Annotated in this window: 50 protein-coding genes and 1 pseudogene (1 of these 51 only partly in view); 18 read left to right on the forward strand and 33 right to left on the reverse strand. The window is 69.4% G+C overall.

The features are described from left to right. Positions 1-77: 77 nt before the first annotated feature. Both ACLD0U_RS13895 and ACLD0U_RS13900 read right to left on the reverse strand, forming a co-directional pair. The gene (locus tag ACLD0U_RS13895; RefSeq protein WP_410340975.1) at positions 78-2,951 is read right to left on the reverse strand and encodes an ATP-binding protein; all 2,874 of its coding nucleotides are present in this window, start codon (positions 2,949-2,951) and stop codon (positions 78-80) included. Positions 2,952-3,001: 50 nt separating this feature from the next. Beyond that, on the reverse strand, positions 3,002-3,253 hold the full coding sequence (locus ACLD0U_RS13900) for a hypothetical protein (protein ID WP_222445064.1): 252 nt from the start codon (positions 3,251-3,253) through the stop codon (positions 3,002-3,004). Between the two features lie 265 nt (positions 3,254-3,518). On the opposite strand from ACLD0U_RS13900, the gene ACLD0U_RS13905 reads away from it, so the two are divergent. The 3 genes from ACLD0U_RS13905 (at position 3,519) to ACLD0U_RS13915 (ending at position 6,812) form a co-directional block, all read left to right on the forward strand. Beyond that, a complete protein-coding gene (locus tag ACLD0U_RS13905; RefSeq protein ID WP_224818286.1) occupies positions 3,519-4,829 on the forward strand; it encodes an ABC transporter substrate-binding protein in 1,311 nt (436 codons plus the stop codon). An 88-nt stretch (positions 4,830-4,917) separates the two neighbouring features. Continuing rightward, a complete protein-coding gene (locus ACLD0U_RS13910; RefSeq protein ID WP_410340976.1) occupies positions 4,918-5,901 on the forward strand; it encodes a carbohydrate ABC transporter permease in 984 nt (327 codons plus the stop codon). A 2-nt stretch (positions 5,902-5,903) separates the two neighbouring features. Then, a complete protein-coding gene (locus tag ACLD0U_RS13915; RefSeq protein WP_179409318.1) occupies positions 5,904-6,812 on the forward strand; it encodes a carbohydrate ABC transporter permease in 909 nt (302 codons plus the stop codon). Positions 6,813-6,928: 116 nt separating this feature from the next. On the opposite strand, the gene ACLD0U_RS13920 is transcribed toward ACLD0U_RS13915, so the two are convergent. Together ACLD0U_RS13920 and ACLD0U_RS13925 are read right to left on the reverse strand one after the other, a co-directional pair. Continuing rightward, positions 6,929-7,915: a hypothetical protein gene (locus ACLD0U_RS13920; RefSeq protein ID WP_410340977.1), complete on the reverse strand. Its 987-nt coding sequence runs from the start codon at positions 7,913-7,915 to the stop codon at positions 6,929-6,931. 213 nt (positions 7,916-8,128) lie between these two features. After that, on the reverse strand, positions 8,129-9,898 hold the full coding sequence (locus ACLD0U_RS13925) for a glycoside hydrolase family 35 protein (protein WP_410340978.1): 1,770 nt from the start codon (positions 9,896-9,898) through the stop codon (positions 8,129-8,131). A gap of 88 nt (positions 9,899-9,986) precedes the next feature. Between ACLD0U_RS13925 and ACLD0U_RS13930 the strand changes: the two genes are divergently transcribed. Further along, on the forward strand, positions 9,987-11,012 hold the full coding sequence (locus ACLD0U_RS13930; protein ID WP_206550694.1) for a LacI family DNA-binding transcriptional regulator: 1,026 nt from the start codon (positions 9,987-9,989) through the stop codon (positions 11,010-11,012). Between the two features lie 8 nt (positions 11,013-11,020). Here the strand turns inward: ACLD0U_RS13930 and putP are convergent, their stop codons facing one another. Then, on the reverse strand, positions 11,021-12,535 hold the full coding sequence (putP, locus tag ACLD0U_RS13935; RefSeq protein WP_179409322.1) for a sodium/proline symporter PutP: 1,515 nt from the start codon (positions 12,533-12,535) through the stop codon (positions 11,021-11,023). A gap of 92 nt (positions 12,536-12,627) precedes the next feature. On the opposite strand from putP, the gene ACLD0U_RS13940 reads away from it, so the two are divergent. Beyond that, positions 12,628-13,293 carry a DNA alkylation repair protein gene (locus ACLD0U_RS13940; RefSeq protein ID WP_410340979.1) on the forward strand — a complete coding sequence of 222 codons (666 nt, stop codon included), beginning with the start codon at positions 12,628-12,630 and terminating at the stop codon, positions 13,291-13,293. Positions 13,294-13,440: 147 nt separating this feature from the next. Here the strand turns inward: ACLD0U_RS13940 and ACLD0U_RS13945 are convergent, their stop codons facing one another. From ACLD0U_RS13945 to ACLD0U_RS13970, 6 genes are all read right to left on the reverse strand, one after another. After that, positions 13,441-14,403 carry a siderophore-interacting protein gene (locus ACLD0U_RS13945; RefSeq protein WP_179409324.1) on the reverse strand — a complete coding sequence of 321 codons (963 nt, stop codon included), beginning with the start codon at positions 14,401-14,403 and terminating at the stop codon, positions 13,441-13,443. After that, a complete protein-coding gene (locus tag ACLD0U_RS13950; RefSeq protein ID WP_315900744.1) occupies positions 14,393-15,205 on the reverse strand; it encodes an ABC transporter ATP-binding protein in 813 nt (270 codons plus the stop codon). The genes ACLD0U_RS13945 and ACLD0U_RS13950 overlap by 11 nt, the downstream gene beginning before the upstream one ends. Continuing rightward, positions 15,202-16,245 (reverse strand): iron chelate uptake ABC transporter family permease subunit, encoded by a 1,044-nt coding sequence (locus tag ACLD0U_RS13955; protein WP_206822720.1) that lies wholly within the window; start codon positions 16,243-16,245, stop codon positions 15,202-15,204. The genes ACLD0U_RS13950 and ACLD0U_RS13955 overlap by 4 nt, the downstream gene beginning before the upstream one ends. Continuing rightward, on the reverse strand, positions 16,242-17,288 hold the full coding sequence (locus ACLD0U_RS13960; RefSeq protein WP_410340980.1) for a FecCD family ABC transporter permease: 1,047 nt from the start codon (positions 17,286-17,288) through the stop codon (positions 16,242-16,244). Before ACLD0U_RS13960 ends, ACLD0U_RS13955 begins: the two co-directional genes overlap by 4 nt. Positions 17,289-17,334: 46 nt before the next feature. Continuing rightward, complete coding sequence (locus tag ACLD0U_RS13965) at positions 17,335-18,402, reverse strand: ABC transporter substrate-binding protein (RefSeq protein WP_410340981.1); 1,068 nt, start codon at positions 18,400-18,402, stop codon at positions 17,335-17,337. A 120-nt stretch (positions 18,403-18,522) separates the two neighbouring features. Next, a complete protein-coding gene (locus ACLD0U_RS13970; RefSeq protein WP_179409327.1) occupies positions 18,523-19,545 on the reverse strand; it encodes a sensor domain-containing diguanylate cyclase in 1,023 nt (340 codons plus the stop codon). A 33-nt stretch (positions 19,546-19,578) separates the two neighbouring features. Here ACLD0U_RS13970 and ACLD0U_RS13975 point away from each other — a divergent pair, with 33 nt between their 5' ends. Next, positions 19,579-20,319 (forward strand): EAL domain-containing protein, encoded by a 741-nt coding sequence (locus ACLD0U_RS13975; protein ID WP_206822718.1) that lies wholly within the window; start codon positions 19,579-19,581, stop codon positions 20,317-20,319. On the opposite strand, the gene ACLD0U_RS13980 is transcribed toward ACLD0U_RS13975, so the two are convergent. The 3 genes from ACLD0U_RS13980 to ACLD0U_RS13990 form a co-directional block, all read right to left on the reverse strand. Further along, positions 20,281-20,487 (reverse strand): hypothetical protein, encoded by a 207-nt coding sequence (locus ACLD0U_RS13980; RefSeq protein ID WP_241263490.1) that lies wholly within the window; start codon positions 20,485-20,487, stop codon positions 20,281-20,283. The genes ACLD0U_RS13975 and ACLD0U_RS13980 overlap by 39 nt on opposite strands. After that, positions 20,484-21,911 (reverse strand): glycosyltransferase family 2 protein, encoded by a 1,428-nt coding sequence (locus tag ACLD0U_RS13985; RefSeq protein WP_410340982.1) that lies wholly within the window; start codon positions 21,909-21,911, stop codon positions 20,484-20,486. The genes ACLD0U_RS13980 and ACLD0U_RS13985 overlap by 4 nt, the downstream gene beginning before the upstream one ends. A 112-nt stretch (positions 21,912-22,023) precedes the next feature. Then, positions 22,024-23,103, reverse strand: coding sequence for a DUF998 domain-containing protein (locus ACLD0U_RS13990; RefSeq protein WP_410340983.1), 1,080 nt, complete (start codon positions 23,101-23,103; stop codon positions 22,024-22,026). A gap of 159 nt (positions 23,104-23,262) precedes the next feature. Between ACLD0U_RS13990 and ACLD0U_RS13995 the strand changes: the two genes are divergently transcribed. Further along, the gene (locus tag ACLD0U_RS13995; protein ID WP_206821234.1) at positions 23,263-24,312 is read left to right on the forward strand and encodes an FUSC family protein; all 1,050 of its coding nucleotides are present in this window, start codon (positions 23,263-23,265) and stop codon (positions 24,310-24,312) included. 66 nt (positions 24,313-24,378) lie between these two features. Here ACLD0U_RS13995 and ACLD0U_RS14000 read toward each other — a convergent pair whose 3' ends face one another. From ACLD0U_RS14000 to ACLD0U_RS14030, 7 genes are all read right to left on the reverse strand, one after another. Next, on the reverse strand, positions 24,379-25,767 hold the full coding sequence (locus ACLD0U_RS14000) for a tripartite tricarboxylate transporter permease (RefSeq protein WP_179409330.1): 1,389 nt from the start codon (positions 25,765-25,767) through the stop codon (positions 24,379-24,381). Next, entirely contained in the window at positions 25,764-26,192 is a 429-nt protein-coding gene (locus tag ACLD0U_RS14005; protein WP_206821235.1) for a hypothetical protein, read from the reverse strand. The genes ACLD0U_RS14000 and ACLD0U_RS14005 overlap by 4 nt, the downstream gene beginning before the upstream one ends. Before the next feature lie 14 nt (positions 26,193-26,206). Then, positions 26,207-27,151 (reverse strand): hydroxymethylglutaryl-CoA lyase, encoded by a 945-nt coding sequence (locus ACLD0U_RS14010; protein WP_179409331.1) that lies wholly within the window; start codon positions 27,149-27,151, stop codon positions 26,207-26,209. Continuing rightward, positions 27,148-28,422, reverse strand: a complete 1,275-nt coding sequence (locus ACLD0U_RS14015) for a hydroxymethylglutaryl-CoA reductase, degradative (protein ID WP_179409332.1) — start codon at positions 28,420-28,422, stop codon at positions 27,148-27,150. The genes ACLD0U_RS14010 and ACLD0U_RS14015 overlap by 4 nt, the downstream gene beginning before the upstream one ends. A 157-nt stretch (positions 28,423-28,579) precedes the next feature. Further along, positions 28,580-30,367 (reverse strand): helix-turn-helix domain-containing protein, encoded by a 1,788-nt coding sequence (locus ACLD0U_RS14020; RefSeq protein WP_410340984.1) that lies wholly within the window; start codon positions 30,365-30,367, stop codon positions 28,580-28,582. Between the two features lie 31 nt (positions 30,368-30,398). Next, complete coding sequence (locus tag ACLD0U_RS14025) at positions 30,399-32,024, reverse strand: SulP family inorganic anion transporter (protein ID WP_410340985.1); 1,626 nt, start codon at positions 32,022-32,024, stop codon at positions 30,399-30,401. Continuing rightward, a complete protein-coding gene (locus ACLD0U_RS14030) occupies positions 32,021-32,386 on the reverse strand; it encodes an ArsR/SmtB family transcription factor (RefSeq protein ID WP_179409335.1) in 366 nt (121 codons plus the stop codon). The genes ACLD0U_RS14025 and ACLD0U_RS14030 overlap by 4 nt, the downstream gene beginning before the upstream one ends. Before the next feature lie 62 nt (positions 32,387-32,448). Between ACLD0U_RS14030 and ACLD0U_RS14035 the strand changes: the two are divergent. After that, positions 32,449-32,793, forward strand: a pseudogene (locus ACLD0U_RS14035) (zinc ribbon domain-containing protein YjdM); the annotation flags it as partial. A 160-nt stretch (positions 32,794-32,953) separates the two neighbouring features. Further along, positions 32,954-35,449: a DEAD/DEAH box helicase gene (locus ACLD0U_RS14040; RefSeq protein ID WP_410340986.1), complete on the forward strand. Its 2,496-nt coding sequence runs from the start codon at positions 32,954-32,956 to the stop codon at positions 35,447-35,449. On the opposite strand, the gene ACLD0U_RS14045 is transcribed toward ACLD0U_RS14040, so the two are convergent. The 9 genes from ACLD0U_RS14045 to ACLD0U_RS14085 all read right to left on the reverse strand — a co-directional run bounded on the left by ACLD0U_RS14045 (position 35,427) and on the right by ACLD0U_RS14085 (position 44,118). Next, the gene (locus tag ACLD0U_RS14045) at positions 35,427-35,615 is read right to left on the reverse strand and encodes a hypothetical protein (RefSeq protein ID WP_410340987.1); all 189 of its coding nucleotides are present in this window, start codon (positions 35,613-35,615) and stop codon (positions 35,427-35,429) included. The two genes, ACLD0U_RS14040 and ACLD0U_RS14045, sit on opposite strands and share 23 nt — an antisense overlap. Before the next feature lie 96 nt (positions 35,616-35,711). Next, complete coding sequence (locus tag ACLD0U_RS14050) at positions 35,712-36,251, reverse strand: histidine phosphatase family protein (RefSeq protein WP_410340988.1); 540 nt, start codon at positions 36,249-36,251, stop codon at positions 35,712-35,714. Then, positions 36,248-37,330, reverse strand: coding sequence for an ABC transporter ATP-binding protein (locus ACLD0U_RS14055; protein ID WP_179409348.1), 1,083 nt, complete (start codon positions 37,328-37,330; stop codon positions 36,248-36,250). Before ACLD0U_RS14055 ends, ACLD0U_RS14050 begins: the two co-directional genes overlap by 4 nt. A gap of 21 nt (positions 37,331-37,351) precedes the next feature. Further along, complete coding sequence (locus ACLD0U_RS14060; protein WP_410340989.1) at positions 37,352-39,013, reverse strand: ABC transporter permease; 1,662 nt, start codon at positions 39,011-39,013, stop codon at positions 37,352-37,354. Further along, positions 39,013-40,050, reverse strand: coding sequence for an ABC transporter substrate-binding protein (locus tag ACLD0U_RS14065; protein ID WP_179409349.1), 1,038 nt, complete (start codon positions 40,048-40,050; stop codon positions 39,013-39,015). Before ACLD0U_RS14065 ends, ACLD0U_RS14060 begins: the two co-directional genes overlap by 1 nt. An 8-nt stretch (positions 40,051-40,058) precedes the next feature. After that, positions 40,059-40,865, reverse strand: a complete 807-nt coding sequence (locus tag ACLD0U_RS14070) for a metallophosphoesterase family protein (protein ID WP_206822704.1) — start codon at positions 40,863-40,865, stop codon at positions 40,059-40,061. Then, complete coding sequence (locus ACLD0U_RS14075; RefSeq protein WP_410340990.1) at positions 40,862-41,533, reverse strand: tyrosine-protein phosphatase; 672 nt, start codon at positions 41,531-41,533, stop codon at positions 40,862-40,864. Before ACLD0U_RS14075 ends, ACLD0U_RS14070 begins: the two co-directional genes overlap by 4 nt. 164 nt (positions 41,534-41,697) lie before the next feature. Next, positions 41,698-42,528, reverse strand: a complete 831-nt coding sequence (locus ACLD0U_RS14080; RefSeq protein WP_179409352.1) for a MurR/RpiR family transcriptional regulator — start codon at positions 42,526-42,528, stop codon at positions 41,698-41,700. A gap of 81 nt (positions 42,529-42,609) precedes the next feature. Further along, a complete protein-coding gene (locus ACLD0U_RS14085) occupies positions 42,610-44,118 on the reverse strand; it encodes an SDR family NAD(P)-dependent oxidoreductase (RefSeq protein WP_206822703.1) in 1,509 nt (502 codons plus the stop codon). Between the two features lie 168 nt (positions 44,119-44,286). On the opposite strand from ACLD0U_RS14085, the gene ACLD0U_RS14090 reads away from it, so the two are divergent. From ACLD0U_RS14090 to ACLD0U_RS14125, 8 genes are read left to right on the forward strand one after another with little or no spacing between them, the layout of a single operon-like run. Next, positions 44,287-45,342, forward strand: coding sequence for an extracellular solute-binding protein (locus tag ACLD0U_RS14090; protein WP_206821250.1), 1,056 nt, complete (start codon positions 44,287-44,289; stop codon positions 45,340-45,342). A 47-nt stretch (positions 45,343-45,389) separates the two neighbouring features. Further along, positions 45,390-46,454 carry an ABC transporter ATP-binding protein gene (locus tag ACLD0U_RS14095; protein WP_206821251.1) on the forward strand — a complete coding sequence of 355 codons (1,065 nt, stop codon included), beginning with the start codon at positions 45,390-45,392 and terminating at the stop codon, positions 46,452-46,454. Continuing rightward, positions 46,451-48,217 (forward strand): ABC transporter permease, encoded by a 1,767-nt coding sequence (locus ACLD0U_RS14100; protein ID WP_410340991.1) that lies wholly within the window; start codon positions 46,451-46,453, stop codon positions 48,215-48,217. Before ACLD0U_RS14095 ends, ACLD0U_RS14100 begins: the two co-directional genes overlap by 4 nt. Beyond that, complete coding sequence (locus ACLD0U_RS14105; RefSeq protein ID WP_410340992.1) at positions 48,214-49,134, forward strand: glycerophosphodiester phosphodiesterase family protein; 921 nt, start codon at positions 48,214-48,216, stop codon at positions 49,132-49,134. Before ACLD0U_RS14100 ends, ACLD0U_RS14105 begins: the two co-directional genes overlap by 4 nt. Further along, positions 49,131-50,183 carry a LacI family DNA-binding transcriptional regulator gene (locus tag ACLD0U_RS14110; RefSeq protein ID WP_410340993.1) on the forward strand — a complete coding sequence of 351 codons (1,053 nt, stop codon included), beginning with the start codon at positions 49,131-49,133 and terminating at the stop codon, positions 50,181-50,183. Before ACLD0U_RS14105 ends, ACLD0U_RS14110 begins: the two co-directional genes overlap by 4 nt. 32 nt (positions 50,184-50,215) lie before the next feature. Beyond that, positions 50,216-51,301: a M4 family metallopeptidase gene (locus tag ACLD0U_RS14115; RefSeq protein WP_410340994.1), complete on the forward strand. Its 1,086-nt coding sequence runs from the start codon at positions 50,216-50,218 to the stop codon at positions 51,299-51,301. Further along, entirely contained in the window at positions 51,279-51,641 is a 363-nt protein-coding gene (locus ACLD0U_RS14120) for a protealysin inhibitor emfourin (protein WP_206822701.1), read from the forward strand. Before ACLD0U_RS14115 ends, ACLD0U_RS14120 begins: the two co-directional genes overlap by 23 nt. Positions 51,642-51,688: 47 nt before the next feature. Beyond that, entirely contained in the window at positions 51,689-51,922 is a 234-nt protein-coding gene (locus ACLD0U_RS14125; RefSeq protein ID WP_410340995.1) for a hypothetical protein, read from the forward strand. A 10-nt stretch (positions 51,923-51,932) separates the two neighbouring features. On the opposite strand, the gene ACLD0U_RS14130 is transcribed toward ACLD0U_RS14125, so the two are convergent. From ACLD0U_RS14130 to ACLD0U_RS14140, 3 genes are read right to left on the reverse strand one after another with little or no spacing between them, the layout of a single operon-like run. Beyond that, a complete protein-coding gene (locus tag ACLD0U_RS14130) occupies positions 51,933-53,327 on the reverse strand; it encodes a hypothetical protein (RefSeq protein ID WP_410340996.1) in 1,395 nt (464 codons plus the stop codon). Next, a complete protein-coding gene (locus ACLD0U_RS14135; RefSeq protein WP_410340997.1) occupies positions 53,324-54,406 on the reverse strand; it encodes an NAD-dependent epimerase/dehydratase family protein in 1,083 nt (360 codons plus the stop codon). The genes ACLD0U_RS14130 and ACLD0U_RS14135 overlap by 4 nt, the downstream gene beginning before the upstream one ends. Further along, complete coding sequence (locus ACLD0U_RS14140) at positions 54,403-55,260, reverse strand: MTAP family purine nucleoside phosphorylase (protein ID WP_410340998.1); 858 nt, start codon at positions 55,258-55,260, stop codon at positions 54,403-54,405. Before ACLD0U_RS14140 ends, ACLD0U_RS14135 begins: the two co-directional genes overlap by 4 nt. 141 nt (positions 55,261-55,401) lie before the next feature. Between ACLD0U_RS14140 and ACLD0U_RS14145 the strand changes: the two genes are divergently transcribed. Further along, positions 55,402-55,965 carry the 5' portion of a hypothetical protein gene (locus ACLD0U_RS14145; RefSeq protein WP_410340999.1) on the forward strand. The gene runs 45 nt beyond the window's last position, so the window shows 564 of its 609 coding nt (coding positions 1-564); the start codon lies at positions 55,402-55,404; the stop codon falls past the right edge of the window.

Raw genomic sequence — 55,965 nt, forward strand, 5'->3', positions numbered from 1 at the left:
ATGCGAGTGTGGTAACCCACATCCTTGCCGGAGGTCTTCTCTATGTCACGCGTTCACAACCTCCCGAGGAACTACAGCTAACGCTCGGCCGGCGCACCCTCACTGCGGTAGCGCGCAGCCGCCTCGGTGCGCGTCGCAGCGCCGAGCTTGCGCAGCACCGCCGACACATGCACGCTCACGGTCTTCACGCTGATGAAGAGACGCTCACCGATCTGCCGATTGCTGAGCCCCTCGGCCACCAGGGCGAACACCTGGTTCTCGCGCGCGGTGAGTGCCGCAAGCCCCGAGGCGGCAGCGTCGGTGAGCCCGGCCGCCTCGGCGAGTGCAGCCGCCTCGCGCTTCAGGCCCGCGTGCCCGTACCCGACCGCTCGCTCCTCGGCGTCGGCGAGCAGGGCGGATGCCTCGAGACGAGCGGGACGATCACCCGTGACGATCAGCGCGCGGGCGAGCTCGATGCGCGCGACCATCTGGAAGAGCACCGGCACGTCGCCACTGTCGGCGGCGGCCATCGCCGCGCGCCACGCCTCAGGAGCGCCCGAGAGCAGGGCATCCAGCACCTCGCACCAGGTGCGCGGACGCAACGCGGCGGGCAGGTGCTCCCACGATGCCCTCGTACGCTCCGCCAGCACGAGAGCCGCCGCCTCGTCCCCCTGGGCGCGCAGCCCGCTCACTGCACGACCCCCTTCGAGCAGCAGCCGCGGCTTCTGACCGAGATCGGCACCGGTGTCGGCGAGGATCTGCTCGAGAGTGCGCACGGCACCTGACACGTCCCCACGCGCCAGGGTCAGATCGAGTTCGGTGCGCCACAGCGAATAGCGCACCTGCCGCTCCGACTCGGCGATCTGATGCATATGAGGACGCCACTCGTCGAGCAGCAGATCAGCCTCGGCGAACCGCCCGCGCCACGCGAGTGCCCGCACACGGGTGGCCGTCGTGTACGTGCGGAAGATCCGATGCGTGCGCAGAGTGAGATCGGCGGCAAGCAGTTGCTCGACGCGCGCGATGTCACCGAGTTCGAGCAGGGGCTCGGCACGGTTCTGGGTGAGGATCGAGCCGCTCGTGCGCTCGACACCGAAGCGGCGGGCGTCTTCGACCCCACCCTGGGCGAGCCTCACAGCCTCGTCGAAGCGCCCCAGATTGGTCAGCGTGTCCGAGAAGTTGACCCGGTAGCGCAGCTGCGCCTCAAGGTTCGACGCGAGACTCCAGGCGAGCCGGAAGTCGGCCAGCCCCGTATCGACATCACCAAGGTGCACGCGACTGTTACCCCGCACGTTCGCCGCCATCGACATCCGCACCTCGTCGCCGGCGCGCTCAGCAACACCGAATGCCTCATCGGCCAGCCGCACGGCCTCTTCGAGTCGACCGACGATCATGTACCGGGCGGCGAGCAACGTGAGAAGCAGCGCATGAAGGCGGGGTTCGTCGACGGCGCGGGCCTCATACTCGGACAGCGCCTGCTGCAGCGCCTCGATCTGCTGAGGTTTGCCGAGGCTGGTGAGATACATGCTCCGGTCACGCAGCAGGCGCACGAGCACTCCGGGGTCGACCGTCTGCGCGTCGACCTCGTCGAGGGCGATGTCCACCACCATCAGCGCGCGATCACCGTCTCCGGCGTTGCGCAGGATCGACCCGAGGCGCGCCAGCAGGGCGATGTGATCGATGCCGGTTGCCTCGCCCGCATCGGGCACCTGGTCCCACAGCTCCAGGGCGAGTTCGCCGTAGCGCGCCGCCGTCGAGAAGGCGAAGCTGCTCCGCGAGCGCTCCATCGCACCGATAGCCGCGATCAGCGCACGGCGCGGGTCACGCGCCTGGTGCCAGTGGTACGCGAGCGCGGATTCCTGGCATCCGCTGCCCTCCTGCACGCGACGCTCGAGCACCTCGGCGAAGGCGCGGTGCAACCGCGCACGTTCGCCGGGCAGCAGGTCCTCATGCACCGCCTCGCGCAGCAGCGCGTGCCGGAAACCGTACGTGTCGTCGGCACGCACCGCGAGGATCGCCATGTTCGCCGCTTCTCGGATGCCCTCATCGAGCCTGTCATCGGGCAGTTCGGCCAGGGTCGTGAGCAGATCATGGTCGATCGGGGCGTCCGACCCCGACACCGTGCGCACCACTCGCCGTGCATCATCGCCGAGCGCGTCGTACCGGGCCAACAGCACCTCGCGCAACGTCTCGGGAATCGGCCCGATGGCGTTGCACGAGAGCTCCTCGACGAAGAACGGCACACCTTCGGCCCGCTCCCGCACCCGTTCGAACACGCCATCGTCGATGGGACCGACGAGGGCCTCGACGAGCGTGCGCACTTCGACATCGGTGAGCCGTTGCAGCGCGACCCGCTCCATCAGCCGCGCACGCTCGACCTCGGCGAGGAACACCCGCACGGCCGACCCCCGACGCACCTCGTCGACGCGACAGGTCAGCACGAACAGCACCCGCGCATCGGCGAGCGCGCGCAGCAGGTACGAGAGCATCGCCAGGGTGGCGTCGTCGGCCCAGTGCAGGTCCTCGACGATCACCACGACCGGCCTGACCGCCGCGGCAGCCTCGAAGAGCGTGACGATCGCCTCGCGCAGGGCCTCGGGCGAGGTCTGCGCACGGTCGATCGGGCCGTCACCCAGTTCGGGCAGCAGCAGCCGCAACGCGGCTCGCGCCGGCCCTGCCGCCGCCGCCGTCGGATCGTCGAGAGCCTCGAGGACTCCCCGCAGGATGCCCGGAAGCGGCCCGTACGGCGAGGGCGCGACCCCCGAGTCCAGACACCAGCCGATCACGACGTCGAGGTCGCCGTCCCACCGGCCACGGAACTCCCGCAGAAGACGGCTCTTGCCAATGCCCGCCTCACCAGAGACCAGCACCGCGCCGCCCGCTCCACTGCGCGCGCGCTGCAGGGCGGCGTCGAGTCGGCGCGATTCGGCGTCGCGCCCCACCATGTCGGCGCTCGGTGCGATGACGGCCATGAGTTCATCGTGCCACCGAGCGCCGACACCGCGGACCCTTTCCGACGAGCTCATAGGGCCTCGGCGGCGGTGCGGCCGGGCGCGCACGCGCGCGCGTCGATCACGGCGGGCGCGGCTACGGTCGCGTCGGCGGTTGCCTTGCCGGGCGCGAACGAGCCCCGCAGCAGGCGACGCACGAAGGTGCGACGCGGCGCGATCCGCTCGGGGTGCTCGCGTGCGATGCGGGCCCGCTCCAGCAACACGTCGCGTCGCTCGCTGTCGATCGTCGCCACGCGCTGGTGCAGATAGATCGTGTCGTACATGGTTGCTCCTCTCGACGACGCTGTCCACGTTCCTCGCTGAGGCACGCCCGACGCATCGGACAGGTGCCCTATTCCGCGCACGCGCCACCTCAGATCCCGACGCTGAAGACTCGATGTGAGCGTTACCTAGAAACTTCTGGTAGGTGGGTTTTCCCCATACATCTCGGTTTGTGAGCGCAAACACTCTGGTGTTTAAATGACCACGGAGGCCCCGCGCGCGGGCGCATCCGCCCCTACCCCTACGCACTCACCGGAGAGCACAGCAATGGCATCCACGTCTCGAATCACCCGCACCGCCGCCGTCGTCACAGTCGGCGCTCTGTCCGCCTTCGGCCTGGCCGCGTGCAGCAGCGAATCCGGCGGCGCATCCGCCGGCGACGAGCCGATCACGATCGAGTACATGCACCGCCTGCCCGACGGCGAGGGCATGACGTCCGTCAACGAGATCGTCCAGCGCTGGAACGACGAGAACCCGAACATCCAGGTCAAGACCACGAAGTTCGACGGCGCGGCGACCGACATGATCCTCAAGCTCGAGACCGACGTCAAGGCCGGGAACGCCGCCTGCCTGGCGCAGACCGGGTACTCCGAGGTGCCGCAGCTGTTCGTCAAGGGCCTGCTCGAAGACGTCGCAGACGAGGCGACCACGTACGAGGACAACTACTCGGCAGGAGCCTTCAGCGGCATGCGCGTCGGCGACGCCATCGTCGGCCTTCCGCAGGACGTGGGCCCCCTGGTCTACTTCTACGACGAGGCCGCCTTCGCCGAGCTCGGTCTCGACGTGCCGACCACCGTCGACGAGCTCACCGCCGGTTCGGCAACGGCAGCGGCGGCCGGCAAGTACGCCACCGCCTTCACCCCCGATGAGGCCCACAACTGGCTCGCCGCGCAGTCGGCCGCGGCCGGCGACACCTGGTTCGGCACCGAGGGCGACGCGTGGACCGTCAACGCCCAGGGTGCGGGCTCCGAGACGGTCGCCGCCTTCTGGCAGGACCTCCTCGACAACGACCAGACCCTGGCCACCGAGCGCTGGGGCGAAGCCTTCACCGCTGCCCTGAACGACGGCACGCTGATCGGCCACATCGGCGCGGCCTGGGAGGCAGGCTTCCTGCTCGACTCGCTCGACGGCACCGACGCCGAAGGCACCTGGCGCGTCGCACAGCTGCCCGACTTCGGCGCCGGAGCGCTCAGCGGCCCCGACGGCGGCTCGGGCGTCGCCGTGCTGAAGGGCTGCGAGTACCCGGCCGAGGCCATGCAGTTCAACGACTGGTTCAACACCCAGATCGATGACCTCGCCTCGCAGGGCCTGGTGGTCGCCGCCCAGGGCGAGGTGAAGACGCCCGAGAAGATGCTCCGCCAGTTCGGTGGCCAGGACGTCATGGCCGAGCTCGCCACCGCCACGGCCAACATGAACCCGGACTTCCCGTACGCCCCCGGCTTCTCGACGCTGTCGAAGATGAACGAGACGGCCGCCGCGGCAGCCACGGGCGGCGCTCAGGTCGCCGACATCTTCGCCACAGCTCAGGACAGCGCCGTGACCGCGCTGACCGACCTCGGCCTTCCGGTCGCCGACTGATCGCGAATCGCGACAACACATGATGCCGACGGCGGAGGGCACCCCCGGGCCCTCCGCCGTCGCTGTGAGTAGTAAGGACGCACCAGCCGTGACCGTTACCCTCAGTGCTACGCGCAACGCCGGGCCGCAGCCCGGCGGAAACCCGGATATCCTCCATCCGCGCAGACGACGAGGCAAGGGCATCCGTCGTGAAGGACTCACGGGCTGGCTGTTCCTGCTGCCCTTCGCGATCCTGTTCGCGGTCGTCTTCCTCGTGCCGATCATCGTCTCGATCCGCTCGGCGTTCTACAGCCAGATGCCCGCCGGCGGAGGGCTCTACGGCGGCGGCGAACTGGTCGACACCTTCGTCGGCTTCGATAACTTCGCCCTTGCCATCGGCAACAGCGCCTTCTGGATCGGCATGGGCCGCGTCGTGCTCTACGCGGCGTTCCAGATCCCGGTGATGATCATCGTGGCGCTGGCCCTGGCGCTGCTGCTGGACTCGTTCATCGTGCGTCGGCCGGCGCTGTTCCGACTGTCGTTCTTCCTGCCCTACGCCGTGCCGGGCGTGATCGCCGCGATGATCTGGCTGTACCTGTACACGCCAGAGGTGTCGCCGTTCATGGACTACCTGCCCGCCGGCACCGACTTCATGGCACCGAGCACGATCCTGCTGTCGATGGCGAACATGACCACGTGGACGTACACCGGCTACAACATGCTGATCTTCCTGTCGGCGCTCCAGGCGATCCCGCGCGACCTGTATGAGGCCGCCCGGCTCGACGGCGCCACCGGCTTTCAGATCGCCACGCGCATCAAGGTGCCGATGGTGCGCGGTGCCGCGCTGCTGGCCGTGCTGCTGTCGATCATCGGCACGATCCAGCTCTTCAACGAACCGGTGATCATGGAGGGCGCCAACTCGTGGATGGGCAAGGACTTCACGCCCATGATGCTCACGTACAACTCGATGATGGGTGAGATCTCGCCCTCGGGCAGCGGCCCCGCCTCGGCATACTCCCTGCTGATGGCCGTCATCGCCGGTGCGCTCGCAATCGTCTACGCGCTGCTGCAGCGCCGTAAGGGAGATGCATGATCATGGCATCCACGACTCTCACAACCGTTCCCCGTCGCGCACGCAAGCCCCGCGGCGCCGATGAGCCGCCCCGCTCGATCGCGCCGACGCCGCTGGCCCGCACGCTCGGCGTCATCGTCCTCGTCGTGGCAATGCTGTACTTCCTGGTACCGGTGTTCTGGCTGATCGTCGCCTCCACCAAGGACAACGCCGACCTCACCTCGTCGTTCGGGTTCTGGTTCGCCGACTGGAACCTGCACACCAACTACGACAGCCTCATGGGCTGGACGCAGGGCCTGTTCTGGCGCTGGGTGGCCAACTCGATCCTGTACTCGGTCAGCGCCGGCGTGATCGGCACGCTGTTCGCCGTGATGGCCGGCTACGCGATCGCGAAGTTCGCGTTCCCTGGCAAGAAGATCGCGGTCGGCGTCATCATGGCCGGCCTGCTGCTGCCGGTGGCGCTGCTCACTGTGCCGCTGTACATCGAGTTCAGTGCGCTCGGGTTGACCAACACGATCTGGGCGATCATCATCCCGTCGGCCGTCTCGCCGTTCGGGGTCTTCCTGGGCATGGTGTTCGCGCAGTCGTCGGTTCCGACCGAGCTGCTCGAAGCCGCACGGATCGACGGCGCCAGTGAGGCGCGCATCTTCTTCACGATCGTGCTGCGTCTGCTGAGCCCGGCCATGGTGACGATCTTCCTGTTCATCTTCGTGGCCACGTGGAACAACTTCCTGCTGCCGCTGATGATGGTCTCGAGCCCCGAGCTCAAGCCCGTCACGCTGGGCCTGTACGGCATGATGAGCTACTTCTCGCCTGACAAGGGCGCGGTCATGCTCGGCGCGCTGCTCGGGGTCATCCCGCTGGTGATCCTGTTCTTCACGCTGCAGCGCTACTGGCGCAGCGGCCTGGCCGCCGGCGCCGTGAAGGGCTGACCCGCGCGCTCGTCGCGCTCGCGCGCGCCGCGCCGCGCTCGTCGCCCTCCGCTGAGAAACCACTTCCCGTCTGAGAAATCACGCGGGAGGTGGTTTTTCGTACGGGAAGTGGTTTCTCAGCGAGAGGCTCGGACCGTGCGTGGGGAGTATGACGAGAGAGTGGTCAGGAACGTGAAGTGGGGAGCGTACGGTCGTCGGATGCCGGCGGCTCGCAGCGCCCGAACGAGAGGATCCACCCGCCACGCCTCGGCCAGATCCCACCGAGCGAACGGATGCCCGTAGCGCCGCAACCGGTCCTCCCGGCGCTTCTCATCAGCCAGGCGCCGCGCCGCGGCAGCCGGATCTGCCAGTGCGTACTTCTCCCACCCGTCGACCTCGCCGATGGCATCCGATTCGGGAAAGTGGAAGTCGACCCGATCGCGGTGTCCCTCGTACCGGAACGTGCGCTGCAGCACCGGCCGTGGAAACCCCGCCCACTCGATCACCGCCCGGCTGACGCTTTCGGCCGGCGATTCGGCGGCCCCGTCGGCGAACTCCCAGAGCCACCGCAGGTGCACGCGGCCTCGACGAGCGCGCTGCGACGCCGCCCGCGCCGACAGTTCGGGCAGGGCCTGCGAGCCGCCCTGCACGGAAGAGATCGACGCGTCGACCACGGCGAGGGCCTGGGCGGGCGGCAGCACGCGGGCGAGATCGACGACGGTGTCGGTCATCGTCGTCACGAGGATGCCATCGACCGACGTCACTGCGCGAGGATCGTCGCTGGTGTGCACGGCAACGTCGCCGAAGCGCCGGGATGCCGCGCGATCCGGATCGTAGACGTGGATGTCGCGGGCCTCACCGAACGTCGGCAGGCCGAGCACGACCGCCGCGGATTCGAGGCAGAGCACCGCCGACGGATGCCGCCGGGCGAACGCCAGCACCCGCACGGCGTACCGCTCCCAGGGCTTCAGCGCATCGTAGGCGGCGCCATCGACATACACGCCCTTGCGGATGCGACGGTGCGTCGCCCGCGAGACGGACTTCCCGAGCATCCGCGCTTCTTCGATGAGGAGCAGCGGCAACGGTGAAACGGTGACGGCACGGTCGACGAGTTGGAACGGCATCCGACGATGATGGCGGGTCACGGGCATCCGAAACCCGCCTGTGGAAAGTTCGCGTCCCTCTCCCCCACCCCCTGTGGACAACTCCCTCCCCGCCGCGACCCCTCGTCCCCCTCGCCCCGCCCCCTGCCCGTGAAAAACCACTTCCCGTCTGAGAAATCACGTGTGGCGTGGTTTCTCGAACGGGAAGTGGTTTCTCAACGGAAGAGCGGCGCGTCAGCTGCCGATGAACTCCTCGACGGGGCCGAAGGCGGGCTGTTCGCGGATCTCGACGGTGGCGCCGAGGCAGTCGGTGTCGAGCACGACGATCTCGTTGGTGCCCGCGTGCCAGAGGGGCGCCGGGGCGTACAGGGTCTCCTGAGGGCCCCGCTCCCAGTAGCGGCCGAGCAGGAAGCCGTTCAGCCACACCATACCCTTGGCCCCGCCGGGGAACGCGAGCCACGCATCGGCGACATCGGTCACATCGAAGGTGGCTGCAGCGAGGCCGGCGGCATCGGCCGCACCGCCGGCATCCGCACCCGCACCCGCACCCGACGGCGCGGCGTCGCCGAGCACCCGGTGGTCCCAGCCATGCACGTAGCGGCGGCCGTTGATGACGACGCCCTGCAGAATGCCCTTGGCCTCGCCCGTGAACGGGCCGTAGTTGATGCGCCCCAGGCTCTCGACGATGATCGTCAGGCGTCCGCTGCCGCCGTCTGCGGGCAGCGCAAGGGTGTGCTCACCGTCGTGCTCGAACGTGCCCAGGCGCACGTCGTCGAGGTAGAGCGTGGCGCGGTCGCGCAGCCCGAGAATGCCGACCGTCGCGCCCTCGGGGTAGGTGATGTCGGCCTCGTAGGCGACGAGCCCGTCTTCGGCGCCGAGCGCCTCGAACGTCAGCGGCACCGGTGCGTGCGCCGTCACCGGCACGGCGCGGACGATGTCGAGCAGGGTCGCCTGCGTCGCCAGGGGTGCGGATGCCGCAGACTGGCGCCGTGGAGCGTCGGGCACCGCGGGCAGTTCGCCGTCGTGGAACGGGGCGAAGGCCGCGCGCAGCGCGTGGAACTTGTCGTTCAGCGTGCCGTCTTCACCGATCGGGGCGTCGGAGTCGTAGCTGGTGACGGTCGGCTGGATGAGGCCGTCGTGGTTCGCGCCGGCCCACAGCCCGAAGTTGGTGCCGCCGTGTGCCATGTACATGCTGACCGATCCGCCGGCCTGCAGAAGCTCGTCGACGGTGGCGATCATGCTGTCTGCCGAGCGTACGTGGTGCTGCTCGCCCCAGTGGTCGAACCAGCCACCCCACAGCTCGCTGCACATCAGGTGCTCGTCGTCGCGGCGCAGCTCGACGGCGGCCGGCACGCCGGTGCCGAAGGTGAACGTGCCCATGGCGCCCGGCGTGCTGCCGTTGCGCACCATGTCGGCGGTGGTGCCGTCGGCCGTGGTGAGCAGTTCGACCATGCCGCGCCGGGTGAGCGCGTCGCGCAGGTGCGCCATGTAGTCGGCGTCACTGCCGTAGGACCCGTATTCGTTCTCGACCTGGATCAGGCGGATGGGCCCGCCGTGGGCGGCCTGCAACGGCACGAGCTGCGGGATCAGCTGGTCGTACCAGGCATCGACCGCGGCGAGGAACTCGGGGTCGATCGTGCGCAGGGCGCGGGTGCGCCCCGAGAGCCAGAACGGGATGCCACCGTTCGACCATTCGGCGCAGATGTAGGGGCTGGGGCGCACGAAGACGTCCAGGCCGACGTCGCCGGCGATGCGGATGAAGCGGGCGACGTCGCGCCAGCCCGAGAAGTCGTATTCGCCCTCGACGCGCTCGTGGAAGTTCCAGGCGATGTAGGTGTCGACGGTGTTCGCGCCCATCGCAGCCAACCGGCGCAGGCGGTCTTCCCACTGATCCGGGTGCACACGGAAGTAGTGCACCGCGCCGGACAGGATGCGGTGCGGCTTGCCGTCGCGCAGGATCTCGCCGTCGCGCCAGACGAGCGACGGGGATACGGAGGTGGACATGAATCTCCCTTGAAGACGATGTTTGCGCTCTCATTGTGGCATCCACCGGGCGAACCGGCCAATCCTGAACGGTCGCTAACATGAGCACATGTCTCCGCGTCACCCTTCCGAAGATCGCGCACCCAACCAGGTCGACGTCGCCCGCATGGCCGGGGTCTCGACGCAGACCGTCTCGCGGGTGATGTCGGGGCAGCAGAACGTGCGCCCCGAGACCGCCCGACGCGTGCTCGCCGCCGTCGAAGAGCTCGGCTATCGGGTGCACGCGGCCGCGGCATCACTGGCATCCGGCCGGTCGCGCATCCTGGGCGTCATCGTCGTCTCGACCGACCGCTACTCGACCGCCGCGGTCGGCGTCGGCATCGAGCAGGCCGCCGCTGCCCACCGCTACACCGTGACCACCGCCTCGGTCGCCGATCACGCCTCGCCCGAGGCGTTCATCGAGGCGTTCGACCGCCTCGAACGGCAGGGCGCCGAAGGTATCGTCCTCGGCGTCCCCGTCGAACTCGACAGCCCGGCGATGCGACTGCGCACCGACCGGACCCCGTCGACGCGCAACGAGCGCGCCTCGGTCGATCCGGATGCGCCTCTGCTGCTCGACCAGCATGCGATCGCGCGGCTCGCCGTCGAGCACCTGCTCGATCTCGGCCACAAGACCGTCTGGCACGTACCCGGTGACGAGTACTGGCTCGAGACGCAGCAGCGCCAAGAGGCGTGGGAACAGGTGCTCACCGAGCGCGGCATCACTCCGCCACCGGTCATCGCCGGTGACTGGACGCCGGAGTCGGGTTACCGCGCCGGGCGCATCATCGCCTCGATCCCCGACGCCACAGCAGTGTTCGTCTCGAGCGATGAGATGGCGTTCGGGCTGATCCGCGCCTTGCACGAGGCGGGGCGCAGCGTGCCCGAGGACGTCTCAGTGGTCAGCGTCGACGACATCGCGCTGGCCGGCTTCGCGTCACCAGCCCTGACCACGGTCCGCCAGCCCTTCGAGCAGATGGGGCGTGCGGCGGCGCTGCGACTCATCTCGCAGCTGGAAGGCACGGACGTGACGGATGCCGTCGACGTACGACCGGAACTGGTCGTACGCGCGTCGACGGCTCCGCCACGCCCGTAGCATCCGACTCAGGGCATGTCGCCGACCGCGTGCGGACGCGGCAGCGTGAGCATCGTCCCGGTGTCGGTGAACTCCTTCTCGATCTCGTCGTTCTTGCGGTAGGTGAGCAGGCTCACCACGACCGCAACAACGAGCGCGAGCACGAACGCCGGCAGCAGCTCGTAGAGGCCGGTGTCAAGCGCCTTCCAGATGAACACCGTCGCGGCTCCCACGAACATGCCCGCCAGGGCGCCCCAGTTGGTCAGGCGGCGCCAGAACAGGCTGAGCAGGATCAGCGGACCGAACGCGGCACCGAATCCGGCCCACGCGAACGAGACCAGCTCGAGGATGGTGTCGTTCGGGGTGAACGCGAGCAGCATGGCGATCAGGCCGATCACCAGCACGGTCGCACGTCCCATCAGCACGAGCGTCTTCGGCTTCGGCGCGTCCTTGCGGACGACCTTGAACAGGTCCTCGACCAGCGCCGACGACGACACGATCAGCTGGCTGGAGATCGTGCTCATGATCGCGGCCAGCACGGCGGCCAGCACGAGACCCGCGATGAACGGGTGCAGCAGCGTCTGCGACATCACCAGCACGACCGTCTCGGGGTCGGCGAGGTCGATGCCCTTGGCCGCCATGTAGGCGATACCGACCAGACCCGAGATGATCGCGCCGAAGAGCGAGATCACCATCCACGACATGCCGATGCGACGGGCGCTCTTGGCCTCCTGCGGCGAGCGCAGCGCCATGAACCGCACGATGATGTGCGGCTGCCCGAAGTACCCCAGGCCCCAGGCGAGCGACGACACGATCGCCAGGATCGTGGCGCCGGTGATGGCCGTGCCGCCGAACCACGAGAGGTGCCCGTCGCCGGTGTTCGCCGCGATCAGGCTGGTGGTCTCGTCGATACCGCCGATGGCGATGACCGCCGCGATCGGCACGACGATCAGCGCGATGATCATCATCACGCCCTGCACGACGTCGGTGAACGAGGCCCCCAGGAACCCGCCGAAGAGGGTGTACAGCAAGGTGATCACACCGATCAGCACCACGCCGAACAGGTACTCACCGCCGAACGAGCTCTCGAAGAACACGCCCGCGGCGACCATACCGGCCGAGATGTACAGGGTGAAGAACACCAGGATGACGATGCCCGAGAGAATACGCAGCAGGCGCGTGTTGTCGCGCAGGCGGTTCTCGAAGAAGCTCGGCACGGTGATCGAGTTGCGCGAGACCTCGGTGTAGGCGCGCAGTCGCGGGGCGACCAGCAGCCAGTTGAGGTACGCACCGATCGTCAGACCGATGGCGATCCACGCCTCGATCAGGCCGGTCAGGTAGATCGCACCGGGCAGACCCATGACGAGCCAGCCCGACATGTCGGAGGCGCCGGCGCTGAGTGCCGCGACCCACGGCGGCAGATTCCTCCCGCCGAGCATGTAGTCCTCGTGGTCATCGGTTCGCCGATAGGCGATGTAGCCGATGAAGAGCATTGCCGCGAAGTAGAGAGCGAGCGCAGCATAAGTGAAGATCTGGTCGGACATCGACGTCCCTCCTGCGGTGGCGGTCACCGCGGTCTTACCGATTCTAGAAAACCGGGGCCACTTCTGCCAACAGCACGCCTACCATGATGAGCATGTCGACCATGACTGCAACTGATGCCTTGGCAGAAATCGCTGCACTCGAAGACCCCACTGCGCGTGCCGTCAATGAGCGGCACGGCGACGCCCACGGGGTGAATCTGGCCAAACTGCGAGCACTGGCCAAGCGGGTGGGCATGGACACCGATCTGGCTCGCGAACTGTGGGCGAGTGACGACGTCGCGGGGCAGCTGCTCGGCGTGCTGATCAGCAAGCCACGCGAGCTGTCTGTCGCCGACGTGGATCGGATGCTGCGCAGCACGCGTTCGGCAAAGGCGCACGACTGGCTGGTCAACTACATCGCCAAGAAGTCACCCCACGCCGAGGCGTTGCGGGAGCGGTGGTTCGATGACGCGGATGCCGATGCGCGCGCCGCGGCCTGGTCACTCACCACGGCGCGCGTGGTCAAGAAGCCCGAGGGGCTCGACCTGGACGCGCTGCTCGACCGCATCGAGCGCGAGCTGAAGGATGCTCCGTCGCGCGAGCAGTGGGCGATGAACGAGACCCTCGCGCAGATCGGCATCCAGCATCCGACGTACCGCGAGCGCGCCCTCGAAATCGGCAACCGCCTGCAGGTGCTCGCCGACTACCCGACCCCGCCGAACTGCACCTCGCCGTTCGCTCCGGCGTGGATCGCCGAGATGGTGCGGCGCCAGGGCTGAGCCCGGGCATCCGCTCGCACCCGGGCATCCGCTCCCACCCGGGCATCCGCTCCCACCTCCCCAGAACAGGACAAATCCCGAAAACAGGACGGATGCCACAGATCCGTCCTGTTCTCGGTAACGAGCCTGTTTTCGGAGACGCCGCCCTCAGCCGCGCATGGCGACGCCGCGGCGCCAGTAGCCCATGAATGCGACCTGGGCACGGTCGATGCCGAGCCCCTTCACGAGGTGTCGGCGCAGGGTCGTGACGACGCCGCTCTCGCCGGCGATCCAGAAGTAGCGCTCGGCGGTCGCCGTATCCGCGGCGTTGATCCTCTCACCTGATCCCGAGTACACGGGCGTCTCCCACACCAGATCCTCGCCCTCGGCGTCCTGCACGACGATCGCGTCGCCCGTGGACTCGCCCAGGTAGTCGAGCACGGTCGGGATCACCCGCAGACCATGTGCGGCATCGCCGCGGGGCAGCCAGTGCACCTCGACGCCCTTCGGCGCGTCGATCGCGAGTTCGTCGGCAGCCTGCGGCACCTCGATGAAGGCGATGCCGCGCAGGTCGCGCGGGGCGTCTTCGAGGATGCGCGCGATCGCCGGCGCCGCCGTCTCGTCACCGACCAGGCAGACCTGCGCCGCATCACCAGGGGCGTACTCGATGCCGCCGCGGTCGGGGCGCCCCCGGCGCGGACCGGCCATCAGCACCGCATCACCCGGCGCCGCGGTGCTCGCCCACAGAGACGCCGGACCGGTCAGGCCGGGCTCCAGGTGCAGCACGAAGTCGACGACGATCTCGGTGCCGTCTGGACCGACCCGCAGGTCGCGCACCGAGTACGTGCGCATCGACCCGCGCTCGGCCTCGGGCACGGCCAGGTAGGCGCCCCACCAATCGTCGTCGTCGCGATCGACCGGCGGGAGGATGCCCGATGCCGGCGGGAAGACGAGCTTGATCCGCACGTCGAAGACATCTCCCGGCGTACCGAACTCGTCGAGCTCATCACCGCCGAACGTGATGCGCACGAAGCTCGGCGAGACGCGTTCGACCGTCTTCACCTCGGCGAGGCCGAGCACGAAGGAGGGCCGCGTGCGGGTGGCGGTGGGCGCGTTCGTTTCAGAGGACATGGTGCCTTCCCATCGGTGTGATCATCGGTTTTCCTGAGGCGGGATCCGCGGTGACGACATTGGCCATCCCGAAGACCTCCTCGACGAGTTCGCTGGTGAGGATCTGCTCGGGCGCACCGCAGGCGTGCACCCGCCCCGCTCTCATCGCGACGAGCTCATCGGCGTAGCGCGCCGCGAGATTCAGGTCGTGCAGCACCATCACGATCGTCGTGCCGCGCGAGAGGCACAGATCGGTGAGCAGGTCGAGCAGGTCGACCTGGTGGGCGACGTCGAGAAACGTGGTCGGTTCGTCGAGCAGCAGAATGTCGGTCTCCTGCGCGAGGGCCATCGCGATCCAGACGCGCTGGCGCTGCCCGCCCGAGAGTTCGTCGATGCTGCGGTCGGCGAGGTCGGCGATGCCGGTGGCCTGCAGAGCGTCGGCGACCACTTCGTAGTCGTGGGCGGTCCAGCGCGCGAGCGCCTTCTGGTGCGGGTGCCGCCCACGCCCGACGAGGTCGGCGACGGCGATGCCCTCGGGCGCCAGCGGCGATTGCGGCAACAGGCCGACGACGCGGGCGACCTCTTTGGTGTGCATGCTGCGCAGTGGCGCGCCGTCGAGGCGCACCTCGCCGGCATCCGGTCGCAGCAGGCGCGCCAGCGCACGCAACAGCGTCGACTTGCCACAGCCGTTCGCGCCGACGATCGCGGTGATGCGCCCCGGTGCGATGGCGAGATCGAGGTCGGCGATCACGGTGCGGTCGCCGTAGCCGAGGGTGACGCCCTCGGCGCTCAGCGTGTGATGCGGAATCGTGGGCTCGGTCACAGTGATCCTCCCGAGCGGTTGGTGCGGATGAGCAGGTAGATCAGGTAGGGGGCGCCGAGGATGCCGGTGATCACGCCGACCGGATAGCGCCCGTCGAGCGCGAACTGACCGATCAAGTCGGCGCCGAGCACGAGCAGCGCGCCCACCAGCGCCGATGGCACCAGCAGGTTCGCGCCGGGCCCGGTGATGCGGGCGGCGATGGGCCCCGACATGAAGGCGACGAAAGCGATCGGGCCGGCGGCGGCGGTCGCGAACGCCAGCAGCGCGACGGCGCCGATGATCAGCACGAGCCGGGTGGCCGACACGCGTACCCCGAGGGCTGCGGCCGAGTCGTCGCCGAGGCGCAGCACGCTCAGGCTGCGCTGGCGTAACAGCATCAGCGGGATGACGATCGCGCACACCGCCAGCAGCGGGGGCAGCCGCTCCCAGCTGGCCGAGTTGAGACTGCCGGTCAGCCACTGCATCGCCGACTGGATGTCCCAGTCGGCGGCGCGCGAGAGCTGGTATGAGATGACCGCCTGCAGCATCGCGGCGACGCCGATGCCGATCAGGATCAGCCGCACTCCCGAGAATCCGCCCTTGTACGAGAGCAGGTAGATCGCCAGAGCGGTCAGCAGCGCTCCGGTGAGAGCGAACAGCGACACGCCCGCTCCAGACAGCGAGAAGGCGACGATCCCCAGCACGGCCGCGGCGCTGGCGCCGGCGGTGATGCCGATGATGTCCGGGGATGCCAGCGGATTTCGCAGCATGGTCTGGAAGGTGATGCCCGCGATGCCGAATGCCGCTCCGGCGAGCACCGCCGTGATCGCGCGCGGCAGCCGCAGCTCGCCGACGGTGAACGATGCTCCGGCGACCTGCTCACCGCGGATCACCGCGAGCACCTGCTCGAGCGGGTAGAACGTGTTGCCGACCATCAGCGACACGGCGAAGAGGGCGAGCACGAGCGCGGCGAGCACGATGCTCGACACGGCATGCCGGCGCCGCCGACGTCGACGCCCCGCGATGACGGCCTGCGCGCCCGATGCAGCGACGACGTTCACAGTTCACGCACCTTCTGTCGGCGGACGATCCAGATGAACAGCGGGGCGCCGATGATCGCGGTGACGATCCCGACCTGGATCTCCTCGGTGGGTGAGACGACCCGACCGATCACGTCGCCGGCGACGAGCAGGGCGGCACCGGCCAACGCCGAGAACGGCAGCAACCACCGGTGGTCGGTGCCCACCAGTATCCGACACATGTGCGGCACGACGAGCCCGACGAAGCCGATCGGGCCGGCGATCGCCGTGGCGACGCCGGCGAGGATCACGGCCCCCAGCGCTGACAGCATCCGCGTGCGGGCGACGTTCTCACCCAACCCCGCCGCCATGTCGTCGCCGAGCGCGAGGGAGTTCATCCCACGTGCGCTCAGCACGCAGATCAGGGCGCCGAGGGCGAGCACAGGGGCGGCCATCGCCATGCGCGACCACTCCGCGCCTCCCACTCCGCCGACCTGCCAGGCCTGGAAGCTGCCGAGGATGTTGACCCGCGGCAACAGGATCGCGCTGATGAGCGACGCGAAGGCCGCCGAGGTGGCCGCGCCCGCCAGCGCGAGCTTCAGCGGGGTCGCTCCCCCACGGCCGAGCGAACCGACCAGGTAGACGAACACCGCCGCGAGCGCGGCACCCACGATCGCGAACCCCATGTAGCTGAGCGGATGCGTGATACCGACGAACGCGATGCCGATGACGATCGCGAGCGACGCGCCGTTGGTGACGCCGAGGATGCCCGGATCGGCGATCGGGTTGCGGGTGACGGCTTGCATGGTGGCCCCGGCGAGCGCGAGCGCGGCACCGACGAGGATGGCGAGCACCGTGCGTGGGATGCGCTTGACGACGGCGGCCTGCGAGACGGTGTCGGTGTGTCCGGCGAGGCCGGCCAGGATGTCGTCGATCGTCACCGAGCGCGATCCGAAGGCCACCGAGAGCGCGCAAAGCAACAGCAGGACGAGCACCCCGACGCCGAGCCAGCCGATGCGCACCAGTGTCGGGCGACGCAGGTCTGCGGCGCCCGACACAGCGGCGGGTGCGGCGGTCACGGTCATGATCTCGCTGTGCCTGTCGGATGCAGTCGGTTCGGGCGTTGCGGGGTCACTCGCCGGCGACGGCGTCGGCCAGCAGTGCGAAGTACTCGTCGATGCCCCAGCCGATCGACAGCGGCGAGGGGTTGGCCGAGGCGGCCAGCGGAGTGCTGTCCTGCAGGATGGCGATGTTGCCGGCGGCGACGGCCGGAATCTTCGACAGCAGCGGGTCTGCCTGCAGCGTGGCGATGGTCGAGTCGTCGCCGTAGCTGACGAACACATCGACGTCATCGAAGCGTTCGGCCTGCTCGGCGCTGACGGTCACGTAGAAGCCGTCGGTTCCCTCGGTGACCTCTTCGACGATGGCCGGGGTGGGCAGGCCGATACCCTCCAGGAAGCCCGGGCGGGTGTCGTGGCTGGTGTACACCCCGATCTGGCTGAGGTCGTTCATGTCGAGGTAGCTGAACAGCACCCGCGAGTCCTTGAGCGCACTGTTGGCATCGAGGGCCGTGGTGATCTGCGCCTGCAGGTCGTCGATGAGAGCGTCACCCTCGGCGGCGAGGCCGAGCGCCGCAGAGTTCATCTCGATCATCTGGTCGAGCGGAGTGGCCCAGGCAACCTCGGGGTAGGCGACGACGGGAGCGATCTTCGACAGCGTGTCGTACTCCTCCTGGGTCAGGCCCGAGTAGGCGGCCAGGATGACGTCGGGGTTCGTGTCGGCGACCGCCTCGTAGTCGATGCCGTCGGTCTCGTCGAACAGCACGGGCACCTCACCGGCGGCCGCGGCCTGCTCGTCGCCGATCAATGAGGTGTCGACGCCGAGCTCGGCGAGTTCGTCTTCGACCCAGGGCAGCACTCCATCGCCATCGTCATCGCCCCAGGTGGCCTTGCTCATGCCGACCGGCACGATGCCGAGCGCCAGCGGAACCTCGTGGTTCGACCAGGCGACGGTGGCGACGCGCGCCGGCGCGCTGTTGATGGTCGTCTCGCCGTAGACGTGCTCGATGGTGACCGGGAACGCGCCGGAGGAGTCCGCGCCGGCGATCGATTCCGGCGTGGTGGTGGCGGGCGAGCAGGCGACGAGGCCGGCGGCCACGGCCGCAACGGCTCCGAGGCCCATCAGACGGAAAATGTGCACGGGCGTCCCTTTCGGGTCGGGTTTCGGGAGGTGCCGGCAGAGGAGAACCGGCGAAGGCCTACTTTGGTAAGCCTCACCTAACCTAACACCATGGCGTCGAAACCGAAACGGCGCCCCCGCTCACTCCGATCGCTTGCGGTCGTACATCTGCGCATCCGCGCGGGCCAGCACGTCGTCGACCGATTCGCTCGGCAACGCCTGCACCACGCCCCACGACCACGGGTGCGATGCGAGCCCCCGCATGCGCCGCAGCACCACTCGGGCATCCTGCTCATCGGTCTCAGGAAGAAGTAACGCGAACTCGTCACCACCGAGCCGGCCCACCGTGTCAGAGGATCGGGACAGCGAGATCCACTGCGCGGTGAGCGTCTTGAGCAGGTCGTCCCCCGCTGCGTGGCCCGCGCCGTCGTTGATCTCCTTGAACTTGTCGAGGTCGATCAGCGCGATGCTGACCGGGCGGCGGTAGCGGTGCGCCCGGCGCAGTTCGCCCCGTGCCCGTCCGAGGAACCCACGCCGATTCAGCACGCCCGTCAGCTCATCGGTGTTGCTCTCCAGCCGCACCCGATGCCGCACGAAGAGCCCCGCCTCCAGGCACAACCAGGTGAACAGACCCGCCGAGATGATGTTCACCGGCCCGAGCAGCGCGGGTGCCTGATCGGCATCGGGGCCGGCGAACGGACCCGCCAGCATCGCCGCTCCCAGCAGTCCGAGGATGATCAGCCACCCGGGCCGCGCGAGACGGGCGCCGTAGAACCACGAGAAGTACATCGCCATGATCGGCGCCTCCTGCAGCGCGGCGATCGCGTTCTGCCGCTCATCCGAGAACCCCAGGTAGTAGACCGATACGCTCGTGTGCGCCACGACGAGCCCCAACCCCACCCATCGCGGCAGTTCCTTGCCACCGACGGCCACCAGAAGGGCGAACAGCAGACCGCCGGCGAAGATCGCGCACGACAGGACGACCTCGAACAGCGAGATGTCGTCCTCGAACAGCTCGGCCAACCCCAGCGCCGAGTACAGCAGCATGAGCGCGGCCGTCACGATCGAGTACGTGGAGGTGCGCCGCAGCATGCCGCGCATCACGTCCGAGCGCAGCCACCGCATCTCGTCGGCTTCTGGCAGGGCGATCCGGTGTGTGTCCATCAGTGTCTCCGCTCCCCGGGGGTAGACTGAATCGTGATCTCGCGCGGTGGACCTGGCTCTGAAGGAGTGCCGGTCGCACACAGCGCCGTGTTCCAGCCGATCGTCGATCTGGCCGAATGGCGCGTCGTCGGTTGTGAGGCACTCGCGCGTTTCGCCGACGGGCGTTCCCCCGTGCAGCATCTCGATGACGCCGCCCGATGCGGCGAGCAGACTGTGCTCGAGATCGCCTTGATCCGCACCGCGGTCGTCGCCGCAGCGGCACTGCCCGACGGCCTGTTCGTCACAGTGAACGCCGCGGGTGCAACGTTTCGGCATCCGGCATTGCCCGACGTCCTGGCGGGGCTTCGCCGCCCGTGGGGGCTGGAGCTGACCGAGGGTCCCACCGACGTTGATCTGGCCGAGATCCGCGCCCTCGTGACGGACCTCGGTGGCATGCTGCTGGTCGACGACGCCGGCACGGCCGACGCCGATGCCGCGCGCATCCTCGCCGCGCGTCCAGACATCGTCAAGGTCGACCGCGCCCCGTTCTGGGAGATCGTGGCGGATGCCGACGCGCGCGCCCGTCTGGAACCGGCGCTCGCGGCGTCGCGCGAGGTCGGCGCACCACTGGTCGTCGAGGGTATCTCGCAGCCCGAGCACCTCGATGTCGCGCGCGGCCTGGGAGCACGTCTTGGCCAGGGCTTCCATCTCGGGATGCCCACGCCCGCCCCCGAGCTGGGCAGGGAGCTTTCCGAACTACGGCGCCGCATCGGGGTGGATGCTCCGGGTCTGTGACCTGCGGTTGGCGCCGGTGCGGCGTCCCCATCGGATCTTCGGCGTCATCTTGATCACGCCGAGCACGACGTAGATCACGGTGTTGATCGCGACGAACGTGGCCAGCACACCGAACCAGTCGGTGTACAGCAGGCTCTCGGGCAGCAGAATCCCGGTCGGCGCGATCATGACGCCACCTCCTCGGGCGCGTGCTGCACGTGTTTCCAGGTCGCTCTGCGGCCGAAGGCGATCTCGACGACACCCTTGAGGAACGCGAGGTTCAAGAAGCAGTCGTAGACCAGCTCGGGAAAGATCAGCAGTGCCAGCACGCGAGCCCGCCATCCGCCGCGCCACGCGGTGACCATCCGCTCGACGGCGAACAGCAGACCGATGCACAGCCAGAACGGGAACCACACCCAGGTGTCCATCGCCAGCACCATCAGCAACAGCAGGGCGAAGTACGCGAACAGGGCGATCACGCCGTAGCCGATCGCGATCTGCTGCGCCCAGTACCGCATCGTCTGCGGTGTCACGCCGTAGGCGCCCAGGTTCTCGAGCGCGCCGCGCTGCCACCGCAGCCGCTGGGCCCACAGCATCCGCCACGTCGGCATCAGCTCGGTGATCACGGTGCAGCCCTTCGGCGAGACGGTGAGCCCGCCGAGCGACTTGATGGCGATGGTCAGCTCGTTGTCCTCGGTGAGCGCGACGGTGTCGTAGACCTCGCCGGGCTTGCCCGGCAGGTCACGGCCGCGCGCGTCGGCGACCGCGCGCAGAGCGGATGCCCGGAACACCGACGCCGTACCGGTGAGGACGAACACGCGCCCGTCGCGTCGGCTGATCTCGCGCCGGTACCGGGTGTACTCGTTGCGCTGGAACTGGCCGAGCAGCCCATGCCCCTCTTCGCCCTCGAACAGGCCGCCGACGGCCATCAGCGCGCGGTCGTCGGTCAGCCGGCGGGTGGCCTCGGCGATGAAGCCGGTTCCGATCTGACTGTCGGCGTCCATCACCAGCACGCAGTCGTTGTCGCCCATGCTCGGCAGCAGGTCGGTGAGCGTCTGGTTGAGTGCGCCGCCCTTCTTGTGGGCGTTGTCGACGGTCTCGAAGACATCGGCGCCGTGGGCGCGCGCGACCTCGACAGTGCGGTCGGTGCAGTTGTCGGCCACGACGAGCACGCGCAGCGGCGCCAGCGTCTGCTCACGCAACGACGTCAACGTGTGGGGCAGCGACGCCTGCTCATTGTGCGCGGGGATCAGCACCGTCACGGTCACCTCACCGGCGAAGACCCCGCGGGTGCGTGCCATGACGGTCTGCGGGGCGAGTGTGAGCCGTGTCACCTCGACCCCCGCGCGGCGATAGCGATTGGCGACCACGCGCTCGCCCACCACGACGAACAGCACCAGGATCAGCGCGATCGCCAGCGCGACGGCGAGCACGCCGAGATCGGGCAGTTGGGTGTTGTACACGACATCCCAGATGCCCGAGAGCGTGACGTGCGCGGGCTGCCACATCGACGGCGGGTCGGTGACGGCGATGCCCCACCACAGCAGTCCCGCGGCGAGCGCCACGATCAGGACCACCGCGAGGCCGACGGTCCGCTGGAAGAACCGGTTCACGCGCGCACTCCACTCCGGTACCCGAAATGGCACCGTATTTCCGCGCGTCCCCACCGCTTCACCACCAACAATGCCATCTTCTGCGCTGGGAAGCCGAACGTTCGGTGAGAGGTTACGCCGGGTGGGGCGTGCGCGCCTCGGTACGCAGTGGCGACCCCGTGTGCGAAGGCCGCGATCGGGTGGGGCCGAGAATGGCCAGAACACGGGCGAAGGTCGTCATCCACAGCAGCACCAGGCCGATGACGATGCTCTCCAGAGCGGTGACCGACATCAGTGAGAACGCCACCGTCATGACCACCGCGACGGCGACCAGCACGACCAGCACCGTCGTGATCACCCGCAGCATCCGCCCACCCGCGAGCACGCGGGCCGACAGCACCACCGCCACCACGATCAGCACCATCGTGCCGACCGCGAGGATGTCGTGCGCGGTCGGGAACCTGTTGATCGGCAGCAGGCCGACGGCGGCCAATGCGGTGCCCGACACCACCCAGGCCAGTGCCACGACGGCGATGCGTCGCAGCATCCGATCCCCATACAGGCGGTGCAGATCGCGCCCGATGTACAGGCCGGTCGTGGCGACGAGCATGCCCGCGATCACGAGCGTGCCGTTGAAAGCCCAGCCGCCACCTCCCGAACCGAGCTGCGAGAAGTTGCGCTGCCACCAGGTCGGGTCGGCGGCGGTGATCATCGCGAACAGCGTGCCGATGATCAGGAAGGCGAACAGCAGCGCAGCGATGTCGCCGGTGCGCAGCTCGATACCCGCGTCGAATGCCAGGCGCCCGCCCACGGCGGCCGCGACACCGACGATCAGGCCACCGCCGATCGGCGAGAGCTCGAGACCCTGCAGTCCGGTGCCGATGATCTCACCGGCCAGCAGCACGCCCAGTCCGGCGACCCCCGCGATCGCGATCGTCACGGCGATCGCCGCGACGTCAGAGATGACGGCCTGCCAGCGCGGCATCGGGAACGTCTCACCGCGTCGATGCATGAGCGTGCTGACGACGAACGCACCGGCGGTGATCACACCGGTGATCAGGGCCGTCGGTACGATCACCGACCCCTCGCCGGTGAAAGGACGCGCCGTGCCCCACAGCGCGGCGAGACCGGCGACGGCACCGAGCACGAAGCAGAACAGCGTCGCCCACAGGGCGCGCGCCTGAGCGTGCAGCAGTCGCTGGGTGTTGTCCACGTCTCTTATCGAACCATGTCTCTTGTCGAGCCCTTTCCCGCCGACACCCCCACCTCGCGTCGACACCCCTACCTGTTGACGCCCACAGCACGGGGTGTCGACGGCAGCTGGGGGTGTCAATGACTGCGGGGCGCCGGTGACCACGACTACCGTGAAGGTATGCGACTGCCGTCCGCGATCCGCGCCCCGCAGCGGGGTCCTCTGCTGCAGGTGCTGAAGTCGGCCGCCGCGACGATCGCGGCGTGGCTGCTGGCGGGCTGGCTGGTCCCCGGGCAGCTGCCGGTGTTCGCCGCGATCGCCGCCCTTCTGGTGGTTCAGCCCAGCGTCAACCAGTCGCTCGCCAAGGCGCTCGAGCGCAGCGCCGGGGTGGTCGTCGGCGTGGTGATCGCCGTACTGCTGACCATGCTGCTCGGCTCGCAGCGGTGGGTGGTGCTGACCGCGGTGGTCGTGGCGATGCTGGTCGCCTGGGCGCTTCGTGCGTCTCCGGGAACCGGCAATCAGGTCGCCATCTCGGCGCTGCTCGTGCTCGCCCTCGGCGCTTCTGACCCCGCCTATGCCGTGGAGCGCATCATCGAGACGCTGATCGGCGCAGCGATCGGCTTCATCGTGAACATCGCCATCGTTCCCCCGGTGCTCGCGGCCCCCGCGCGGCGGGACGTGATCATGCTGGGGCGCGAGGTGGCGGCCTCGCTCGACCGCCTGGCCGATGCCCTGCCGTCGGTGCGCACCGGACCGCAGCTGCACGAGCTGATGCTGCAGGTGCGCCTGCTGCGGCCGATGAAGGTGTCGGCCGACGAGTCGTTGCACGCCGCCGACGAATCGCTGTCGCTGAATCCGCGTCGCTCTCGCCACCGCGATGACCTGGTCGACATCCGCGCACTGCATGATCGGCTGTCAGCGATCGTGACGCAGGTGATCGGCATGACGCGGGCGTACTTCGACCACTACGACGATGCCCTCGCCGACGATCCCGCTGTGCAGGCCATCGCCGAGCAGCTGCACCGTGCGGGCCACGACGTGCGTCTCGCGGTGCAGAACCTCGCGCATCAGGCCTCGGATGCCCGCGACCCGGCCATGCCGGAGACATCGGTGATCCCGGCGCTGACCGCCCCCTTGGTGGTGCGGCCGCCGGCATCCGATCACTGGATCCTCGTGGGATCGCTCATGGAAGATCTGCGGCGCATCCACAACGAGCTGGCCGGCGACTGATCCGCCGGAATGCGACAGGGCTCCCCGTGCGACGCACGAGGAGCCCTGTCACCCCGGGGGGGTCGATCAGGCGAACAGGGCCGTGACCGCCGGAACTGTGAGCACCGCGACGTAGTAGCCCATGAACTGCACACCCGTGTGCATGTGGAACATGCGGTTGAGCAGGCCACCGACGAGACCGATGCTGATCGCCACCAGCAGCGCGACCACGCCACCTTCGTAGAGGCAGATCACGGCAATCAATCCGGCGAAGGCGCCGATGATGGCCTCGTGCGAGACCTTCTTCATGATCCAGGCCGCAGCCTTGTGGGCCTGCGTCATCGCGAACGGATACGTGATGATCAGGGCGATCAGCACCGCCGCGAGGCCGAACACCAGGAACTCCCACGGCCCGAGCATGTCGTGCAGGTTGTTCGTCTCGCCGGTCTCGGCGTTGATGGTGAACACCGGCGGGGCGTTGAACAGCGGGTTCGCGGGCCCGGCGGCCATGGGCGAGAGCGGCAGGCCGATGGCGATCAGCGGGATGAGCGTCTCAGCGATGTAGGTCGACTCGGTCGTGCCGTTCTTGACGGCCATCATCGTGGTCAGACGACGGTAGCCGTTCTTGATGCGGCCGCCGAACATCTCACCCATCAGCACGGTCATCGCCACCGGCGAGAACACGAACGTCGCGCTGGAGATCACCGCGGCTCCCGCCGTGCCACCCAGCTGGGTGCGGTCGAGCACGCGCATCGGGTTGGGCATGCGTCCCTTCCAGGTGCGCACATCGGCGGCCAGCTCGAACGACCGCGGAGCGTCGCGCTTGAGGCCGGCACGACCGGCCGGGCTCGACGCCAGGAACAGGTCGAGGATGAGCGGTCCGATCGCGATGCCCAGGAAGAAGCTGATCGACAGGCCCTTGCCGAGGGCGCCGACGGCGAAGTTCTGCAGACCCACCACCACGAGCACGAACGGGATGAGAGCGATCAGTGCCGCCCAGCGTCCCTTCGACAGCACGGCGATGAGCAGCGCTGCGGCGAGGAACAGCCACGGTGCGACCGCGCTGATCGCCTCGGAGAACGGCGTGAGCACCCATGCGAAGAACACCGCCATCGGCACCGCGATGACCGCGGCGATCACACCGCCCGAGATCGCCTTGCGCAGGGCGATGTGCGGCACGCCCAGCTCGCGCAGCATCTGCGCGTCGCGCAGCAGCGGTGCGGCCATGGTGTCGCCCGGGATCCCCAGCAGGGTCGTCGGGATCGCATGGGTGATGTGCTTGGCGGCGATGGATGCCATGAAGAAGGCGAACACGCCCGCCGGCGGCACGCCGAGCAGGATCACCAGCAGGGTCAGCGGAGCGATCGTGGCGGTCTCATCCGTTCCCGAGACGAGGCCGATCAGGGCGAAGACGATCGTTCCGACCAGGGCCATGCCGAGCGCCCACAGGGTGGGTTCGAGCAGCGTGTCGATCATCGTGCGGCCTCCTGACGGGCCTGGTTCTTGCGATGCTGGGCGAGCAGATCGTCGTACAGCCCGAGTTCCTTGACCTCGGCCAGCGCGGCGGCCGGCAGCTCGTCGGGGTTGCCCAGCGGGCCGAGCTCTGCCTCGATGGCGTCCATCGCGTCTTCGCGACCGCCGGCAGCGGCGGCACCGACGGTGACCACTCGCTTGGGCTTGAAGATGTTGGCCGCGATCACGGCGGCGACGATGCAGGCCGCCAGGCCCGTCACCAGGGCGTAGGAGCGTCCGACGGCGTCACCGTCGGTGAGCTGGGCGAAGCCCCACTCGGCGAAGAGGTAGACGGGTACGGCGATGCCGACGCCCAGGCCGATGGCGCCGAGCAGGTGCCGGCTGTCGACCGTGTCGCCCCACACCTCCAGCAGTCGTTGCTGTTGCACGGGTAGTTCCTTTCTCAGCGGCTCAGCGCCGTCGCGACGCGTGACGTGGGCGCCTTGCCCAGCGCCCGGGTGAGCCAGATGCTCGTTTCGGTGAGGGCATCGAGGTCGATGCCGGTGCGGATGCCGAGCCCTTCCAGCATCCACACGAGGTCGTCGGTGGCGAGGTTGCCGGTCGCCGACCGCGCGAAGGGGCATCCGCCGACGCCGCCGGCGGCGGCGTCGAAGACGCGCACGCCCTCTTCGAGGCCGGCGTGCACGTTGGCGACGGCCATGCCGTAGGTGTCGTGCATGTGCAGGGCGATCTCGCCCACGGGAATGCCCGAGTCGACGAGAGCGCGCACGATCCCGCGCACCTGCCCCGGCGTCGCGACGCCGATCGTGTCGCCGAGCGAGAGCTGTTCGACACCCCACGAACGCATGACGGATGCCAGACGCACGACCTCGTCGGTCGCGACCGCCCCTTCCCACGGGTCGCCGAACACCATCGACAGATAGCCGCGCACCCGCACGCCATCGGCGATGGCTCGCGCGACGACCTCGCCGGCCGCCGTCTCCATGGTCGCCCGGGCGGCGCCGAGGTTCTGCTGCGAGAACGATTCGGTGACGCTGAGGAACACGGCGATGTCGTCGGCACCAGCGGCGCGGGCCAGTTCGTATCCGCGCAGGTTCGGAACGAGCACGGGCGTGCGCACGTCGAGCGCCGCGGTGCGGGTGAGAACCTCGGCCGAGTCGGCCATCTGCGGCACGCGGTCGGCGCGCACGAAGCTGCCCGCCTCGATGATCCGCGCCCCGGCCTGCGCGAGCCGCTCGATGAGCTCGACCTTGGTGTCGGCGTCGAGGGTGACGCTCTCGGCCTGGAGTCCGTCGCGCGGGGCGACCTCCCAGATCTCGACCGTGTCGACGTCGATGCCCGGGTCGGCCTGCGTCATGGGCAGGCCGAGCTGGCGCACCGCGCTCATCGTGCGCGCAGTTCGGCGAGCACCGTCTCGGCGACGTCGACGCGCACGGCCCGGCGCGCGACGAGTTCGGCGGCGACGTCGTCGACCTCGGTGCCGGTGGCCCCGGCGGCGACGGCGATGTTGCGGGCGTGCAGCCCCATGTGTCCGCGCTGGATGCCCTCGGCGGCGAGCGCACGCACGGCGGCGACGTTCTGTGCCAGCCCGATCGCGCAGATGATCTCGCCGAGCTCACGTGCGGTGGTCACCTCGGTCATGGCGACGCCCGCACGGGCCGTGGGGTGCGACTTGGTGGCTCCGCCGACGAGCCCGACGGCCATGGGCAGTTCGAGGGTCGCGACGAGGTTGCCGGCGCTGTCCTTCTCGAACCGCGACAGGGCCCGGTACTGTCCGTCGCGGGCGGCGTAGGCGTGCGCGCCCGCCTCGACCGCGCGGGTGTCGTTGCCGGTGGCGAGCACGACGGCCGAGATGCCGTTCATGATGCCCTTGTTGTGGGTCGCGGCGCGATACGGATCGTCATAGGCGAGTGCGGCACCGGCGATCATGTCGTCGATCACCTGCGGGCCGCCGATCTGGTCGGGGGCGATGGCGATGCGGGCGCGGGTGATGCGCATGTCGGCGAGGTTGGTGAGGATGCGCAGCAGCGACCGGCCCTGGGCGATCTCGGCCAGCAGCGGGGCGATGGCCTCGGCCATGGTGTTGACGGCGTTCGCGCCCATCGCGTCGCCGACGTTCACCACGAGATGCACGATGAGGTGGTCGTCGAGCAGGCCGTGCACGGTGCGCACGATGAGGTCGCGGGCGCCTCCGCCGACCTCGACCAGCTTGGGGTCCTGGGCGTTGGCGAGGGCGAGCACGTCGTCCTTGCGCTCGAGGATCCGTGCGCGGGCGCCCTGCGGATCGGCGACGTCGAGCAGCTGCACCTGGGCCTGCATGACCGGCTCGGACGACGTGGCGGTGACGCCGCCGAGGGTGCGCGACATGCGGGCGATGTTCGAGGCCGCCGCGACGACGCTGGGCTCTTCGGTGGCCATCGGCACGAGCACCTCGCGGCCGTTGAGCACGAGGTTCGTGCACACGCCGACGGGGATGCCGATCTGTCCGATGACGTTCTCGACCATGCGATCGGCCTGCGCCATGGTCAGCGCCTCGTCCGAGGTGGGGTCCAGTGCGGTGAGCAGTTCGGGCTGCCCGCCGATCGCGTCTGTCACTGCGGTGCGCCGGTCGGCGATGCTGAGGTTCCGCAGTCCGCTGAGCCGTGATGTCGTGGCCACGTCGTCGTCCTTCCTTGTGAGCGGCCGGACGGCTCCCGGTGGGCGCCGTTGCCGGACCGGCGGAGCACCGTTCGGGTCGGGCCCTCCGCCAGATCGACAGCCAACCAGTGCGGTGCGCGCCAGAACAGGTGCGATTCGCACACTGTTGGGCGCTTGACTATGTCTGTTCGAGTGCTCTGCGCGCCTGCTCGACCCGCACGGCCATCTCCAGCCGGAAGCGGGCCTCGGGCGAGTCGAGCACGGGGCCCAGCATCTGCCGCAACCGGGCGATGCGCTGGGCGAGGGTGTTGACGTGCACGTGCAGCTCGCGGGCGGTCGCCGCGAGCTGCCACCGCTGATCGAACAGCGCCACGAGCGTCGCGAACAGCATGGTGCCCTTGGCGGCATCCCAGTCGACGACCGGATGCAACATGCTGTCGACGAAGCGGGCGAGCCGCGCCCCGTCGCCGTGGAACAGCGGCGCGTAGGGGGCCAGCACGGCAGCATCCATCCGTCCTCGGCGAATGCCGAGACCGTGCGCGAGGCGCGCGGTGAGTCCGATGTCGCGTACCGCGTCAGCGGCCTCGTCGAGGTTGCGGGCGCGACCGAACACCAGCAGCGCGGCATCGACGCCGCTGGTCGCCTCGGCATCGGTCACCGCCGGTTCGGGGTCGCCGGGGGCGAGCACGGCGATCCCGTCGCCGTGAGGCGCGACCAGCCAGTCCGTGCGCAGACGCAGGCGACTGAGCAGGGATGCGCGCTGTTCGGCGGCGCACGTCACCACCAGGGCGGTCCAGGGTGCGGCGATCGGATGCCCGCGCCCGGCCGCCCGCGCCAGCGCCGCCTCTCGGCGCGCCGGGTCGGCCAGCAGTTCTGCGGCCAGTTCGCCCCGCACGCGCTCCTCGGCGTCGGCGAGCGCGTCGCGGCGCAGCAGCACGAGCGCTGCGGTGAGCGCCGACCGCTCGACGGTGCGCCGTTCGACGGCCGTCAATGGTTCACCGGCGCGCTCGACCAGCAGCGCTCCGCTGACCTCGGTCGCGCCGAGGATCGGCGCGACGAGTTCGATCGGCCCGTCGTCGAGCACGGTGCTGTGTCCGCCATCACCGGAGGCCCGGATCACCTGCCCGAGGGGGTCGCCGCCCTCGACCGCGCGCCGCAGGGTGACGCGGCGCCCGAGCGCGTCGGAGAGCGCCGCGGCGATGCCCTCGGCATCATGGCCGGTCACCGCCAACCGGGTCAGTTCCTCGTGCAGTCCCGCCGCCCATTCGGCTTGACGCTGGCGCACGGCGGCCTGTTCGGTGGCATCGGTGGCCCGCCCGAGCAGCCGGGCGAGATGCAGCACCAGCGCGGCGTGCCCGGCGAAGGCCGACAGGAGCGAGATCTCGTCGGGCCGGTGCGCACGTGCGTCGCGCCCGGCGGTGAAGAGCACACCCAGCACCTCGCCCTTGACCACCAGTGGGGCGCCGAGCATCGAGCGCAGCCGCTCCTCGTGCACGATGGCGTCGATCGTCGGGTCGTGCGGAACCGAGGTCAGCGTCGTGTAGTCCTCCACCCACTGCGGGTGGCGGGTGTGCACGGCGCGGCTCGCGAGCCCGACCCCGGCCGGTACGACCATGCCCAGAAAGCGCGACGAGATCGTGCCGCTCGCGGCGCGCACCCGCAGCTCGTCGCGCGTCGGGTCGTAGACCGACAGGTAGGTGACATCGCCCGCGATCAGCTCGTGCGCGTGATCGACGATGCGCTGCAGCATCAGGTCGGCGTCGGGTTCGGCGAGCAGTTCACGGGTCGACGACATCATCACCCGCAGTTCGGCGCTGCGCTGGCGCAGCCCCTCGACGCGATACGCGAGCTCGACCAGGGCATCCGCGGTGGCGGAGTCGGTTCCGAGGGCGGTGCGGATGCGATCGGGCTCGGGCGTCGCGCCGTCGCCGATCGCCCGCAGGATCGCCGTGAGATCGGAGCTCATCCCTCCATTCTCGCCGGTGCGGCACAGCGGTTCATGACCGGGAGACATGACTGCGTGCGTGCGCGATCGCCGCATCGAGGTCGTCGAAGAGGTGATTCTGGTGCCGCAACGACGACAGCACGCCGACCCGCTCGGCGAGGGGCAGATGCTCTGCGGGGATGCCCTTGATGAGCACCGTGATGCCGCGGCGCTCGAGCGATCCGATCAACTCGGTGATCACCTGCGCCCCCGTGGCGTCGAGCATGCGCATCTGCGCCATGCGGATCACGACGACCTCGATGTCGTCGAGTGCGGCGACGCGTTCGAGCATCCGTTCGGCGGCTCCGAAGAACAGGGCCCCTTCAAGGCGGAACAAGGCGATGCGCTCATCGCCGGGCTGCGAGGGCGCTGGCAGCTCTTCGCGATGCACACCACTGGCCTTTGCCAGCTGACGCAGGGCGAAGAACCCGGCGGCCAGCAGGCCGATGAGCACGGCATAGATCAGGTCGACACTCACAGTGACCACGGCGGTCACGACGAACACGGCGGCATCGGCACGCGTGGATCGCATGACGGTGCGCACCGTGGCGGGGGTGATCATGCGTACCGCGGTCACCATGAGCACACCGGCGAGGGCGGCCAGGGGGATGTGGGCGACAACCGCGGCACCGACCGAGGCGATCGCCAGCAGGAGCAGGGCGTGCACGATGGCGGCCATGCGGGTGCGCGCACCGGATCGCACGTTGACGGCGGTGCGGGCGATGGCGCCGGTGGCGGGCATGCCGCCGAACAGGCCGGCGGCGATCGACGCGAGCCCCTGCCCGACCAGCTCGCGATCCGCGTCGTACGGGCCGGTGTCGGCGAGGGTCGCAGCGACCCGCACAGACAGCAATGACTCGATGGCTGCGAGCGCGGCGACCGCCACCGCCGGGCCGATCAGCGCCAGGGTCGTCGCCACGTCGATCGTCGGAAGGGTCGGTGACGGCAGCCCGGCGGGCAGTTCGCCGATCGTGTCGACGGGGAGCCCCGCGACGGCGGCGATGAGAGAGGCGGCGACGATCGCCAGCAGCGACCCTGGGAAGCGCGGATGCACGCGCATCGAGATCACCATGATGATGACCACGGCCGCTACGAGCAGCAGCGACCAGGTCGCCTTCGGCCAGGACAGCGCGCCCAGCGACTGCACCGCGGCGATGAGAGCGTTGGTGCTCTCGCCGGGCGGGGCACCCGTGGCGGTGGGCACCTGCTGCAGAAAGATGATGGCGGCGATGCCGAGGGTGAACCCCTCGATCACGGGCCATGGAATGTAGCCGACGGTACGCCCCAGGCGCAGGGCGCCCGCGGCCAGGACGAGCAGACCGGCCATCAGGCAGATGACGGCCAGCGCGCTGGCGCCGTGCACGGCGAGGATCGGCGCCAGCACCACGACCATGGCGCCGGTCGGCCCCGAGACCTGCACGTGCGACCCGCCGAACACGGCGGCGACGACCCCGGCGATGATGACCGTGACCAATCCGCTCTCGGCGCCGGCGCCCGAGCTGACGCCGAAGGCGAGGGCGAGGGGCAGCGCCACGATGCCGACGGTGACGCCCGCGAGCAGGTCACCGCGCCAGGTGCGGGGCAGGTCGCGGTAGTCACCGACCGACGGCAGCAGAGTGCGGGGTGACCAGGCGCTCATGGGCGAGGTGTTGTGATGTGCGGGAGGTGCTCGCTCTCGACGAGCTGCTGCTGCGTGGTGTGCAGAATCTCACCGAGCAGTTCGCGGGCGACGTGCAGCAGGTCTGCCACCTGCGGGTAGGCCAGGCGGTAGAACACCAGGCTGCCCCGGCGCTCGGAGACGACCAGGCGGTTGCGGCGAAGCACGGCGAGATGCTGCGAGACGTGCGAGGGCTCGAGTTCGACGACGCGCAGCAGGTCACTGACGGTGGCCTCGGGTGTGCCCGAGAGCACCTCGAGGATGCGGATGCGGATCGGGTGGGCCAGCCCCTTGAACAGTCCTGCCTTGACCTCGTACAGCGGGCGGTTCGGGTCGCTGAGCATGAAGGCCTCTCTTGCACGGGCAGTGATCTGACGGATTCATCATATCGCGATACCATCGAGGCATGGCTGACTCCCTTCCCCCGTGCCCCGACTGCTCCAGCGAGCACACTTATGAGATGGGCGCCCTGCTGGTGTGCCCGGTGTGCGGACACGAATGGGCACCGCAAGAGAGCGCTGCGACACCGGACGACGGGCCCGTCCAGCGGGTCGTCAAAGACGCCGTGGGCAACGTGCTGTCCGACGGTGACACCGTCGTGGTGACCACCTCGATCAAGGTCAAGGGGTCGCCGCAGGGCATCAAGGCGGGCACGAAGGTGCGCGGCATCCGCCTGATCGATCCCGTCAACGGCCACGACATCGACTGCCGCGTCGAGGGCTTCGGGGCAATGTTGCTGAAGTCGAGCCTGGTCAAGAAGGCCTCATCGGCGAGCCCCTCTGCACACAACTCCGGAGAAACCACGGCTGATCCCGCGCCAGCGGGCCTCTGCGCCCCGGAACGGGGCATTTCTCCGGAGCTACGAACGGCGAACGGCGGCGACCCGCACGGGATGAAAGGATCGAGACATCATGGTTCTCGATCCCACTCCCCTGCGCGACGCCGATGCGGACGCCATCTACCTGGCCTTCGTCGAGTGGGCGGAGTCGACCGGCATCAGCCTGTACCCGGCGCAGGACGAGGCGGTCATCGAGATCGTCTCGGGCCAGAACCTGATCCTGTCGACCCCCACCGGCACCGGCAAGTCTCTGGTGGCGATCGCCGCGCACTTCGCCGCGCTCGCCGATGACCGCACCACGTTCTACACGGCACCGATCAAGGCGCTGGTGAGCGAGAAGTTCTTCGCCCTGGTCGACGTCTTCGGCGCCGAGAACGTCGGCATGATCACGGGCGATTCCTCGGTCAACGCCGATGCGCCGATCATCTGCTGCACGGCCGAGATCCTCGCCAACCTCGCGCTGCGCGAGGGCGCGGATGCCGACATCGGCCAGGTCGTGATGGACGAGTTCCACTTCTACGGCGACCCCGACCGCGGGTGGGCCTGGCAGGTGCCGCTGCTCGAGCTGCCGCAGGCGCAGTTCGTGCTCATGTCGGCGACGCTGGGCGATGTCAGCGAGCTGGCATCCGACCTCACCCGCCGCACCGGACGCGAGACGGCAGTCGTGACCGGCGTCGAACGCCCCGTGCCGCTGCACTTCTACTACGAGACGACCCCGATCCACGAGACGATCGACGACCTGCTGCAGACCGGCCAGGCACCGATCTACATCGTGCACTTCTCTCAAGCAGCGGCGATGGAGCGCGCCCAGGCACTGGCCAGCGCAAAGGTCGCCACGCGCGAGCAGCGCGACGCCATCGCCGACCTCATCGGCGGATTCCGTTTCACCACCGCATTCGGCAAGACGCTGTCACGGCTGCTGCGACTGGGCATCGGGGTGCATCACGCGGGCATGCTGCCCAAGTACCGGCGACTGGTCGAGCAGTTGGCGCAGCGCGGCATGCTGCGGGTCATCTGCGGCACCGACACGCTCGGGGTGGGTATCAATGTGCCCATCCGCACGGTGCTGCTGACCGCGCTGACGAAGTTCGACGGCAAGCGGATGCGGCAGCTCAACGCCCGCGAGTTCCATCAGATTGCGGGGCGTGCGGGACGTGCGGGCTACGACACCGCGGGCACGGTGGTGGCGCAGGCGCCCGAGCACGAATCCGAGAATCTCGCCGCGCTCAAGAAGGCGGGCGATGATCCGAAGAAGAAGCGCAAGATCATCCGCAAGAAGGCTCCCGACGGTTTCGTGTCGTGGGGCGAGCCGTCGTTCCAGAAGCTCGTGGGGTCGCAGCCCGAAACGCTGACCTCGCACATGCAGATCACGAGCGCGATGATCCTGAACGTCATCGCGCGCGGCGGCGACGTGTTCGGCAATATGCGTGCGCTGGTATATGAGAACCACGAGTCGCGTTCGACACAGCGGATGCTAGCGGTGCGCGCCCTGGGGATCTACCGCACCCTGGTGCAATCGGGCATCGTCGAGAACGTCGACGGTCAGATCCGCCTGACGGTCGACCTGCAGCCGAACTTCGCGCTGAACCAGCCGCTTTCGCCGTTCGCGCTGGCGGCGTTCGAGCTGCTGGAACCCGAATCGGCGACGTTCGCGCTCGACATGATCTCGATCGTCGAGGCAACCCTGGATGACCCGCGCGCCGTGCTGGGCCAGCAGGAGTTCCTCGCCCGCGGCGAGGCGGTTGCCGCGATGAAGGCCGAGGGTATCGAGTACGACGAGCGCATGGAGCTGCTCGAGCAGATCACGTACCCGAAGCCGCAGGAGGAACTGCTGAGCGCGGCCTTCGACACCTTCAGCGCATCGCAGCCCTGGATCCGCGACTTCGAGCTGCACCCGAAGTCGGTGGTGCGCGACATGTACGAGCGAGCCATGTCGTTCGGGGAATATGTCGCCTACTACAAGATCGCACGGTCAGAGGGCGTCGTGCTGCGATACCTGTCGGATGCCTATCGTGCGGCCTCGCAGACGATTCCCGAGCACCTCAAGAACGACGAGCTGCACGACCTGATCGAGTGGCTGGGCGAGCTGATCCGCCAGGTCGATTCGAGCCTGCTCGACGAGTGGCAGGAGTTGATCGACGGTACCGATAATGGCGCCTTCGACCGGCCCGGTGACGAGGCGGTGGTGCCGCCGGCCCCCAAGCGACTGACGGCGAACACGCGGGCGTTCCGTGTGCTGGTGCGCAACGAGATGTTCCGTCGTGTGCTGCTCGCGGCGCGCGAGGACGTCGAGCAGCTGGCCTCGCTCGATGCCGACTTCGGTGCCGACGGGTGGAACGACGCACTCGATGCCTACTTCGCCGAGCACGACGAGATCCTCACCGACGCCGACGCCCGCAGCCCGCAGCTGCTCCTGATCGAACAGGGCGCGAGCACCTGGACGGTGCGCCAGATCCTGCACGACCCGGCGGGCGATCACGACTGGGGCATCACGGCGACCGTCGACCTGGCGGCATCCGACGAGGCCGGCGAGGCCGTCATCGCCGTCAGCGGTGTCGATCGCCTCTGACCGCGCTCACCCCGCCGAAGCGGTGCATTCGCTCGAGCGCATGTCGCTCGCGTTTGACGCGGACGTAGCTCATGAGGCCGGCGATCCCCAGGATCAGCATGGCCATGAAGCCGGTGAACAGCCACTCCGGCGGTCCGAAGACCAGCGCAGATGTCGCAAGAAGCATACGATCGCCCTCCTTTGGGTACCGATGCGTGATTCCTGCCAGATTGCCACAGCGTGGGCGTTCCGGAAAGGGTCACTCGGCCCCTGAGGGCGATCGCTACTCGGTGAGGAACCGGGCCGTGAACCGGCCCGCTTTTTCGGCTTCGAGCATCACGATCTGTCCGTTCAGAATGCGCGGGCACGGGCTGCCGGTGAGCGTCTCGACGCCGACGCGCAGCAGCGTGCCGTGGGCGACGACGATGCTGTTGCCCCGTCGCGCGGCGATCTCGGCGAGTGCCGAACCCGCGCGCGCGGCGACGGCGTCGAGCGGTTCCGCGTCGGGATAGCCGCCGTCCGGCCAGCGTTCGTGCACCTCGCTCACGGCGAGGCCTTCGGCGGCGCCGTAGTCGCGTTCGATCAGCCGGTCGTCGATTTCGCGCGCCACGCCCGTCACGTGCTCGCCGATGCGGTCGGCAGTGTCGACGGCTCGGCCGAGGGGCGAGGCGATCAGGTGCATCCACTCGGCGCGAGCCAGCAGGGTCCCTGCGGCGTCCGCCTGCGCCTGCCCGTGGTGATCGAGCGGCACCTCGGTGCGGCCCTGCATGCGGCGGGCGAGGTTCCACGCGGTGCGGCCGTGACGCACGAGGGCGACGGTCATGCGCTCACCAGCGTCGGCGCGGCAGACGCGGCCGCGTCGAGCGACTCGGCCGGGTAGACCACGACACGGTCGACGTCGACGCGCACCGTCTGTCCCACCGCCAGGCGGATGCCACGGGTGCGCGCGCGCAGCGTCACTCCGGCCCAGTCGATGACGGCGTCGCCGCCGTCGGGCGTGTACAGCGACGAGCGCACGACCGCGTCACCGGCATCCGAGGGGGTCACGGTGACCGCGGCGGGCAGGATCGCCGCGGTCGCGCGTCCCGCCGCCGGCATGGAGGCGTCGCGCGGCACGGACAGCGGATGCCCGTCGGCCTGGAAGCCGGCGTCGCTGAGCACTCCATCGACGAGCGTGGCGTCGGAGAGGAAGCGCGCGACGAAGCCGCTGGCGGGCCGGGTGACCAGCTCGTCGGGTGCGCCGACCTGCTGGATGCGCCCACCGTCGAGCACGACCACCCGGTCGGCGAGCGCCAACGCCTCGGCACGGTCGTGCGTGACGTGCACGACCGTGAGTCCGAGTTCGCGCGTGAGGGTCTGCAGTTCGAGGCGCAGCCGGTCGCGCAGGGGCTCGTCGAGGGCCGAGAGCGCTTCGTCGAGCAGCAGCACGCGCGGGCGTGCGACCAGGGCACGCGCCAGTGCGACTCGCTGGCGCTGCCCGCCCGAGAGCGTTGCGGGGTCGCGCTTCTCGTAGCCGGCGAGTCCGACCAGGTCGAGTGCTTCGGCGACACGCGTCTTGCGCTGATCGCGCGGCACGCCGGCGCGACGCAGCGGGTATTCGACGTTGCGGCCGACGTTCCAGTGCGGCCAGACGGCGTGCTGCTGGAACACCATGCCCAGTTCGCGCTGCTCGGGCGGCACGAACTGCGCGTCGCCGGCGACGGTGCGGTCGCCGATGCGCACGGCTCCGCTGGTGGGTGTGAGGAACCCGGCGATGGTGCGCAGCAGGGTGGTCTTGCCCGAGCCGGACGGCCCGACCAGGGCGACGAACTCGCCGTCGGCGATGGTGAGGTCGATGCCGACCAGGCCGCTGGCCCCGGATGGGTAACGGACGGATACGGAGTCGAGGGTGACGGATGCCATGGTGGCCTCTCAGGTTGTCTCTCAGTTTGTGTCTCTGGGCCGGCGCGTGGCCAGTCCGATCACGGCGATGCCGGCGACGGCGACGACCAGCGACCATGCGGCCGCGGTGTTGTAGGCGCCCGCCTGCTGGAAGTTGAAGATCGCCACGCCCAGGGTCTGCGAGCCCGGTGAGAGCAGCAGCACCGACAGCGTGAGCTCGCGCACGGCGGTGGCGGCGACGACGACGGCTCCCGAGATCGCTGCGGGCAGGGCCATGCGCGACGAGATGTCGATCAGGGCGCGCAGTCGCCCGGCGCCGGCGACGCGGGCGGCCTCTTCGGCGCTGGACGGCGTGCTGGCCAAGGGCCCGGACACCGACTGCACCACCAACGCGGTGAACGAGGTGATGTACGCGGCCAGGATGAGCCACGGGGTGTTGAACAGGCCGATGCGCGGGGCGATGATGAGCCACGCGACTGCGATCACGATGCCGGGGATGGCCTGCGGCAGCATCGCGACCGGACCGAGTCCCCGCGTCCACCGGGTGCGCACGCGGGTGGTGACCACGCCGATGGCCAGCCCGAGCACGCCGCAGATCAGGGCTGCGCCGGTGGCGAGCATGATCGAGTTGGCCGCCCCGTCGAGGGCGGTGCTCGAGGTGAGCGCCTTGGCGAAGTTGTCGAGGGTGAGGTTCTCGGGGGTCAGCGGCAGACCGGGCGCGCGCAGCAGGGTCTGGGTGAGCAGGGCGAGCAGCGGCAGCAGGGTGATGCCGAGCACGACGGTCCACATGACGATGCCGAGCGGCGTGCGGGCGCGCCCCAGCGGCAGCGGTTGTACGGGCGTGCTCGAGGCGTCGAGCTCCCACCCGCTGCCCTTGACCAGGGCGTTCAGCACGAGTGCGCCGATGGCGAGCACGAGCAACACGACACCGATGGTGGCGACCACGGCGAGGGGTTCGTCGACCGTGCCGGACTGCAGGTACCGGTAGACCAGAGTGGCGAGGGTGACGTAGCGCTCGGGCAGGCCGATGATCGAGGGGATGCCGAAGTCGGCCAGGTTTCCGACCGCGATCAGCAGGAACGACGACAGCAGCGCGGGCCGCAGCAGCGGCACGGTGACGCTGAACATGGTGCGTGCGGGTCCGGCGCCGGAGATGCGGGCGGCCTGTTCGAGGTCGGAGGGGATGCGTCGCAGTGCGGCTGAGACGATGAGCATCGCCAGCGGGTAGCTGTGCACGGTCAGCAGCATGATGACGCCGTCGGCGCCGTAGATCGACCAGAGCGGACCGCCGAAGTGCTCGCGCCACCAGAGGTTGAGGGGACTTGCCGGGCCGGCGACGCCGAGCCATGCGATCGCACCGACGAACGGGGGCATCAGCAGTGGGGTGAGGGCGATGATGCGCAGAGCGCCGCGGTGGCGCAGGTCGGTGCGTTCGAGGATGAGCGCGAAGGCGGCGCCGATGGCGACCGCGAACAGGGCGGATGCTGTCGCCGAGACGAGGCTGTTGATGCCGGCTTCGACGACGTCGCCCTGCAGCAGGACGTTGAGCTGGGATCCACCCGCGGAGAGGGCGAGGATCGCTCCGAGGGGTACCAGGATCAGTGCGCCGCACGCGACCCAGAGGGTCACGGTCAGGGCACTGACCCCGTCGAGGCCCCGGGCCCGGCCAATGGCCGGACCCGGGGCGATGGCGATGGTGCTCACTACTGGAACAGCTCCCGGAAGGTCTCGACGGCGCCGGGCTGGGTGGCGCGGATCGTCTCGAGCTCGGGGGCCAGCAGCGCGATGTGCTCGAGCTCAGGGGCGCCCTCGGGGCTTCCGACGTCGCCGCGCACCGGCAGGTAGGACTGCTCGACGGCGAGCTTCTGGCCGTCAGCGCTGACCAGGAAGTCGACGAACGCGCGGGCCGCGTCGGCGTTCTCGGTGTCCGAGAAGATGCCGGCGGGCTGCGAGACGAACGGCACACCCTCGCTGGGGTACGACACGGCGATCGGCGACCCCTGGGCGGCGAGCTCGCGCACCAGGTAGTCGACGACGATGCCGATCGGCTGGGTGCCGGTGGCGACGGCCTGCGAGACGGGGCCGTTGCTGTCGGCGATGACGGGGCGGTTGGCGGCGAGCGCCGTCATCCACTCCTCACCCAGGGCGTCCTCGTCGAGCCAGACGGCCGCGTTGTAGGCGGCTGCGCCCGACACGTCGGGGTTGGGCATGACGATGCGGTCGGCGTAGTCGGCTGCGGTGAGGTCGGCCCACGAGGCGGGGACGTCGGCCGCGTCGACCATCGACGTGTTGTAGGCGATGACGGTCGGGATGATGCGGGTGCCGACGTAGAAGCCCTCGGGGTCGACGACGGCGGGGTCGAGAGCATCGACGTCTGCGGGCGTGTGCTCGAGCAGCATGCCGTCAGCGGCGTAGTTCTCGAAGGTCGCGGCGTCAGCGGCGAGGAAGACGTCGGCCTGGATCTTGCCGGTCTCCTTCTCGGCGGCGACGCGGGTGGTCAGGTCGCCGGTGCCGGCGCGGAACACCTCGACGGTGATCTCGGGGTGCACCTCGTTGAAGGCCTCGACGAGTGCGTCGGCCTTCTCCTGCGGCTCCGAGGTGTAGAGCGTGATGGTGGTCGACTCCAGCGCGCCGGCCGACGGCTGGGCGTCGTCGGCGGTGGACGCGGTCGAGCAGCCGGTGAGGGCGAGTGCGGCGACGCCGAGGACGGCGAACGCTGCGGGGCTGTGCGAGCGGAACATGGGTTTCCTTATCTGTGCAGGGTTGGGGGTACAGCGACGGAGGATGAGAAGAGCGGGGTGGGCGTCTCGAGGCTGACGCTGGTGGCGGTGACGGCATCGGCGTGCAGGTGCACGACCGAGAACATCGCGCGGTCGTGCCCGCTGATGCGGTCGGCACGGCCGTCCATCACCTGGTGATAGGCGAGGGAGGGCCCCACCATCACGGGGATGTCGCGCACGTGCGCGGCGAGCGGGTGGTGGAAGTGCCCGGCGAGCACAGCACGAGTGTCGGTGCCGACGAGGATGTCGAGCAGCTGCTCGGCATCGCGCAGGCCCGCCTTGGCGAGCGTGGGCAGAGGGGAACCGAGGGGCGGGTGGTGCACGGCGACGACCGTGCCCTCGCCGTGCGGGGTGGCGAGCTCGTCGGCGAGCCACTGCCGCTGGGCGGCGCCGAGTTCGCCGGAGGACGAGTCGAGCAGCACGAAGCGGATGCCATCGACGAGCACCGTGCGGTGGTGGGAGTGCTCGTGTCCGTCGAGGGTGCGCGCGGCCTCGGTGTCGTCGTGGTTGCCGATGATGGTGAGCACGGGTGCCTGCACTGCTTCGCGCAGTTCAGCCACCGCGTCGCGGAGGGCTCCGTACGCGCCGGGGTTGCCGCGCTGGGCGAGGTCGCCGGTGATCAACACGGCCTCGGGCGTCATCTGCGAAGCGCGCACGTAGTCGCCGACGGCGCGCAGCCGAGCGATGCCGTCGACGGCGTCGTACAGCAGGCCGCGCTCGGTGACGTGCACATCGCTGATGTGCAGCACGGTCGAGCGTCCGGTTGCGCGGCTCATCGGGCATCCTCGTTCTTGTGACGCAGCCGGGTGAGCTGCGCGTCGGTCAGGCCGTGGCGGGCGAGGTACGCGCCCGCGCCGCCGAGCTCGTCGATGATCGCCAGTGCGTGCACGATCGCCTCGCGGGGGCTTTCGAGGTGTAGACGCAGCGCTTCGGCGCGCTCGGTCTCGGGCAGCGCCAGCACGAGGTCGCGCACGGCGGGTTCGCGCACCGGGCGCACGTGCTCGGCCGAGAGCACGTAGTCGTCGACGATGGCATCCGCGCTGTCGCCGGCGGCGAGGCGCGCGAGCGCGACGACGAGGCCGGTGCGGTCCTTGCCGGCGGTGCAGTGCACGAGCGCGGCACCCTCGGTGTCGGCGATCAGGGCGACGGCCGCGGTAAGCGCGCCGCCCCGCTCACGCAGCATGAGCGTGTAGATGTCTTCGAGACGGCCGGACGCCGGCGGCTCGGCGCCGTAGATGCCCGCCTGCTGTACGGGGATGTCGTGCGAGCGGACGCCGGCTTCGGAGGGCTCGCGCAGGTCGACGATCGTCGTGACACCCAGGTCGCGCAGCGCGCGCACGCCGTCGGCGGTGACGTTCTCGGGGGCGCCGGTGCGTACGAGCCACGGCTCGGTGGGGCTGGTGGCCCTCACGTTGAAGAGCCCGTCGATGGCGATCGTCTGCATGTGCACCCTCTTGATTTCGCGCGTTTCACCGCGCTTGGAATCTCGTTACATGGGAACCATCACAGCCGCAGGTGTACGGCAGGTGAAGCACACGCGACCGATCAGAGAACGCCCCAGAACCGGCTGGAGCGCGGACCTGCGGGTGCGCGCGAAGGCGCCTTCGCTCAGTCCTCGCTGAGCGCGTCGGCCACGACGTGCCGCAGATCGGCGACGTCGGCATGACGGGCGTCGCCGGCGAGCGCGCCGTGCAGCGTGTGCAGCACGACGGTGTGCCCCAGCCGCGCGAGGTAGGGGTCGAGGTCATGGGCCGAGCCCACCGGCCCGGTCGCGATCACGATGTCGGCGAGCCGCCCGAGCGGCGAGCGGGAGTAGCTGGTGACCAGCACGACGGTCGCTCCGCGTTCGGACGCGGCCGTGCAGGCACGCAGCGTCTGCACGTTGGCGCCCGAGTAGCTCAACGCCAGGCACACGTCGTCCGCCGAGAGGGAGTGCACCGCGAACTGCTGGGCGAGCGGGTCGACGGGCGCTTCGACGGCGCGCCCCACACTGCTCAGCCGCATCGCGAGGTCCTGCAGTGGCGGCCCCGAGAACCCGTTGCCGACGAGCACGACACGACGCGCACCGCGCAAAGCGGCGGTGGCGGCCTCGACGCGTTCGGGGTCGACGCTCTCCTGGGCCAGGCGCAGCGCATCCACCGCATCATCGAAGGTGCCGCCGGCGGCGACCGGGTCGCTGTCGCGGGGAGTCAGCGGCGCCGAGCGGGCGAGTTCGAGCCGCAGGTGCTGGAACCCGCGGAACCCGAGGCTCTGGCAGGCGCGGATCACCGTGGCCGTCGAGGTGCCGGCCGCCGCCGCGAGCTCGGCGGCCGACCAGTCGACGACGTCGTCGGGTCGCTCCATGATGACCGCGGCGACCCGGCCCTCGCTGGGACCGAGTGCGGATGCTGACGCGCGCACGCGCGCATGAACGCTGAGGTCGGGTCGGACGATGCTCATCGCCGGGCTCTCCGCTGCGGTGTCGTGGTTCCGCTGGTCATAGCGGCACAGCGTAGCGGGTTCAGGCGACGCGCAGGGAAATCACCAGGGGCTGGGCTTGTAGTCCTTCAGGAAGACGCCGTACAGGTCGACTCCGGCCTCGCCCTGCACGATCGGGTCGTACACACGGGCGGCGCCGTCGACGAGGTCGAGGGGCGCATGGAATCCCTCTTCGGCGAGGCGCACCTTGGTGTAGTGCGGCCGCTCATCGGTGATCCACCCCGTGTCGACCGCGGTCATCAGGATGCCGTCGGTCTCGAGCATTTCGCCGGCACTGGTGCGGGTGAGCATGTTCAGCGCCGCCTTGGCCATGTTGGTGTGCGGGTGCCCCGGGCCCTTGTATCGGCGCGAGAACTGGCCCTCCATGGCCGAGACGTTCACGACGTAGGTGCGGCGGGCGGTCGAGGCCGCCATCGAGGCCCGCAGGCGACTGATCAGCAGGAACGGCGCCGTCGTGTTGCACAACTGCACCTCGAGCATCTCGAGCGGATCGACCTGCTCGACCGACTGCACCCAGCTGTTGACGCGATTCACGTCGGGCACCAGCCCGCCGGCGTCGATGGCCGTGCCGTCGGCGTGCTTCTGCAACGACGACGAGCCGGGGGCCATAGCCAGGCGCGCGAGGTCTTCGGCCGTCAGGGCCTGACCGCCCTGCTCGGCGACGGTGCCGCCCAGCGCCGCCACAGAGAGCAGCGGATGCGCGTCGACCGAGGCCTGCAGCGCCTGCGGGTGCGGATCGGCGGTGTGCCCGAAGGTCTCCATCTCGGGCAGCGGTCCATCCGGGAGCGGCTGCAGTTCAGCATCCGCCAACAGTGAGTACGCACCCGGCGAGCGGCGCACGGTCTGCGCGGCGTTGTTGATGAGGATGTCGAGCGGCCCCTGGGCCGCGACCGAGTCGGCCAGGCCGATCACCTGCGCCGGGTCGCGCAGGTCGATGCCGACCACGCGCAGCCGGTGCAGCCAGTCGGCAGCATCCGGCAGCGCCGAGAACCGGCGCACGGCGTCGCGCGGAAAGCGCGTGGTGATCGTGAGGTGCGCGCCGTCGCGCAGCAGGCGCAGGGCGATGTGCATGCCGATCTTGGCGCGACCGCCGGTCAGTAGGGCGCGGCGACCGGTCAGATCGGTGCGGGCGCTGCGCTTGGCGTGGCTGAACCGCGCACAGTCGGGGCACAGCTGGTGGTAAAACGCGTCGACGAGCGTGTACGGCTGCTTGCAGATGTAGCAGTTGCGGGGCTTGAGCAGCTCGCCCGCGATGGGGGCGTCGACGACGCTGGAGGCGAGATCGTTGCCGCGCGTCTCGTCATCGATGCGGTCGGGGGCTCCGGTCGCGGTGCGCGCGACAACGGCCTTGTCGGCCTCGGCGATCGCGTCGCGGATCTCTTTGCGGCGGGCACGTTTGACGGCCTTGAACATGTTCGCGGTCGCGCGTCGGACGGCGATGTAGTCAGGATGCTGCTGATCGACCTTGTCGAGGTCGCCGAGCACCCGCAGCGTGGTCGCGAGGTCGTCGGGGTCGATGCCGGACGGGGATGCAGAAGAGGCATCGGTCATTGGGCCGATTCTACGCGGGGGCGCTGGGGGAAGGCCGTACGCGAGTTCGCCTGCTGTTCATCTGGCGTGAACAGTCCGGTCACAGCGCACGGGCACAGTCATGTATGCGCATACACCGCTCCCTGATGTATGCGCATACATTTCGCCGTGCCCCTCAGATAGGACCCCATGAACCTGCATCGTCTCCTGCCCGCTACCGCAGGCATCGCCGCAACCGGCCTGCTGCTCACCGGCTGCGCCGGCGCAACCGCCGAGACCCCCGCCGCCGACGCCGGTGCGATCGTCGTCTACTCGAACTCGGTCTCCGACGGTCGCGGCGAGTGGCTCATCGAGCAGGCCGCCGAGGCCGGCTTCGAGGTCGAGTACGTCGACGCCGGCGGCGGCGCCATCACCGAGCGCATCATCGCCGAGTCCGCCAATCCGATCGCCGACGTCGTCTTCGGCCCCAACAACGTCAACTTCGAGAGCATGAAGGCCGCCGGCGCCCTCGAGGCGTACACGCCCGCCTGGGCCGACAAGGTCGACGCGATCGACCCCGACGGCACCTACCACTCGATCGTCGAGGAACCGATCATGGTCGTCTACAACACGGCCGCCTTCCCCAACGGCGCGGGTGCACCGACCGACTGGACCGATCTCTTCGAGGACGAGCAGTACCACGGTCGCTACGAGACCCAGACCTCGCTCAGCGGCGGCACCACACAGCTCGTCATCACCAGCCTGCTCAGTCGGTACCGCGATGACAGCGGCGAACTCGGTATCAGCGACGAGGGCTGGGCCGCCATCGACGCCTTCTTCGCCAACGGCTCGCCCGCCGTCGAGGGCACCGACCTCTACGCCCGCATGTCGGCCGGCGACGTCGACCTGGGGCAGATGTGGCTGGCCGGCAAGGCCTCCCGCGAGGTCGAGTACGGCATCGAGACCGAGGCCATCCGCCCTGCCGGTGGCGTGCCGATCGTCAACCAGGGCATCGGCCTGGTCAAGGGCAGCGACAACAACGATCAGGCGCAGGAGTTCATCGACTGGTTCGGCAGCGCCGAGGTGCAAGCCGCCTGGTCGCAGGAGTTCTTCACTGCACCGACCAACGCCGATGCCCTCGCCAACGCCGACCAGGACGCCGTCGAGATGACCGGCTCGTTCACCCCGCAGGACATCGACTGGGCCTTCGTCTCGGAGAACCTGCCGGCCTGGATCGAAGAGATCGAGCTCAACCACCTGGGCTGAACGGCCCGAAACGACGAGTCGGACCTCCGGCTGGATTGGCGAACCCCATGATCACCTTCTCTGACGTCACCGTGACGTTCTCAGAGTTCACCGCCCTGCCGGAGTTCTCGCTGACGGTTCAGGAGGGTGAGTTCTTCACCCTCCTGGGCCCCTCAGGGTGCGGCAAGACCACCGCACTGCGCACGCTTGCGGGGCTGACCGCGCCCTCGTCAGGCACCATCACCATCGACGGCGCAGACGTGACCCGGCTGCGCAGTGACCAGCGCCACCTGGGCATGGTTTTTCAGAACTACGCCCTGTTCCCCTCGATGTCCGTCGAGGAGAACATCGGATTCGGGCTCAAGACGCAGCGGGTCAAGGCGGCCGAGGTCGCCGAACGCGTGCGGCGGATCGCCGCCGAGGTCGATCTGCGACCTGAGCAGTTGACCAAGAACGTCTCCGAGCTCTCGGGTGGCCAACAGCAGCGCGTCGCCATCGCCCGGTCGCTGATCCTGCGACCGAAGATCCTGCTACTCGACGAGCCGCTGTCGAACCTCGACGCCAAGCTGAGACATCAGCTGCGTCAGCAGCTCAAAGACCTACAGCAGCACTTCGGCATCACGACGGTCTACGTCACACACGACCAGGACGAAGCCCTGGCGATGTCTGACCGCATCGCCGTGATGAACGGTGGGCGCATCGAACAGATCGGCACGCCCGAGGAGGTGTACGCACGCTCGGCATCCGAGTTCGTCTGCACCTTCATCGGCGAGGCGAACCGGCTCACTCCGGCGATGGTCGCCCACCTGCGTGCCACAGCGCACCGCGACGTCGCGCTCGACGCCGATGCAGCGACGTACCTGCGTCTGGAGAAATCGACGCTGCTCGACCCCGACCAGGCGAGCCCTCTGCCGGCGGTCGATGGAACGGTCGTTGGCCGCGTTTACCACGGCACCGACTCCACCTACACGGTCGACTGCGGCGACCTGGGGCGCCTTCGTGCGATCGTGCGGGAGGACGGCGCGACCTCGTACGACGTGGGGCGCCGTGTGCGCGTGGGGGTTCCCACCGAACACCTGCTGCAGTACCCGACATCGACTCCTCCGGTTCGCGAGACGGCGGCGGTCGCATGAACGGCGCGCTGCGCATGCTGCGCAACCCGCTGTGGCTGATCGTCACGATCGTGTTGATCTGGGGCATCAGCACGTTTCTCGTCCTTCCCAACGTGACCTTACTGGGGCAGGTCTTCTCCGACGGTCAGGGCGGTGTCAGCCTGCGCGCCGTAGAGCGCCTGCTCGGCTCAGAACGCGCGATGCGTTCGCTGTGGAACAGCATGCTGCTGGCCACGATCCTCTCGGCCACGGTGAACGCCGTCGGGATCTTCCTGGTGCTCGTGACCCGCCTGTATGCCGTGCGCGGTGCCCGTCTGCTGTGGCTCGGCTACGCCAGCACGCTGGTCTGCGGCGGTATCGTGCTGGTCTTCGGCTACAAACAGGTGTACGGGCCCACCGGCGCGGTCACCCGCGCAGTGCTGGGAGTGTTTCCCGACATCGACCCGAACTGGTTCTCGGGCATGTTCGCCGTGGTGCTCGTGATGACGTTCGCCTCCACCGGCAACCACCTGCTGTTCCTCTCGGCAGCGCTTGCGAAGGTCGACGCCCAGACCCTCGAAGCGGCCCGCATGATGGGGGCCGGCGACCTGCACATCCTGCGTCGGATCATCCTGCCCCAACTGAAACCGATGATCTTCGCCATCACGATCCTCACGTTCCTCGGCGGCCTCGGGGCGTTGGCCGCCCCTCAGGTGCTCGGCGGGCGCGACTTCCAGACGATCACCCCGATGATCCTCGCCTTCGCTACCACCTCGACCTCCCGCGACCTGGCCGCCACACTGGCGATCCTGCTCGGCATCGTCACCGTCGTGCTGCTGGCTGCCCTGAACCGGCTCGAGCGCGGGGGCGTGTACTTCTCGGTGTCGAAGGCTCCCACCCCACTGACGAAGCAGCGCATCCGCAACCCGTTCGCGAACGCCATCGTGCACGTGCTCGCCTACGCGCTGTTCGTCATCTATGTGCTGCCGCCCGCTCTGGTGGTGCTGTACTCGTTCACCGATGTGCAGGCGATCAACGCGGGCGTGATCACGCCCGCAAGCTTCACTCTCGACAACTACGTCGCCGTGTTCTCGACGCAGAAGGGGCTGCAGCCGTTCCTGATCAGCGTCGCGTACGGCCTGGTGGCGTCGGTGACCGTGATTGTGCTCATGCTGTTCACCGCGCGCATGGTGCAACGCAATCGCAACGTCGTCACGCGGGCGCTCGAGTACCTGCTGCACATCCCCTGGTTCCTGCCCTCGACATTGATCGCGTTGGGCCTGCTGGTCACCTTCAACGTGCCCCAGCCCCCGGTGCTCGGCACCGTGCTCACCGGCACGTTCTGGATTCTGGCGATCGCGTACATCATCGGCAAGATCCCGTTCACCTTCCGACTGCTCAAGGCCGCGTTCTCGGGCGTACCCGACCATCTCGAAGAGGCCGCCTCGATGCTCGGCGCGAGTCAGCTGCACACGTTTCGGCGGGTGTTGCTGCCTCTGGTGGCTCCCACGGCGGCGGCCATCACCGCTCTGAACTTCACGAGCCTGCTCGACGACTACGACTCCGCCATCTTCTTGTCGCACCCGCTGCTGCAGCCCCTCGGCGTGGTGATCAAGAACGCCACCAGCTCAGAGACCATCAGCGACAGCACGGCACTGATCTACGTGTACACCGTGCTGATCATGGCGATCTCCACGCTCGTGCTGTGGCTGGTGTACGGGCGTGCGCCGCGGCGCCGCCGCGCGCCGGTATCCGCTCCCGCCCCCACCCCCTCCTCCGTCGACGACCGAAAGCCCGCACTGTGACCCGCACTCCCCCGCCGCCGCCTGCCCCGTCCCGCGTCCACGAGGCCGAGTTCGGCCATCCCCGGCATCGCCGGGTCAACGCCTACCTGAACGCCCGCCTGCAGATGCGCGGCACGCTCATTGCCGTGCATCGCGGCACCGCGCTCGGGATGGTCGTCGAGAACACGGCAGCGGCGGTGACAGCGGCGGCCCGTTGTGGGGGCGACCTGGTCGAGATCGACGTTGTCGAGTCGACTGACGGCGACTTCTTCGCCTACCACGACGGGTACGAACGGCAGCACTTCGGCATCGAGCGCAACCTGCAGACGCTATCGACCGCAGAGATCGAGCGACTCGCGTACCCTCATCGCAGCGTGGCGCCTCTTGCGCGGGTCGAACGGCTCGAGACGATCCTGCAGCAGATGCCCGACATCGCTCTGAACATCGACCGATCCTGGCGGTACTGGCCACGCCTGCTGACCTTCCTCGACCGGTTCGACCTCGCCGACCGGCTGCTGATGAAGGTCGATGCCCGTGACGAGCGGGCGATCTCCGCCGCTCGCAGCCACGCGGTCAAGTACCCGCTGCTGCCGATCGCGACGACCGTTCTCGAGGCAGAGCGCCTGCTCGATGACGCCGAGCTGAATGTGATCGGCATCGAGACCGTCACCGCCGATCGGCAGCATCCGTTCTGCTCTCCGGATTGGGCGGCGCATCTGCACGAACGCGGTACCTTCTCGTATGTGAACGCACTCGATCTGGGCAACGGCAACGATCTGCTGGGCGGGTGGGACGACACCATGGCTGTGTTGCAGGGACCGGATGCCGGGTGGGGGCCGCTCGTCGACCTCGGCGCCGATGTGATTCAGACCGACTGGCCGACGCTGCTGCACGACTACCTGGTGCAGCGCGGTGCACGAACCGGGGCGATCACGTGAACGACGAACGTCGCCGCCCTCGCGCCTGGCCCCGGGTGACGATGAAGGATGTGGCGCGCGAGGCGAACGTGTCGGATGCCACGGTGTCACGCGTTCTCGATGGCGCATCCACCGTGTCCGCCGAGGCCCGCTCGGCGGTGATGGAGGCCGTGCGGCGCACCGGGTACATCCGCAACGGCGCGGCCAGCCAGCTCGCGGGCAGCCGCTCGGACGTGCTCGGTTTGCTGATCCGCGACGTCGCCAACCCCTACTACGGCCTGATGCACTCCGAGCTGCAGCGCGGTGTCGCTGATCGGGGCCTGCGCCTGCTCACGGTCTCGCCGACGTTCACGCAGGACTTTCATGAGGAGGTGATCGGCCTCGACCACCTGCTCGAGCAGCGGGTGCGCGGGCTGCTGATCGCCACGGGAACGCTGCCGCTCGAACGCGCTGCAGCGTTCGCGGCGTTCGTGCCGATGGTCGTGCTCGGGCGCCCGACCGACCTCGGCGATGTGCATTCGATCGCCTACGACGAGCGCGCCAACGGGTACCTCGCCGCCGATGAGGTGATCGCGCGCGGGCACCGCGACGTGGCCGTTGTCGCGACGGCGAGCGAGGCGTCGTTCGTCGAGAACGCACGGTCCGAAGCGATGATCGAGCGGCTCGGCGCCGGCGGTGCCCGGCCGGTGCCGGTGCCGCGCGATGCGCAGACGCCCATGAGCGCGGTGATCGCCGGGATCGTGGCATTGACCCGTGAGAAACGCGTGACCGCCGCGATGTTCCCCTCGGATGGCAGCCTGCTGGCGTTCCTCGAAGCTGTGCAGCACTCCGACCTGCGGGTTCCGGACGACCTGTCGGTGACAGGGGTCGACGGTGTTCTGCCCGGGATCTCGCTGCTGGGTTTGAGCACCGTGCGCCTGCCGGTGGAGGGTATCAGCGCACGCGGCGTCGAGGTGATGGCCGCCCAGCTGGATGGCACCGGCGACGACGACCCGGTGCGCGAGGTACTGCCGGCGACCTTTCTCGCCGGGCGCACTCTGGTGCCGGTTGACAGACGCGCCGCTCGCTGACAACGTCGGCGACCAGGCGTATCGTCGGGCGCATGGACAGCATCCGGCCGTATTCGACACAGGGCATCGTGCCGGGGTACCTGCTGGCCCGTCTGGCGGCGTCGGGGCGCTATTCGCACGCCGCGCGGGCGGCCAGGCAGACGCTGATCGCGGGGCGTCCGCCGTACCACTCCACGCTCGAGCTGTCGATCGACGCCTCGGGGGCGCTGGTCGCCGAGGTGACGGCCGCCCCCACCCGCACGATCTTCGACGCGCAGAACACCGAACGACTGCCGGGTGTGCGGGTGCGCGGCGAAGACGACCCACCCGTCTCCGACGAAACGGTGAATGAGGCGTTCGATGGGCTCGGGGCGACGTTCGTTCTGCTGCTTGACGCGTTCGGGCGCGACTCACTCGACGGGGCTGGGGCGGCGCTGAACGCGACGGTGCACTACGGCGTCGACTACGACAACGCGTTCTGGGACGGTTCGCGCATGGTGTTCGGCGACGGTGACGGTGAGGTGTTCGGCGGGTTCACCCGCTCGGTGTCGGTGATCGCGCATGAGCTCGGCCACGGAGTGATCCAGAGCAGCGCCGGTCTGATCTATCAGGGGCAGCCGGGCGCGCTGAACGAATCGATCGCCGACGTGCTCGGGGCGCTCACCGAGCAGCATCTTCAGGGGCAGACCGCTCACGAGGCGAGTTGGTTGGTCGGTGAAGGCATCTTCACCGATGCCGTGCAGGGCCGCGCGCTGCGCGACATGCTCCACCCGGGCACGGCGTACGACGATGACGAGCTGGGGCGTGATCCGCAGCCGGCGCACATGGGCGACTATGTTCACACGGCCGAAGACAACGGCGGTGTGCACATCAACTCGGGCATCCCGAATCGTGCGTTCGCGCTGGCGGCGCGCACGCTCGGCGGGTACGCGTGGGAGGGCGCGGGTCAGGTCTGGTACCGCACGCTGACGGGCGACCTGCCGGCCGACGCCGACTTCGTGCAGTTCGCCGAGCGCACACTGATCGAAGCCTCAACCGTCGGCGACGACGTCGAGAGGGCAGTGCGTGAGGCCTGGGTCGCGGTGGGAGTGCTCGACGCGCAGAGAGGAGCAGCGGATGCCCGCCGAGACCCCCTCTGACGGCGAGCCGGAGCACCTCGTGATCGCCGTGGTGCGCACTGGCGGGATCGCCGGGTTGCGGCGACGCTGGCGGGCCGAGCCCCCACCGGCGCAGACCCCGCAGTGGAAGACGCTGGTCGAACGGTGCCCGTGGAACGACGACGCCGAGAACCCACCCGGCGATGATATGCCGGGCGCCGACCGCTACGTCTGGACCATCCATGTGCGGGTCAACGCCTCAGAGCGCGACGAGCAGCTCGAACAGGTCGTACCCGACTCCCACCTGCGCGGCCCGTGGCGCGACCTCGTCGACGCCGTGCGTGATGCGGATGCCGGCAGAGGTGTGGATGCCCGCGGCTGACGCCGTTCTGTGACCCACGCGGCACAGGTGCGCGCGACAATGGTCAGATGGGCATGTTCACGCAGAAGCCGCAGGAACCGAGCGCATGGGCCGCGCTGCCCGGTGAACCGCTGGAGCCGAACGACACCACCGAACGTCTCGACGAGGCCCCGCCCGTCGATCTGCTCGGCATCGACCTCGGCACCACACACGTGACGGTTCCGATCACCGTGACGCCGACGGCTGACGAGGCCGGCGGAGCAGCATCCGATTCGGCGGCATCCGGCGACCCCACCGACTGAAGCACCGCGGTCACCACCCCGTCTGCAGCAGCGACTGCACGACGATCGCGAACACCACCTGCACGGCCAGCGCCACCCGGCGCACCTTCGGTGAGAACAGCGACAGCCCCAGCAGCGCCCAGGGCACGAACGGCAACCAGATGCGTTCGACCTCGGCGCGGCTCATGCCCGAGACGTCGGCCAGCGCGACCATCAGCCAGCCTGCGAGGGTGAGCAGCAGCACGGTTCGCACGCCACTCGGATGCTCGTCGCGGGGCGTGCGGAAGCCGCGCGCGGCGGTACCCACCGCGCCGGCCAGGGAGGCACCGACCATGGGTCCGGCGCTGATGGCGAAGGCCGCGAGGTTGCCCCACAACCAGTAGGCGGCCGGCCGATTTGATGCCACGCCGTCCCAGTAGCGCTGGTGCAGCACCGGAAATGCGTCCCACCAGGCGAACCCGGCGACGGCGAATGCCAGCACGACAGCCAGCGCGGTTGCGGCCGCGACCGGCAGTGGCCACCAGCTGCGACCGGCGATCAGCACGGCGACCGCGAGCACGCCCAGCAGGGGCAGCCCGTACGAGAGCATCACGCAGTATCCCAGCAGCAGGCCGGCCAGCACCGCCCAGAGCATCGTCTTGCCGACCCGTCGGTGGCGCCCGGCGCGCGTCGCCCGCGCGAGTGCCCAGATGCCCCATGCGGCAACGGCCGCGAACATGCCATCGCCCGAGACAGCGATCCAGATCGCCGCCGGGCCGATGGCCAGCAGCGGTGCTGCCCGGCGCGCATGGGTCTCGGCGCCGAGTGTGCGCATCGTGTCGAGGACGGCGATCGGGATGGTGGCGCCGATCACGGTGACGACGAATCCCGCGGCGAGCGCGCTGCCCAGCCCGAGCTGGACCAGCAGGTAGAAGAACAGCAGGGCGCCGGGCGGGTGGCCGGCGATGTGCACCGGCCAGTTGTCGGGATGTGCGAACGGGATGCGTGAGACGTACTCGCGCAGCGTGGCGGTGAAGTCGGTGACCTCGCGCGCCGTGCCCAGGTACTCGTAGCGGTGATCGAGGATCGTGCCGATGCCATCGAGGCCGTCGATGAGCGCAAGCGAGAGCAACCAGGCCAGAGCGGCGGCGAACACCACGGGCAGCAGGCCGCCCCAGCGCAGGGTTCGGGCGACCCGGTCGCCGTAGGCGATCACCAGCACTCCGACGGCGATCGCGGCGGGCAGGCCGGGTCCGACGCGCGGTGCCCATTCGGCGTGCAGGGGTGGGAACCAGCGCACGTGCACGTTCCACCCGGTGACCGCGGGCACGGCGATCGCAGCGGCGATCAGCACGAACGCGGCGACGGCGCCCCAGAGCGCGAGCCGCCCGCTCGGCTCTGCGGTGTGCGGCGCGACCGACCCGGCAGCAGTCCTCTGCGCGGTCACCCCCGCACCGCCGCGGGACGGAGCGGTGCGGTGGCGAACGCCCGCACGCCCGCGTCGAACGGCACCTGGGGCCGCCAGTCGAGCTCGGCGCGGATGCGGGCGGATGAGGCGGTGATGTGCCGCACATCGCCCATGCGGAACTCGCAGGTGACCTGCGGAGCGGGGGCACCCAGCGCATCGCAGAGCACCTGCGCGAACTCGCCGATCGTGTGCACGTCGCCGCTGCCGACGTTGAAGGCCCGACTGGTGCCGGCGGCCTGCTCGTCGGTCCAGCGCGCGGCGGCCAGGTTGGCTGAGGCGACATCACTGACGTGCACGAAATCACGGCGCTGGCGGCCGTCTTCGAACACTCGGGGTGTCTGTCCGCGTTCGAGCGCCGTGCGGAACAGCGCCGCGACCCCGGCGTACGGCGTGCCCTGCGGCATGTGCGGCCCGTACACGTTGTGGTACCGCAGCATCGCGGCCCGGCCGCCGGTCGAGCGCGCCCAGTCGCGGGCAAGCAGCTCTTGTTCGAGTTTGGTCGCGGCGTACACATTGCGCGGGTCGCATGGCCGGTCTTCGTCGATGAGCTCGGGCTGCAATGGCCGGCCAGACGCTGAGCGCGGCTCGAACAGGCCGCGCTCAAGATCTGCCCGTGCGCGCGGGGGTGCGCTGACGAGCCGATCGCCGTCGCGGTAGAGCCCTTCGCCGTAGACGACCATCGAAGAGGCCAGTACGAGCCGGTCGATACGGGCATCACGCATCGCGGTCAGCAGCACAGCCGTAGCGAGCGAGTTCGAGGCGACGTAGTCGGGGGCGTCGGCGATGTCGACGCCCAGTCCGACTTTGGCCGCCTGGTGGCAGACCAGGTCGACGTCGCGCAGGGCGGCATCCAGCACGTCGCGGTCACGCACATCGCCGATGATCGTCTCGACATTCGAAGGCGTCTCGGCCGTGGCATCCGCTGTGCTGCCGTGCACGTCAGCGCGCAGCGAGTCGAGCACGCGCACCTGCCACCCCGCGGCGAGCGCCTGCCCGACGATGGCGCCGCCGATGAAGCCGGCGCCGCCGGTGACCAGCATCCGCCCGATGGTGCTCATGGTGACCCCGCCCCCACCTGCCGTTCCAGAATGGCGCTCGTCGCTTCGGGTGGCAAAGCGAGGCTGGGCGGGCCGCCGAGCGGCAGGGCCGGGATGATCATGCGCACCGCGGCGATGAGCCGCGGGGTGGCCGCGGCCATGACGGCGAAGACGCGTTCGGCGGTCGCTGAGGTGTCGTCGTCGCCCATCCCGGCGTCGGTGTCGGTGTCGGTGACGACGGCGATGTTGAGGTGCTCCAGGCCAAGTTCGGCGGCGAGCGCGGCCTCGGGCAGCTGGGTCATGTTGACCAGGTCGGCTCCCATCGCGCGGTGCCAGTCGGCTTCGGCGCGGGTCGCGAAGCGGGGGCCTTGAATGACCACGCTGACGCCCGCAGGGTGCACGCGCTCGTCCATGCCGACCAGTACGGCGTGCGCGTGACGCCGCAGTCGGCGGCTGTACGGCTCAGCGAAGGGCAGGTGCTGCACCCCGCCGGTGCTGTCGTCGCCGTCGAAGTACGTATCGGCGCGGCCATGCGTGCGGTCGATGAGTTGGTCGGTGAGCACCAGATCGCCGGGGCGCAGGGTCGCGGTGAGGCCGCCGACGGCGTTGGTCGACAGCAGGGTCTTCGCGCCGAGCGCCGCGAGCGCCCACAAGTGCGCACGGCTGTTCAGCCGGTGCGGCGGCACGCGGTGGCCGACCCCGTGGCGGGCGACGAACGCGACGCGGCGTCCGGCGAGGTCGCCGACGGTGATGCCGGGGACGGGACCGTACGGGGTCGCGACGGGCGGGAGGGCACGGGAATCGTCCAGCGGGATCTCGGCGAGGCCGGATCCGCCCACGACGGCGATGTCGACGGGTGTGTGCGCGGGGTGCATGTGTCCAGCATGGGTCGGGGTGGCGCGTCGCGGTACCCCTGTTCCTTACAGCGCGGTGACAGCGCCCGCGAGGGGTGACTGTCACGGTCTCGTAAGCGGATGCCCGATGCCACCCGGATCGCACCGGCGCACACTGTCGTCATGGATGCCCCCCACGCGGCAGACTCCGGCGCGACTATCTCGGTCGTCGACCGGGTGTCTGGCATGCTGCAGCGGCGATCGCAGCAGGTGCAGCAGCTGTTGCGTTCGCCGGTGCGTGACACGCGCATGGCGGTGGTGATCGGACGGATGCTGGCGCTGGCGCTGGTGGTGTGCTTCACCACCGGGGTGTACAGCCATCTGCTGCAGAGCCCGTTGCCGTGGCTGCCGTTGCCGACACGGCCGATCGGTCTGTACGCATGGACGCAGGGCATCCATGTCGTCTCGGGCAGCATGCTGTTGCCTCTGCTGTTGGCGAAGCTGTGGACGGTGTACCCGCGACTGTTCCGGTGGCCGCCGGTGCGCGGCGCGGCCGATCTGGTCGAGCGGGCATCGATTGCCGTGCTCGTGGCGACCGCGCTGGTGGTGCCGGTGACCGGTGTGCTCAACGCGCTCGAGTGGTATCCGTGGACGTTCTCTTTTCGGCGCACGCATTTCGCGTTGTCGTGGATGCTGATGGGCGCGCTGCTGGTGCACATCGGCGTGCAGCTGCCGGCGATCCGACGG

This window comes from Microbacterium sp. 2216-1, assembly GCF_046507855.1.
In the GTDB taxonomy this organism is placed as follows: Bacteria; Actinomycetota; Actinomycetes; order Actinomycetales; family Microbacteriaceae; genus Microbacterium; species Microbacterium esteraromaticum_C.

What these genes read in the sequence shown, in the direction of transcription:
- ACLD0U_RS13895 (WP_410340975.1), bottom strand. Translation starts at nt 2,951, where the DNA reads ATGGCCGTCATCGCACCGAGCGCCGACATGGTGGGGCGCGACGCCGAA.
- ACLD0U_RS13900 (WP_222445064.1), bottom strand. Translation starts at nt 3,253, where the DNA reads ATGTACGACACGATCTATCTGCACCAGCGCGTGGCGACGATCGACAGC.
- ACLD0U_RS13905 (WP_224818286.1), top strand. Translation starts at nt 3,519, where the DNA reads ATGGCATCCACGTCTCGAATCACCCGCACCGCCGCCGTCGTCACAGTC.
- ACLD0U_RS13915 (WP_179409318.1), top strand. Translation starts at nt 5,904, where the DNA reads ATGGCATCCACGACTCTCACAACCGTTCCCCGTCGCGCACGCAAGCCC.
- ACLD0U_RS13920 (WP_410340977.1), bottom strand. Translation starts at nt 7,915, where the DNA reads ATGCCGTTCCAACTCGTCGACCGTGCCGTCACCGTTTCACCGTTGCCG.
- ACLD0U_RS13925 (WP_410340978.1), bottom strand. Translation starts at nt 9,898, where the DNA reads ATGTCCACCTCCGTATCCCCGTCGCTCGTCTGGCGCGACGGCGAGATC.
- ACLD0U_RS13930 (WP_206550694.1), top strand. Translation starts at nt 9,987, where the DNA reads ATGTCTCCGCGTCACCCTTCCGAAGATCGCGCACCCAACCAGGTCGAC.
- putP (WP_179409322.1), bottom strand. Translation starts at nt 12,535, where the DNA reads ATGTCCGACCAGATCTTCACTTATGCTGCGCTCGCTCTCTACTTCGCG.
- ACLD0U_RS13940 (WP_410340979.1), top strand. Translation starts at nt 12,628, where the DNA reads ATGTCGACCATGACTGCAACTGATGCCTTGGCAGAAATCGCTGCACTC.
- ACLD0U_RS13945 (WP_179409324.1), bottom strand. Translation starts at nt 14,403, where the DNA reads ATGTCCTCTGAAACGAACGCGCCCACCGCCACCCGCACGCGGCCCTCC.
- ACLD0U_RS13960 (WP_410340980.1), bottom strand. Translation starts at nt 17,288, where the DNA reads ATGACCGTGACCGCCGCACCCGCCGCTGTGTCGGGCGCCGCAGACCTG.
- ACLD0U_RS13970 (WP_179409327.1), bottom strand. Translation starts at nt 19,545, where the DNA reads ATGGACACACACCGGATCGCCCTGCCAGAAGCCGACGAGATGCGGTGG.
- ACLD0U_RS13980 (WP_241263490.1), bottom strand. Translation starts at nt 20,487, where the DNA reads ATGATCGCGCCGACCGGGATTCTGCTGCCCGAGAGCCTGCTGTACACC.
- ACLD0U_RS13995 (WP_206821234.1), top strand. Translation starts at nt 23,263, where the DNA reads ATGCGACTGCCGTCCGCGATCCGCGCCCCGCAGCGGGGTCCTCTGCTG.
- ACLD0U_RS14000 (WP_179409330.1), bottom strand. Translation starts at nt 25,767, where the DNA reads ATGATCGACACGCTGCTCGAACCCACCCTGTGGGCGCTCGGCATGGCC.
- ACLD0U_RS14010 (WP_179409331.1), bottom strand. Translation starts at nt 27,151, where the DNA reads ATGAGCGCGGTGCGCCAGCTCGGCCTGCCCATGACGCAGGCCGACCCG.
- ACLD0U_RS14020 (WP_410340984.1), bottom strand. Translation starts at nt 30,367, where the DNA reads ATGAGCTCCGATCTCACGGCGATCCTGCGGGCGATCGGCGACGGCGCG.
- ACLD0U_RS14025 (WP_410340985.1), bottom strand. Translation starts at nt 32,024, where the DNA reads ATGAGCGCCTGGTCACCCCGCACTCTGCTGCCGTCGGTCGGTGACTAC.
- ACLD0U_RS14030 (WP_179409335.1), bottom strand. Translation starts at nt 32,386, where the DNA reads ATGCTCAGCGACCCGAACCGCCCGCTGTACGAGGTCAAGGCAGGACTG.
- ACLD0U_RS14040 (WP_410340986.1), top strand. Translation starts at nt 32,954, where the DNA reads ATGGTTCTCGATCCCACTCCCCTGCGCGACGCCGATGCGGACGCCATC.
- ACLD0U_RS14045 (WP_410340987.1), bottom strand. Translation starts at nt 35,615, where the DNA reads ATGCTTCTTGCGACATCTGCGCTGGTCTTCGGACCGCCGGAGTGGCTG.
- ACLD0U_RS14050 (WP_410340988.1), bottom strand. Translation starts at nt 36,251, where the DNA reads ATGACCGTCGCCCTCGTGCGTCACGGCCGCACCGCGTGGAACCTCGCC.
- ACLD0U_RS14055 (WP_179409348.1), bottom strand. Translation starts at nt 37,330, where the DNA reads ATGGCATCCGTCACCCTCGACTCCGTATCCGTCCGTTACCCATCCGGG.
- ACLD0U_RS14065 (WP_179409349.1), bottom strand. Translation starts at nt 40,050, where the DNA reads ATGTTCCGCTCGCACAGCCCCGCAGCGTTCGCCGTCCTCGGCGTCGCC.
- ACLD0U_RS14070 (WP_206822704.1), bottom strand. Translation starts at nt 40,865, where the DNA reads ATGAGCCGCGCAACCGGACGCTCGACCGTGCTGCACATCAGCGATGTG.
- ACLD0U_RS14075 (WP_410340990.1), bottom strand. Translation starts at nt 41,533, where the DNA reads ATGCAGACGATCGCCATCGACGGGCTCTTCAACGTGAGGGCCACCAGC.
- ACLD0U_RS14080 (WP_179409352.1), bottom strand. Translation starts at nt 42,528, where the DNA reads ATGAGCATCGTCCGACCCGACCTCAGCGTTCATGCGCGCGTGCGCGCG.
- ACLD0U_RS14085 (WP_206822703.1), bottom strand. Translation starts at nt 44,118, where the DNA reads ATGACCGATGCCTCTTCTGCATCCCCGTCCGGCATCGACCCCGACGAC.
- ACLD0U_RS14090 (WP_206821250.1), top strand. Translation starts at nt 44,287, where the DNA reads ATGAACCTGCATCGTCTCCTGCCCGCTACCGCAGGCATCGCCGCAACC.
- ACLD0U_RS14095 (WP_206821251.1), top strand. Translation starts at nt 45,390, where the DNA reads ATGATCACCTTCTCTGACGTCACCGTGACGTTCTCAGAGTTCACCGCC.
- ACLD0U_RS14100 (WP_410340991.1), top strand. Translation starts at nt 46,451, where the DNA reads ATGAACGGCGCGCTGCGCATGCTGCGCAACCCGCTGTGGCTGATCGTC.
- ACLD0U_RS14115 (WP_410340994.1), top strand. Translation starts at nt 50,216, where the DNA reads ATGGACAGCATCCGGCCGTATTCGACACAGGGCATCGTGCCGGGGTAC.
- ACLD0U_RS14120 (WP_206822701.1), top strand. Translation starts at nt 51,279, where the DNA reads ATGCCCGCCGAGACCCCCTCTGACGGCGAGCCGGAGCACCTCGTGATC.
- ACLD0U_RS14125 (WP_410340995.1), top strand. Translation starts at nt 51,689, where the DNA reads ATGGGCATGTTCACGCAGAAGCCGCAGGAACCGAGCGCATGGGCCGCG.
- ACLD0U_RS14135 (WP_410340997.1), bottom strand. Translation starts at nt 54,406, where the DNA reads ATGAGCACCATCGGGCGGATGCTGGTCACCGGCGGCGCCGGCTTCATC.
- ACLD0U_RS14140 (WP_410340998.1), bottom strand. Translation starts at nt 55,260, where the DNA reads ATGCACCCCGCGCACACACCCGTCGACATCGCCGTCGTGGGCGGATCC.